The 56,651-nt window shown below is 64.4% G+C and carries 52 protein-coding genes and 1 pseudogene (1 of these 53 cut by a window edge); 28 read left to right on the forward strand and 25 right to left on the reverse strand.

What is annotated here, in order from left to right; all coding sequences use genetic code 11:
- Both QCE63_RS31645 and QCE63_RS31650 read left to right on the forward strand, forming a co-directional pair.
- On the forward strand, positions 1-187 hold a 187-nt coding region (locus QCE63_RS31645; RefSeq protein ID WP_309838573.1), incomplete at its 5' end, for an aldehyde dehydrogenase family protein.
- 216 nt (positions 188-403) lie between these two features.
- Entirely contained in the window at positions 404-1,567 is a 1,164-nt protein-coding gene (locus QCE63_RS31650; protein WP_309838575.1) for a metallophosphoesterase, read from the forward strand.
- A 243-nt stretch (positions 1,568-1,810) separates the two neighbouring features.
- Here QCE63_RS31650 and QCE63_RS31655 read toward each other — a convergent pair whose 3' ends face one another.
- The 4 genes from QCE63_RS31655 to QCE63_RS31670 are packed head-to-tail and all read right to left on the reverse strand — an operon-like array spanning position 1,811 to position 4,640.
- On the reverse strand, positions 1,811-2,392 hold the full coding sequence (locus tag QCE63_RS31655) for a hydrolase (RefSeq protein WP_309838577.1): 582 nt from the start codon (positions 2,390-2,392) through the stop codon (positions 1,811-1,813).
- A gap of 40 nt (positions 2,393-2,432) precedes the next feature.
- Positions 2,433-2,915: a peptide-methionine (R)-S-oxide reductase MsrB gene (gene msrB / locus QCE63_RS31660; protein ID WP_309838581.1), complete on the reverse strand. Its 483-nt coding sequence runs from the start codon at positions 2,913-2,915 to the stop codon at positions 2,433-2,435.
- Between the two features lie 40 nt (positions 2,916-2,955).
- Positions 2,956-3,717 (reverse strand): ABC transporter permease, encoded by a 762-nt coding sequence (locus QCE63_RS31665; RefSeq protein ID WP_309838583.1) that lies wholly within the window; start codon positions 3,715-3,717, stop codon positions 2,956-2,958.
- Entirely contained in the window at positions 3,714-4,640 is a 927-nt protein-coding gene (locus QCE63_RS31670) for an ABC transporter ATP-binding protein (RefSeq protein WP_309838584.1), read from the reverse strand. Before QCE63_RS31670 ends, QCE63_RS31665 begins: the two co-directional genes overlap by 4 nt.
- A 121-nt stretch (positions 4,641-4,761) precedes the next feature.
- Here QCE63_RS31670 and QCE63_RS31675 point away from each other — a divergent pair, with 121 nt between their 5' ends.
- Positions 4,762-5,241, forward strand: coding sequence for a 2,4'-dihydroxyacetophenone dioxygenase family protein (locus QCE63_RS31675; RefSeq protein ID WP_309838585.1), 480 nt, complete (start codon positions 4,762-4,764; stop codon positions 5,239-5,241).
- 121 nt (positions 5,242-5,362) lie between these two features.
- Positions 5,363-6,214, forward strand: a complete 852-nt coding sequence (locus QCE63_RS31680) for a 3-hydroxybutyryl-CoA dehydrogenase (protein WP_309838587.1) — start codon at positions 5,363-5,365, stop codon at positions 6,212-6,214.
- Between the two features lie 22 nt (positions 6,215-6,236).
- Here the strand turns inward: QCE63_RS31680 and QCE63_RS31685 are convergent, their stop codons facing one another.
- Both QCE63_RS31685 and QCE63_RS31690 read right to left on the reverse strand, forming a co-directional pair.
- Positions 6,237-7,226 carry a glutathione S-transferase family protein gene (locus QCE63_RS31685; RefSeq protein ID WP_309838589.1) on the reverse strand — a complete coding sequence of 330 codons (990 nt, stop codon included), beginning with the start codon at positions 7,224-7,226 and terminating at the stop codon, positions 6,237-6,239.
- Between the two features lie 64 nt (positions 7,227-7,290).
- The gene (locus QCE63_RS31690) at positions 7,291-8,235 is read right to left on the reverse strand and encodes an alpha/beta hydrolase (protein ID WP_309838591.1); all 945 of its coding nucleotides are present in this window, start codon (positions 8,233-8,235) and stop codon (positions 7,291-7,293) included.
- A gap of 106 nt (positions 8,236-8,341) precedes the next feature.
- On the opposite strand from QCE63_RS31690, the gene QCE63_RS31695 reads away from it, so the two are divergent.
- The 8 genes from QCE63_RS31695 to ydiK all read left to right on the forward strand — a co-directional run bounded on the left by QCE63_RS31695 (position 8,342) and on the right by ydiK (position 15,517).
- The gene (locus QCE63_RS31695) at positions 8,342-9,256 is read left to right on the forward strand and encodes a LysR family transcriptional regulator (protein WP_309838593.1); all 915 of its coding nucleotides are present in this window, start codon (positions 8,342-8,344) and stop codon (positions 9,254-9,256) included.
- 118 nt (positions 9,257-9,374) lie between these two features.
- On the forward strand, positions 9,375-9,713 hold the full coding sequence (locus tag QCE63_RS31700; protein WP_404990212.1) for a YXWGXW repeat-containing protein: 339 nt from the start codon (positions 9,375-9,377) through the stop codon (positions 9,711-9,713).
- A gap of 259 nt (positions 9,714-9,972) precedes the next feature.
- On the forward strand, positions 9,973-10,563 hold the full coding sequence (locus QCE63_RS31705) for an RNA polymerase sigma factor (RefSeq protein ID WP_404990213.1): 591 nt from the start codon (positions 9,973-9,975) through the stop codon (positions 10,561-10,563).
- Positions 10,560-10,991 (forward strand): hypothetical protein, encoded by a 432-nt coding sequence (locus QCE63_RS31710; protein ID WP_309838596.1) that lies wholly within the window; start codon positions 10,560-10,562, stop codon positions 10,989-10,991. The genes QCE63_RS31705 and QCE63_RS31710 overlap by 4 nt, the downstream gene beginning before the upstream one ends.
- Positions 10,988-11,503, forward strand: coding sequence for a periplasmic heavy metal sensor (locus tag QCE63_RS31715; protein ID WP_309838598.1), 516 nt, complete (start codon positions 10,988-10,990; stop codon positions 11,501-11,503). The genes QCE63_RS31710 and QCE63_RS31715 overlap by 4 nt, the downstream gene beginning before the upstream one ends.
- A 42-nt stretch (positions 11,504-11,545) precedes the next feature.
- Positions 11,546-12,964, forward strand: a complete 1,419-nt coding sequence (locus tag QCE63_RS31720; protein ID WP_309838600.1) for a DUF1800 domain-containing protein — start codon at positions 11,546-11,548, stop codon at positions 12,962-12,964.
- A 4-nt stretch (positions 12,965-12,968) separates the two neighbouring features.
- Complete coding sequence (locus QCE63_RS31725) at positions 12,969-14,117, forward strand: DUF1501 domain-containing protein (protein WP_309838602.1); 1,149 nt, start codon at positions 12,969-12,971, stop codon at positions 14,115-14,117.
- 242 nt (positions 14,118-14,359) lie between these two features.
- Complete coding sequence (ydiK, locus tag QCE63_RS31730) at positions 14,360-15,517, forward strand: AI-2E family transporter YdiK (protein WP_309838603.1); 1,158 nt, start codon at positions 14,360-14,362, stop codon at positions 15,515-15,517.
- Between the two features lie 75 nt (positions 15,518-15,592).
- Here the strand turns inward: ydiK and QCE63_RS31735 are convergent, their stop codons facing one another.
- The 3 genes from QCE63_RS31735 to QCE63_RS31745 all read right to left on the reverse strand — a co-directional run bounded on the left by QCE63_RS31735 (position 15,593) and on the right by QCE63_RS31745 (position 19,347).
- The gene (locus tag QCE63_RS31735; RefSeq protein WP_309838604.1) at positions 15,593-16,303 is read right to left on the reverse strand and encodes a hypothetical protein; all 711 of its coding nucleotides are present in this window, start codon (positions 16,301-16,303) and stop codon (positions 15,593-15,595) included.
- Positions 16,304-16,475: 172 nt separating this feature from the next.
- Entirely contained in the window at positions 16,476-18,182 is a 1,707-nt protein-coding gene (locus tag QCE63_RS31740) for an AMP-binding protein (protein ID WP_309838605.1), read from the reverse strand.
- A 31-nt stretch (positions 18,183-18,213) separates the two neighbouring features.
- The gene (locus QCE63_RS31745) at positions 18,214-19,347 is read right to left on the reverse strand and encodes an acyl-CoA dehydrogenase family protein (RefSeq protein ID WP_309839363.1); all 1,134 of its coding nucleotides are present in this window, start codon (positions 19,345-19,347) and stop codon (positions 18,214-18,216) included.
- A 135-nt stretch (positions 19,348-19,482) separates the two neighbouring features.
- Between QCE63_RS31745 and QCE63_RS31750 the strand changes: the two genes are divergently transcribed.
- Both QCE63_RS31750 and QCE63_RS31755 read left to right on the forward strand, forming a co-directional pair.
- Positions 19,483-20,565, forward strand: coding sequence for an AraC family transcriptional regulator (locus tag QCE63_RS31750; protein WP_309838606.1), 1,083 nt, complete (start codon positions 19,483-19,485; stop codon positions 20,563-20,565).
- 82 nt (positions 20,566-20,647) lie between these two features.
- Positions 20,648-20,800, forward strand: a complete 153-nt coding sequence (locus tag QCE63_RS31755; RefSeq protein ID WP_309838607.1) for a hypothetical protein — start codon at positions 20,648-20,650, stop codon at positions 20,798-20,800.
- A 4-nt stretch (positions 20,801-20,804) separates the two neighbouring features.
- Here the strand turns inward: QCE63_RS31755 and QCE63_RS31760 are convergent, their stop codons facing one another.
- The gene (locus tag QCE63_RS31760; RefSeq protein WP_309838609.1) at positions 20,805-21,476 is read right to left on the reverse strand and encodes a hypothetical protein; all 672 of its coding nucleotides are present in this window, start codon (positions 21,474-21,476) and stop codon (positions 20,805-20,807) included.
- A 229-nt stretch (positions 21,477-21,705) separates the two neighbouring features.
- Positions 21,706-23,001, reverse strand: a complete 1,296-nt coding sequence (locus QCE63_RS31765) for an MFS family transporter (RefSeq protein ID WP_309838610.1) — start codon at positions 22,999-23,001, stop codon at positions 21,706-21,708.
- A 387-nt stretch (positions 23,002-23,388) separates the two neighbouring features.
- On the opposite strand from QCE63_RS31765, the gene QCE63_RS31770 reads away from it, so the two are divergent.
- Positions 23,389-24,408: a DUF2891 domain-containing protein gene (locus QCE63_RS31770; RefSeq protein WP_309838612.1), complete on the forward strand. Its 1,020-nt coding sequence runs from the start codon at positions 23,389-23,391 to the stop codon at positions 24,406-24,408.
- Between the two features lie 30 nt (positions 24,409-24,438).
- Here QCE63_RS31770 and QCE63_RS31775 read toward each other — a convergent pair whose 3' ends face one another.
- On the reverse strand, positions 24,439-24,759 hold the full coding sequence (locus QCE63_RS31775; RefSeq protein WP_309838614.1) for a YnfA family protein: 321 nt from the start codon (positions 24,757-24,759) through the stop codon (positions 24,439-24,441).
- Positions 24,760-24,849: 90 nt separating this feature from the next.
- Here QCE63_RS31775 and QCE63_RS31780 point away from each other — a divergent pair, with 90 nt between their 5' ends.
- Positions 24,850-26,235 (forward strand): MATE family efflux transporter, encoded by a 1,386-nt coding sequence (locus QCE63_RS31780; protein WP_404990214.1) that lies wholly within the window; start codon positions 24,850-24,852, stop codon positions 26,233-26,235.
- A 1-nt stretch (position 26,236) separates the two neighbouring features.
- Here the strand turns inward: QCE63_RS31780 and QCE63_RS31785 are convergent, their stop codons facing one another.
- Positions 26,237-27,310, reverse strand: a complete 1,074-nt coding sequence (locus QCE63_RS31785; protein WP_309838616.1) for an alpha/beta hydrolase — start codon at positions 27,308-27,310, stop codon at positions 26,237-26,239.
- Between the two features lie 160 nt (positions 27,311-27,470).
- Here QCE63_RS31785 and QCE63_RS31790 point away from each other — a divergent pair, with 160 nt between their 5' ends.
- From QCE63_RS31790 to QCE63_RS31815, 6 genes are all read left to right on the forward strand, one after another.
- Entirely contained in the window at positions 27,471-28,226 is a 756-nt protein-coding gene (locus tag QCE63_RS31790; protein WP_309838617.1) for a DNA/RNA non-specific endonuclease, read from the forward strand.
- Positions 28,219-28,491 carry a hypothetical protein gene (locus tag QCE63_RS31795; protein ID WP_309838618.1) on the forward strand — a complete coding sequence of 91 codons (273 nt, stop codon included), beginning with the start codon at positions 28,219-28,221 and terminating at the stop codon, positions 28,489-28,491. The genes QCE63_RS31790 and QCE63_RS31795 overlap by 8 nt, the downstream gene beginning before the upstream one ends.
- Positions 28,492-28,532: 41 nt before the next feature.
- A complete protein-coding gene (locus QCE63_RS31800; RefSeq protein ID WP_309838619.1) occupies positions 28,533-29,054 on the forward strand; it encodes a methylated-DNA--[protein]-cysteine S-methyltransferase in 522 nt (173 codons plus the stop codon).
- Positions 29,055-29,341: 287 nt separating this feature from the next.
- A complete protein-coding gene (locus QCE63_RS31805) occupies positions 29,342-30,853 on the forward strand; it encodes an ATPase domain-containing protein (protein WP_309838621.1) in 1,512 nt (503 codons plus the stop codon).
- On the forward strand, positions 30,850-31,206 hold the full coding sequence (locus QCE63_RS31810) for a response regulator (protein ID WP_309838624.1): 357 nt from the start codon (positions 30,850-30,852) through the stop codon (positions 31,204-31,206). Before QCE63_RS31805 ends, QCE63_RS31810 begins: the two co-directional genes overlap by 4 nt.
- A gap of 94 nt (positions 31,207-31,300) precedes the next feature.
- On the forward strand, positions 31,301-31,555 hold the full coding sequence (locus QCE63_RS31815; RefSeq protein WP_309838626.1) for a CsbD family protein: 255 nt from the start codon (positions 31,301-31,303) through the stop codon (positions 31,553-31,555).
- 75 nt (positions 31,556-31,630) lie between these two features.
- Here QCE63_RS31815 and QCE63_RS31820 read toward each other — a convergent pair whose 3' ends face one another.
- The 5 genes from QCE63_RS31820 to QCE63_RS31840 form a co-directional block, all read right to left on the reverse strand.
- Positions 31,631-32,134, reverse strand: a complete 504-nt coding sequence (locus QCE63_RS31820; RefSeq protein WP_309838627.1) for a hypothetical protein — start codon at positions 32,132-32,134, stop codon at positions 31,631-31,633.
- Between the two features lie 11 nt (positions 32,135-32,145).
- Positions 32,146-32,934 (reverse strand): fumarylacetoacetate hydrolase family protein, encoded by a 789-nt coding sequence (locus tag QCE63_RS31825; protein ID WP_309838628.1) that lies wholly within the window; start codon positions 32,932-32,934, stop codon positions 32,146-32,148.
- 72 nt (positions 32,935-33,006) lie between these two features.
- Positions 33,007-35,208 carry an acetate--CoA ligase family protein gene (locus QCE63_RS31830; RefSeq protein ID WP_309838631.1) on the reverse strand — a complete coding sequence of 734 codons (2,202 nt, stop codon included), beginning with the start codon at positions 35,206-35,208 and terminating at the stop codon, positions 33,007-33,009.
- An 85-nt stretch (positions 35,209-35,293) separates the two neighbouring features.
- Entirely contained in the window at positions 35,294-36,562 is a 1,269-nt protein-coding gene (gene frc / locus QCE63_RS31835; protein ID WP_309819352.1) for a formyl-CoA transferase, read from the reverse strand.
- Between the two features lie 42 nt (positions 36,563-36,604).
- The gene (locus QCE63_RS31840; protein ID WP_309838633.1) at positions 36,605-38,371 is read right to left on the reverse strand and encodes a thiamine pyrophosphate-binding protein; all 1,767 of its coding nucleotides are present in this window, start codon (positions 38,369-38,371) and stop codon (positions 36,605-36,607) included.
- A gap of 341 nt (positions 38,372-38,712) precedes the next feature.
- Between QCE63_RS31840 and sucC the strand changes: the two are divergent.
- The 3 genes and pseudogenes from sucC to QCE63_RS31855 all read left to right on the forward strand — a co-directional run bounded on the left by sucC (position 38,713) and on the right by QCE63_RS31855 (position 41,273).
- Positions 38,713-39,913 (forward strand): annotated as a pseudogene (sucC, locus tag QCE63_RS31845) (ADP-forming succinate--CoA ligase subunit beta).
- Positions 39,914-39,926: 13 nt separating this feature from the next.
- Entirely contained in the window at positions 39,927-40,799 is an 873-nt protein-coding gene (sucD, locus tag QCE63_RS31850; protein ID WP_309838635.1) for a succinate--CoA ligase subunit alpha, read from the forward strand.
- Positions 40,800-40,910: 111 nt separating this feature from the next.
- A complete protein-coding gene (locus QCE63_RS31855) occupies positions 40,911-41,273 on the forward strand; it encodes a hypothetical protein (RefSeq protein ID WP_309838636.1) in 363 nt (120 codons plus the stop codon).
- Positions 41,274-41,371: 98 nt separating this feature from the next.
- On the opposite strand, the gene QCE63_RS31860 is transcribed toward QCE63_RS31855, so the two are convergent.
- The 5 genes from QCE63_RS31860 to oxlT form a co-directional block, all read right to left on the reverse strand.
- Positions 41,372-42,103, reverse strand: a complete 732-nt coding sequence (locus QCE63_RS31860; RefSeq protein WP_309838637.1) for a GntR family transcriptional regulator — start codon at positions 42,101-42,103, stop codon at positions 41,372-41,374.
- Entirely contained in the window at positions 42,093-42,314 is a 222-nt protein-coding gene (locus QCE63_RS31865) for a hypothetical protein (RefSeq protein WP_309819341.1), read from the reverse strand. Before QCE63_RS31865 ends, QCE63_RS31860 begins: the two co-directional genes overlap by 11 nt.
- A gap of 113 nt (positions 42,315-42,427) precedes the next feature.
- On the reverse strand, positions 42,428-43,441 hold the full coding sequence (locus QCE63_RS31870) for a 2-dehydropantoate 2-reductase (RefSeq protein ID WP_309838638.1): 1,014 nt from the start codon (positions 43,439-43,441) through the stop codon (positions 42,428-42,430).
- A 155-nt stretch (positions 43,442-43,596) separates the two neighbouring features.
- Entirely contained in the window at positions 43,597-44,553 is a 957-nt protein-coding gene (locus QCE63_RS31875) for a LysR family transcriptional regulator (protein ID WP_309838640.1), read from the reverse strand.
- Between the two features lie 16 nt (positions 44,554-44,569).
- Positions 44,570-45,916, reverse strand: coding sequence for an oxalate/formate MFS antiporter (gene oxlT / locus QCE63_RS31880; RefSeq protein WP_309838642.1), 1,347 nt, complete (start codon positions 45,914-45,916; stop codon positions 44,570-44,572).
- Here oxlT and QCE63_RS31885 point away from each other — a divergent pair.
- The 3 genes from QCE63_RS31885 to QCE63_RS31895 all read left to right on the forward strand — a co-directional run bounded on the left by QCE63_RS31885 (position 45,900) and on the right by QCE63_RS31895 (position 47,812).
- A complete protein-coding gene (locus QCE63_RS31885) occupies positions 45,900-46,211 on the forward strand; it encodes a hypothetical protein (protein WP_309838643.1) in 312 nt (103 codons plus the stop codon). The genes oxlT and QCE63_RS31885 overlap by 17 nt on opposite strands.
- A 217-nt stretch (positions 46,212-46,428) precedes the next feature.
- A complete protein-coding gene (locus QCE63_RS31890) occupies positions 46,429-47,376 on the forward strand; it encodes a LysR family transcriptional regulator (protein ID WP_309838644.1) in 948 nt (315 codons plus the stop codon).
- 97 nt (positions 47,377-47,473) lie between these two features.
- On the forward strand, positions 47,474-47,812 hold the full coding sequence (locus QCE63_RS31895; RefSeq protein ID WP_309838646.1) for a hypothetical protein: 339 nt from the start codon (positions 47,474-47,476) through the stop codon (positions 47,810-47,812).
- A 64-nt stretch (positions 47,813-47,876) separates the two neighbouring features.
- On the opposite strand, the gene QCE63_RS31900 is transcribed toward QCE63_RS31895, so the two are convergent.
- Positions 47,877-49,328, reverse strand: coding sequence for an aldehyde dehydrogenase family protein (locus QCE63_RS31900; protein ID WP_309838648.1), 1,452 nt, complete (start codon positions 49,326-49,328; stop codon positions 47,877-47,879).
- A gap of 134 nt (positions 49,329-49,462) precedes the next feature.
- Positions 49,463-56,651: the 3' portion of a hypothetical protein gene (locus QCE63_RS31905; protein ID WP_309838649.1), read on the reverse strand. Its footprint extends 1,838 nt past the window's final position; only the last 7,189 of its 9,027 coding nucleotides appear in the window; its start codon lies beyond the right edge, outside the window; the stop codon is at positions 49,463-49,465.

Genomic DNA, 56,651 nt, shown 5'->3' on the forward strand with positions numbered 1-56,651 from the left:
CGACATCGGCCGCGTATGGCGCGTGGCCGAAGCGCTCGAATACGGCATGGTGGGCATCAACACCGGGCTGATTTCGAACGAAGTGGCACCGTTCGGCGGTGTGAAGCAATCCGGCCTCGGCCGCGAAGGCTCGCACTACGGCATCGACGACTACGTCATCATCAAGTATCTGTGCATGGCGGTCTGAAGCGCACGCTGATCAACTCGATGCAGGCAAGCCTCGGCATTCCGGTGCCGAGGCTTTTTTCTTTGCACGGCCCACAAGTCGCGCCCCGCCGCGCCAAACGGCGTCCCGCGCACTGGCACGGTAGAATCGGTTCCCTATCCCGCACGGGCACTCGTGCCCAACGGCACGGGCATCCAAAGCCCGGGCCCGCCGCTTCATCGATCTTCCAGGGGCGCTATGCGACGCTCGGCTTTCTTCATCCGTTTTATCGGTATCGGCATTCTGTTTCACATTTATGTCGGCGTGCGGCTCATCCCGGACGCGCCGGTCGGCCTGCCGCTCAAGGTACTGGCTGTGGCGCTGCTGGTGGCATCCGTGATCCTGATTCCCATCGGCATGTCCGCGCGCTCGCTCGAAACCCAGCCGCTCGCCGATCGTCTCGCCTGGTTCGGCCTGACCGCCCTCGGCTTCTTCTCCTCGCTGCTGCTGCTGACGTTCGCACGCGACGTCATGCTGTTCTGCGTCCACCTTGCGGACTGGCTGCGCGGCGTGCCCGTCGGCTCGCCCACGCTCGTGGCCCGCAGCGCACTGATCGTTCCGCTGCTGGCCGTGCTGTCTTCGGCGATCGGCTTCTACAATGCGCGCCGTCGCGCGCCGGTCGTGGACGTGGACGTGCCCATCGAGAATCTGCCTGCCGCGCTCGATGGCTTCACCATCGTGCAGATCAGCGACATCCACGTCGGACCGACAATCAAGAAGCACTACGTGGAGCGCATCGTTGCCGCCGTGAACGGACTCGAGCCGGATCTGATTGCGGTGACCGGGGACGTGGTGGATGGCTCGGTGCCCCATCTCGCCGACCACACCCGCCCGCTGGCCAAATTGAGCGCGCGTCATGGCGCGTTCCTCGTCACCGGCAATCACGAGTACTACTCCGGCGCCGACAAATGGATTGCGGAGTTCCGCCGCCTCGGCCTCAATGTGCTGCTCAACCAGCATGTGGTGCTGGACCACGACGGCGCCCAGGCCGTGGTGGCGGGCGTGACGGACTACGGCGCCGGCAGCTTCGATCCCGCGCACCGCAGCGATCCGGCCCAGGCAATCAGCGGCGCACCGTCCTCCGCCGCCGTGCGCGTGCTGCTGGCGCACCAGCCGCGCAGCGCAACAGCCGCCGCCGACGCGGGTTTCACGCTGCAACTTTCCGGACACACGCACGGTGGTCAATTCCTGCCGTGGAACTTCTTCGTGCGCCTGCAGCAGCCCTTCGTTGCCGGGTTGGTGAAGTTCAACGGACTGTGGGTCTATACGAGCCGCGGAACCGGCTACTGGGGACCGCCGAAGCGCCTGGGCGCGCCTTCGGAAATCACGCGGATACGACTGGTTCCCTCGGCAGCGACGTGATCGCTTGACGCTCGGAAAGACGTAGAGAGTTAAACAATGAAAAGGTGGACACGCGCCGCAATGTGCGACGCGTGTCCTGCGCTCGGGGAAAGCGCTGCATTCGAACAGGGGTGGAACGAATGCGCCCGGACTGACAGGCGGGGTCCCGTCAACCGGTTATAGCAAGTTACGGGAACGTCAGCGTCAGGGCCATACGACTAGTCCTAAAAACACAGGCTGCGCCCGTCTCTCAAGCCACCGACTTCAAGCCAGCGCCGCCAGTACCTGCTGCGTCGAGCGAATCCGGCCAATGCGCGGAAAGATGAAACGACAGGTCGATTCATGCGTAGCGGCGTTGAGATCGCTCATGGCGTCTTCGGCGAAGATTTGCTGATAGCCGCGTTCATGCGCGCCGCGGGCGGTCGAATCCACGCCGATGGCCGTCGCGATCCCTCCCAGCACGATCGTCTCGATGCCGCGCCGCCGCAGATGCGAGTCGAGGTCGGTGTCGTAGAAGGCGCCCCACTGCCGCTTGGTGACGATGATGTCGGACGGCTGCACGGCGAGTTCCGGACACAATTCGCTCCAGCCGGCCGGCTCGGGCGCTTCCTGCGCCTGGCCTGCATCGGTGATCGGCCGCAGGCCGCCCGGGCCGTTCGAAAACGCCACCTTGACGAGTACGACCGGCGCGCCGAGCGCGCGAAAGCGGTCCGCGAGCGCGCGCGCATTGGCCAGCACGCTGGCGGCATCGTGCGGCTGCACGGGCAAGGCAGCGATGCCCGCCTGGAGATCGATCAGCACGAGCGCGGTTTTTCCGGCGGCAAGCTTGAGTTCGGGTGCGTTCATGTAAGGTAGCAAGAAGGAAGAATGGGTAAAACCCGCGATTTCAGGCGTCTTCCTGCCGGAAATCGAGCGCGGCGCCATTCAGGCAATAGCGCAGCCCGGTGGGTTTCGGGCCGTCGTCGAACACATGGCCGAGGTGGCCGCCGCAGCGCCGGCAATGTACTTCGTTGCGCATGTGGCCGGCGGCGTCGGGATGCGTCGCGACCGAGCCGTCGAGCGGTTTCCAGAAGCTCGGCCAGCCGGTGCCGCTGTCGAACTTGGTCGTGGATGAAAAGAGTTCGAGTGCGCAGCCGACGCACCGGTAGGTGCCCTCGCGTCGCTCCTTGAGCAGCGGGCTGGCGAACGGCGCTTCGGTGCCGCCGCGCCGCAGCACACGGAATTGCTCGGCGGAAAGACGGCGGCGCCAGCCGGCTGTCCCGTGGTCGATCTCATAGGCCAATGCGGGCGCGGACCGCGCTGCGCCGCTCGCGAAGAAACCGGTCATCGCACCCAGCACATGCCGCTTCGTGCGTTTCATGATTTTCATCCGATGAACGCCCTCTTTGCTGGCCACAACCACTGTCGGATCAGGTCTTGATCCGATAGCCCGTCTTGAAGATCCACGCGACGATCGCGATGAACACTGCAAGGAATACTAGCGTCATGCCGAAACTCACGCCCACCTGGACGTCGGCGAGTCCGTAGAAGCTCCAGCGAAAGCCGCTGATCAGATACACGACCGGATTGAACAACGCAACAGTCTTCCAGAACGGCGGCAGGATGTTGATCGAATAGAAGCTGCCGCCCAGGAAGGTGAGCGGCGTGACGATGAGCAGCGGAATGATCTGCAGCTTCTCGAAGCCGTCCGCCCAGATGCCGATGATGAAGCCCAGCAGGCTGAAGGTCACCGACGTCAGCAGCAGGAACACGATCATCCAGAACGGATGGTCGATCCTGAGCGGCACGAACAGGCGCGCGGTCAGCAGGATGATGAGTCCCAGGATGATGGACTTGGTCGCCGCCGCGCCCACGTAGCTCAAGACCAGTTCGAAATACGAGACGGGCGCGGACAGCAGTTCGTAGATGGTGCCGGTGAACTTCGGAAAGTAGATGCCGAAGGACGCATTCGCGATGCTCTGCGTCAGCAGCGACAGCATCACGAGGCCCGGCACGATGAACGCGCCGTAGCTGATGCCGTCCACTTCCGGAATGCGCGAGCCGATGGCCGCGCCGAACACGACGAAGTAAAGCGAGGTGGAGATCACCGGCGACACGATGCTCTGCATCAGCGTGCGTCCGGCGCGCGCCATCTCGAAACGGTAGATTGCGCGAACGGCATGAAGATTCATTTGGCTTCCCTGACGAGGCTCACGAAGATGTCTTCGAGCGAGCTTTGCGTCGTTTGCAGATCCTTGAAACGCACGCCGGCTTCGTCCACATGACGCAGCAGCGCGATGATGCGGCCCGGTTCGTCATGGGCGTCGTAGGTATAAGTGAGTTCGCTTCCATCCGCCGAGCGCGCAAGGCCATACGGCGCGAGCGGCGCGGGAATGGCATCGAGCGGGGTTTCGAGTTGCAGCGTGAGCTTCTTCTGGCCGAGCTTGCGCATGAGTTCGCGCTTCTCCTCCACCAGCACGATCTCGCCGCGGTTGATGACGCCGATGCGGTCCGCCATCTCTTCCGCTTCCTCGATGTAGTGCGTCGTCAGGATGATCGTGACGCCGTTCTGCTGCAACTCGCGCACGAGATTCCACATGTCGCGGCGCAGTTCGACGTCGACGCCGGCAGTGGGTTCGTCGAGAAACAGGATCTCGGGTTCGTGCGCCAGCGCCTTCGCGATCAGCACGCGCCGTTTCATGCCGCCCGAGAGCGTCATGATCTTGTTGTCCTTCTTCGCCCACAGCGACAGGGACTTGAGCACCTTCTCGACGTGCGCCGGATTTTTCGGCCGGCCGAACAGCCCGCGGCTGAACGACACGGTGGCCCACACGGTTTCGAAGGCGTCCGTGGTGAGCTCCTGCGGCACGAGACCGATCATGGCGCGGGCGGCGCGATAGTCCGTGACGATGTCGTGACCGGCCACGGTGACCTGGCCTTCGCTCGGATTCACGATGCCGCAGACCGTGCTGATGAGCGTGGTCTTGCCGGCGCCGTTCGGCCCGAGCAGCGCAAAGATCTCGCCGCGCCGGATTTCGAGATTGACGTTCTTGAGCGCGTGAAAGCCCGACTCGTAAGTCTTGGACAGATTGGAAACGGTGATGATGGTTGGCATGGCACGGACGATAGCAGATCGGGCGCGATCCGGCTTGGTCCACTGGGGTCGTCCGTTCGGCCGATGTTCAGCGCATCTCAGGCTGCCTACAATGCACTGCTGATTGCACGGAGCCGACATCATGCTGTTCGAACAGATTCACACCACCTGCCTCAATGACACGGACGTGCCCTGGGTGCCGTTCACGCCCTACAGCGAGCGCGTGCTGGTCAAGTACTTCAAGCTCGACCCAATTCGCGGTGAAGTCATCGCGCTGATGAAGGCGCCGCCCCGGGGCGAGATGCCGCGGCATCGCCATACCGGTACGGTGATCGTCTATACGGTGCAGGGGCGCTGGAAGTATCGCGAGCACGACTGGATCGCGGCGCCGGGCAGCATCGTGTACGAGACCGCCGGATCGAGCCATACGCCCGAGGCGCTGCCTGAAGACGCCGCGCAGTCCGACATCGTCACGCTCAACATCATCCAGGGCGAACTGCTCTTCGTGAACGAACGCGGCCAGGTGCTCGCCAGCGAGAACTGGAAGAGCGGCTGGGAGCGCTATGCCGCTTACTGTCAGGCAAATGGCATCGAAGCCAGGGACCTGACGGCGTTCGGCTAGGACCGCCCGTTTTCTCGCTGGTTAGAATCGAACTCTCTTCGAACCCTCCGGCGCACGCCGCGCCATTGACCATTCAGGCTTGCCGGCTGCCCGAGCCGGCGCACACACAGGGAGCAGCAGCATGAAGATTCAGACCGTCGGCATCGTCGGTGCGGGAACCATGGGCAACGGCATCGCGCAAGTCGCGGCCGTCGCGGGCTTCGAGGTCGTGATGATTGACGTCACCGAGGCCGCGCTCGCCAAGGGGGTCGCCACGCTCACCGGCAGCCTGGAGCGGCTCGTGTCGAAGGACAAGCTGGACGCGGCCGCGCGCGATGCGGCGCTCACGCGCATTGCCACGTCCACGGACTACGGGCGTCTGGCTGAAGCCGACATCGTGATCGAAGCCGCGACCGAGAATACGGATCTCAAGAACCGCATCCTGAAGCAGATCGAGGACGCGGCGCGCCCGGACGCGATCATCGCGTCAAACACCTCGTCCATCTCCATTACCGCGCTCGGCGCCACGCTTGCCACGCCCGAGCGTTTCATCGGCATGCACTTCTTCAATCCGGTGCCCTTGCTGCAACTGGTCGAGGTGATACGCGGCGTGCAGACCAGCGACGCCACCGCTGCTGCCGTGCGCGAACTCACGGAGGACCTCGGCAAGTCGCCGATCGGCGTGCGCAATTCGCCGGGTTTCGTCGTCAACCGCATCCTCGTGCCGATGATCAATGAAGCGTTCTTCGTGCTGTATGAAGGCGTGGCGAGCGCCGAGGAAATCGACGCCGGCATGAAGCTCGGCGCCAATCATCCCATCGGCCCGCTTGCGCTGGCCGACCTGATCGGCCTGGACGTGTGCCTCTCCGTGATGGACGTGTTCCTCAAGGACTTCGGCGATTCGAAGTACCGCGCGTGTCCGCTGTTGCGCGAACTGGTCGCGGCGGGCCGGCTCGGCCGCAAGGCGAAGCACGGCGTGTACCGGTACGACTGAGTACGACTGAGTTCACCCCGGGTCAGGTCGCGGCGGGTAGCCGCGCGCGGTCGTGCGCCGCGGTGAAATCGAGCAGCGGTCCGGCGGGCACGATGCCTGTCGGATTGATCGTGCGATGGCTCTCGTAATAATGCCGCTTGATGTGCATGAAGTTCACCGTGTCCGCCACGCCCGGCATCTGGTAGATCTCGCGCGCATGGTTCGACAGGTTCGGATAGTCAGCAATGCGCCGCAGATTGCACTTGAAGTGCCCGACATAGACCGCGTCGAAGCGCACCAGCGTGGTGAACAGGCGAATGTCGGCTTCGGTGAAGCGCGCGCCCGTCAGGTAGCGGCGCGACTGCAAGCGTGTTTCGAGGAAGTCGAGCGTGTCGAAGAGCGGCAGCACGGCTTCTTCGTATGCGCCTTGCGTGGTCGCAAAACCGGCCTTGTAGACGCCATTGTTGACGGTGTCGTAGATGCGCGCGTTGAGTCCGTCGATGTCCTCGCGAAGTTCGCGCGGGTAGTAGTCGCCGGGCAGTGCGCCGATGCCGTCGAACGCGGAGTTCAGCATGCGGATGACTTCCGACGACTCGTTGTTGACGATCGTCCCGCGCGCCTTGTCCCACAGGACCGGCACCGTCACGCGGCCGCTGTAGTTCGGGTCCGCCGCGGTGTAGACCTGATGCATGAAACGCGCGCCGTGGATGGGATCGGGCGCCACGCCCGGACCGTCCGCGAAGGTCCAGCCGTTTTCGAGCATCAGCCAGTGGACGACCGAAACATCGATCATCCCCTGCAAGCCCTTGAGCGCCCGCACGATCAACGCGCGGTGCGCCCATGGACACGCGAGGCTCACGTACAGGTGATACCGGCCCGCTTCGGCGCGGAAGCCGCCCGCGCCGCTCGGACCGGGCGCGCCGTCGGCCGTGACCCAGTTGCGAAAGGCCGCGTCCTTGCGCACGAAGCGCCCGCCGGTGGACGCCGTGTCGTACCACGCGTCCTGCCATTTGCCATCGACCAGAAGTCCCATTTCACACGCTCCCTGTGGTGTTCCCGCAGTGCGATGCAAGACGCGCGCCGCGGCATCGAGTGGATCAGTTGGACGCAGGCGTGTCGAGGAAACGCACGAGTTGCGCCATGGTCACGTCCGGCGCTTCTTCCATCAGCCAGTGTCCGCTGCCGGGCACGACCACGCCCTGCACGTTCGTCGCGACGAGCTTCGCCTGGTCGATCAGAAAGGTACTCGAAGCCCGCTCACCGGCGAGAACGAGCATCGGCATCGGCAGCGGCGTCCGGGCGAACGCGGCGAAGTCCTCCGCGTCCTGCGGAAACGCGTGGAAATACTCGAATCCCGCGCGCATGCGGCCGTGGCGTGCGTATTGCGCCGAGTAATAGCGGCGGTCGGCTTCGCTCAGCGAATGCGAGGAATCGGCGGCGAAGTCGTTCCAGAAGTGTTCGAAATACACGCGTTCACGCCCGCGCACCAGTTGCTCCGGCGTGTCGCCGTAGAAATTGAAATGCCATTTGTCGCGCAGCAGCCAGACCTTCTGCCAGTCGCCGACGCCAGGCAGGAAAGCGTCCATCAACACGATGCTGTCCACTTCGTCCGGATACTGCGCCGCGTAAGCATAGGCAACCATCAGCCCGATGTCGTGCCCCACCAGCTTCACCTTGCGAAAGCCGAGCGCACGCACCATCGCATGGATATCCTGCGCGAGCGTCTTCTTGTCATAGCCGGCGGTGGGCATCGCGGACTCGCCCGCACCCGGCAAATCGGGCGCCAGCACGACGCGGTCGGCGGCCAGTCGCGTCATCAGCGGCTGCCACATGCGGCTGGTCTCCGTGTAGCCGTGCAGCAGCACGACCGGCGTCGCGTCGCCGCTGCCCGCTTGCAGATAGTGCAGCTCGATAGCGTTCGCTTCGATCGAGCGCGACTGGATCGCAGTCGTGGCAGAGGCCGCCTGCGCGAGCGGCAAGAGCGCAGCCGCCGCAAGCAGCGCGCCGGCGGCACGGCGCAGGAAAGGCAGAATTGAGTTCATCGTTCAGCTCCGTCGAAAGGGGTGTTCTCCGATGACTCCAATCTTCGGCGCATCGCCCGCATTTGCCGTACGATGCCGCGGATGAACTCGTTCGATGGAGTCGAACATGTTGTCGGAGGACGAACTCGCACTGCTCGACGCCATCCGCGAGACCGGCAGCCTGTCGCGCGCGGCGGCCCGCCTGGGACGGGCGCCATCGACGGTCTCCCACGCGGCGCGGCAACTGGAAACGCGCTTCGACGCTCTGCTGTTCGACCGGCGCCGCTACCGCCTGCAATTGACGCCCGCCGGCCACCTGCTCGCCGATGAAGCCGCGCGCCTGATGCTCGACGTCGGGCGGCTCGCGCAGCGCGTCAAGCAGATCGCAAGCGGCTGGGAAGACCGGCTGTGGATCGTGTGCGACGAGATCCTTGAATTCGAGACGATGCTGCCCGTGGTGCAGGCGTTCGACGCGCTCGGGTCCGGCGTCACGCTGCGCCTGACGCACGAGGTGTTGAGCGGCACCTGGGAAGCGCTGCGCGACGGCCGCGCCGACCTGATCGTCGGCGCCACCAACGAGCCGCCCGCCATCCCGGGCCTGCGCTGGTTCGAACTGGGCGTGATGGAGTGGGTGTTCGCCGTCGCGGCGCGCCACCCGCTCGCGCAGGCGGCCGGCCGGCTGCGGCGTGAGGAGATCGCGGCGCATCGGGCGGTGGTGGTGGCGGATTCGTCGCGCGCCGCCGGACGCGCCTATGGCGTGCTCGGCGGCCAGGCGGCGCTCGCGGTGCCCAGCATGCGGGCGAAGATTCTCGCGCAGCGGCAGGGGCTCGGCACGGGCTGGCTGCCGCGTCATCGCATCGCGACGCTGCTGGCGCGCGGCGAATTGATCGAAAAAAACACCGCCGATCCGCGCGAGCCCAACGTGCTCTACGTGGCCTGGCGCGGCGATCACGAAGGGCGCGCACTGCAATGGTGGCTTGAACAGTTGCGGCAGCCGCGGCTCGCAAAGCGTCTCGTCGACGGGCTCGACACCTTCGCCTGACCGTCACCCGAGCTTTCCCGTAAAACCTCGTTACATCTTCCGGGCGCGGCCCGCGACGGATCGCCGGCGTTCGCTCCGTTCAAGTTCTCGTCACCACTCTGAAAAGACGAATCGCACCATGACGAACCGTTCTTCGCCCATGCGCGCGGCCCTGTCCGCTGCCGTTCTCGCACCGGTGTTGGCCGTTTCCTTCGGGGCGCTCCACAGCGGGCCCGTGCATGCACAGACCGTCATCGTTGCGGCGCCGGTCGCCGCGCCGCCGCCGCCCCGCGTCGAACCCCCGCCGCCGCCTCGCGCGGGCTATGCGTGGGATCCGGGTCACTGGCGCTGGGGGCCGGGCCGCTATGTCTGGGCACCCGGCCACTGGAGGCCGGTGCGCGTGGGGCACCGTTGGGTCCCGGGACACTGGGCGCAACGCGGGCCGAACTATTTCTGGGTCGAAGGACACTGGGCCTGAGTCGACGCCATGAAAGCTCGCGCCACTGCCCGGATCATGCGCAACACGTCATGCGGCGTGAGCGCCTATCATCTGATGGAAGGATTGCAACATGTTGAAATTACTGCTAGCCGCAACGCTCGTCGCCGCGACACTCGCCGGGTGCGTCGTCTATCCGGCGCACCCGGCCTACTATCGCGGACCGGTTGTCGTCTACTGACCATGCCGGCAAACATGGCACTTCGGCCGCCCACCGAGCGCAACAGGAACCGACACGACTTTGAACGAACCCGATCCGGATACCCGCCTCATCGCCCGCGTCGGCAAGCGGGAATCGGGCGCCGTTCGCGAGATCGTCGAGAAGAAGTTGCCGCGCATCGTTGCACTTGCAACGCGCATGCTCGGCGACCGCGACGAAGCGGACGACGTCGCCCAGGAAGCCTTCATGCGCATCTGGAACGTTGCGCCGAGCTGGCAGCCCGGTGCGGCGCGCTTCGACACCTGGCTGCATCGCGTTACGCTCAATCTGTGCTACGACCGGCTGCGCCGCCATCGAGAGACGACCATGTCCGACGAACTTCCGGAACAGGAAGACGCGGCACCGCGGCCCGACGAGCGCATCGAGACGAACGACACCAGCGAACGTCTCACGGCGGCGCTCGCCCGGTTGCCGGGACGCCAGCGCGAGGCCTTGGTGCTGCAGTACTACCAGGAGCTATCGAACGCGGAGACAGCCGATCTGATGGGCGTGAGTGTCGAAGCGCTCGAGAGTCTGCTGGCCCGCGCGCGCCGGAATCTCAGGACCGCTCTCGCGGACCTCGCCCGCAGTCAGGGCGGACCTGCTGACAGAGCCCCGAAGGAACAACGATGACCCCCGACCGATTCCGCTACCTCACCGAAGCCTACGGAGCGTCTCCGGAACGCTGGCCCGCCGGCGAACGCGACGCCGCCCTGGCCCTCCTTGCCGATGGCGACGACCAGGCGCATGCGGCGCTGGACCTGGCGCGCGCGCTCGATGGCATGCTCGACGCGCACACGGTTGCCGGACCCGCTCCGGCGCTCGCGCGGCGCATCATCGCTTCCGCGCCGATCCGGCCTGCGCGCGCGTCCTGGCGAAGTCCGTGCCTGTGGTTCTCGGGTGTGGGATTCGTCGGCGTGGGCGCGGCCGGCGTCGCGGCGGGCGCACTGCTGGTCTCGCTGCTCGCGCCGGTACCGTCCGAGCACGTGCACGGCGGGTTCGAACAATCCCTTTCGGACACCGCGTTCGGCGGCGCTTCTTTAGACGGAAATGATCAATGAGTTCACGCACGCTGAAGATGGTGGCGGGTGTGTCGATCGTGCTCAACGTGTTCCTGCTCGGCTCGTTGGCGGGCGGCGTGTTCTACCTGTCCGGCCCGCTCGTACAAAAGCTCTGCAACGCGGCGGCGCCACCGCGCGGCATCGGCCTGGCGGCGGCGGATCTTTCCCCGGAACGGCGAAAACAGCTGCACCAATCGTTACGGGAGATGCGTCTCGCACACCAGCCGCTGATACGCGAATCGCGTGAAGGCCGGATCGAGATCGCGCGCCTTCTCGCTGCGCCGACGTTCGACCGCCAGACGCTCGACGACGTCCTCGCCCGCACCCGTCAGGCCGATGTCACCATGCGCGCGCTGACCGAAGGCAAAGTGGCTGAATTTGCCTCGACGCTTACGTTTGACGAACGCCTGAAGCTGGTCAGCGCGATGGAACGCAATGGTCCTCTGCGCAATGTGCCGCCCGAGGATCGGCCCCAGACGCAGCCGCAGCCTCAGCCGCCACGCCAGCCCTGACGGCCGCGCGCCGCTGATAGCGACATGCCTCCGGAGAGCACCATGAGCGTTACGCCGCCGCTTACGCCCGCCGCCATCGCGGTGAACCGCTTCGGTCTGGGCGCGCGTCCGGGCGAGCCGCTGCCCGCCGATCCGCGCGGCTGGCTCACGCAGCAGCTCGATCCCGCGCCCGGCGTGTATCTGCCGATACCTGCCGCGCTGGCCAGTCAGCCGACCAGCGCGGCCCTCGCCGAACGTCTCGCGGAACGCCAGCGTGCCTTGCGCGATGCGGGCGACGCCGACCGGCCCGCGCTGCGCAAGCAATACGGCGACATGATCCGCGAGGTGTATGTGAGCGCCGTCGACGCCCGCGTGACGAGCGCGCTCACCACCGGGACGCCGTTCGTCGAACGTCTGGTGCACTTCTGGGCGAACCATTTCGCGGTGTCGATCGACAAGCCGCCGGTCACGCTGCTCGCCGGCTCGTTCGAGAACGAAGCGATCCGCCCGCACGTGCTCGGACGCTTCGAAGACATGCTGGTGGCGGCGGAGCGCCATCCGGCGATGCAGATCTTCCTGGACCAGCCGCGTTCGATCGGCCCCGACAGCCCCGCAGCCGAACGCGCCGCGCAGCGCGATCCGACGCGCAAGCGCGGTCTCAACGAAAACCTCGCGCGCGAAATCATGGAATTGCATACGCTCGGCGCGCGCACCGGCTATACGCAGGGCGACGTGACCGAATTCGCTCGCGCGCTCACCGGCTGGAATCTCGGCGCGATGTCCGCGCAGGCTGCAAGCAATCCCGCCGACCCGACGTCGCCCGGCCAGTTCGTGTTCCGCCCGCGCCTGCATGAACCGGGCGTGCGCACGGTGCTGGGCCGCCAGTACGCGCAAGACGGCGAAGCGCAGCCGCTCGCGATACTGCACGATCTGGCTGCGTCACCCGCGACGGCGCGCCACATCGCCGACAAGCTCGCGCGCCACTTTGTCGCCGATACGCCGCCGCCCGCGCTGGTCGAGCGGCTTGCGAAGGTCTTTGGCGCTACCGGCGGCGATCTGCCCGCGGTGTATCGCGCGTTGGTCGAAGCGCCGGAGGCGTGGCCCGCGACGCCGACCAAGTTCAAGTCGCCATGGGACTGGACGCTTTCCTCCTTACGCGGACTCGGCCGCACCGGCCTGGAAAAGATGCACGCCGCGCCGCTGCTGCGGCAACTCGGGCAGCCGGTATGGCGGCCCGGCTCGCCCGCCGGTTACGACGATGCCGCCGCAAGCTGGGCCGCGCCGGATGCGCTGGTGCGCCGCGTCGAGATCGCGCAGCGCTTCGCCGCGCACAGCAGCGCGACGCTCGACGCCCGCGCGCTCGGTCCGCAATTGCTGGCGGGCTCGCTATCGGAGGCGACAGGCAGCGCGGTCGCGCGCGCCGAAAGCGCCCAGACCGCACTGGCGCTGCTGCTCGTGTCGCCCGATTTCCTGAGGAGATGAACGCATGCTGACCCGTCGCCGATTTCTCCGCTGCGCGGGGGCAAGCGCCGGCGCGATGCTGATCGCGCCGCAACTCGTGCTGGCGTCGGCCGCCACCGAGCGGCGCTTCGTCTTCGTGATCCAGCGCGGCGCGGCGGATGGCCTGAACATCGTCGTGCCCTATGGCTATACGGCTTACGCGGCGCTGCGCGGACCCCTCGCCATCGACGCCGCGACGGCCAGCAAGCTCGACGGCACGTTTGCGCTTCATCCGTCCTTGCAGACGGCCGCGCAGATGTATCGCGACAGGCAGGCGCTGTTCATCCACGCGGTCGCATCGCCGTATCGCGAGCGTTCGCACTTCGATGGCCAGAACGTGCTCGAAACCGGCGGCGCCGCGCCGTACCAGTTGAAGGACGGCTGGCTGAACCGCCTCCTGTCGATGCTGCCCGCGCCGCGCGCCGACGCCGTCGCGCTCGCGCCAACCGTGCCGCTCGCGCTGCGCGGCCGCGCCGATGTCACTTCCTATGCGCCGTCCGGATTGCCGCAAGCTCCGGACGATCTCATCACGCGCGTCTCGCAGCTCTATGCCGGCGACGCGCAGCTGCATCCGTTATGGGACGCCGCGATGCAGGCGCGCGGCCTCGCCGCCGACGCCGGCGCGCGGCAGGATCCGGCGAGCCTCGGCAAGCTTGCGGCGACCTTCCTGAGCAAGCCCGACGGTCCGCGCATTGCGATGATCGAAACGGCTGGCTGGGACACGCACAGCGCGCAGAACCCGCGTCTCGCCACGCAGCTGAAAGTGCTCGACACGATGCTCGGCGCCCTGCGCGATGGGCTTGGCGCGCACTGGGCCGACACCACCGTGCTGGTGGCGACCGAATTCGGTCGCACCGCCGCGGCCAACGGCACGGGCGGCACGGATCACGGGACGGCGTCGGCGGCGTTGATACTGGGTGGCGCCGTGGCGGGCGGACGCGTGCTCGCGGACTGGCCAGGACTGGCGAGCGCTTCGCTGTATCAGGGCCGCGATCTGAAGCCGACCATCGGACTGGATGCCGTGATCGCGCACGCCGCGGGCGAAAGCTTCGGCATCGATCCACAACGCGTGGCCGCCACGCTGTTCCCCGAAGGCGGCACGGCGACGCTGCGAGAACGCTTGCTCAGAAGCTGAACCGCCCTATTTCTTTCGCACGCGCCTTAAACCTGACGCCCGGCAAGGCTGCGACAAATTTTTAGTAGTATGGATTGAGCCGCCGTTATGATGGCGGCGGCTTTTTTGCGCTCAACGCTTTTTTGCGCGCGAGCTTGCCGGATCGCCGGCTTTCGCATATCGCTGGTTCATCTCAGGCGCACACGTTCACGGCTTCGTCCGCACGTCTCGCGCTCCCGTCCAATTGCCTTCCTGGACCCATCATGTCCACCACGCCCAATCCCGCCAATACTCCCCCGCCGCGCCAGCCCGTGGACATCGCCCGCATCCTGCTCGTCATCACGATACTCGCGGCGCTCACCGTAGGCAGTCTCTACATACTGCGCCCCTTCCTGCCGGGACTCATCTGGGCCACCACCATCGTCGTGGCGACCTGGCCATTGATGGTCGCGGTGCAGCGCCGCGTCGGCAATCGCCGCTGGGTGGCGACGAGCGTGATGCTGCTCGGGCTCCTGATCGTCATCGTGCTGCCGCTCTATCAAGCCATTTCAACGCTCGCGCTGCATGGCGGCGAAATCATGGCCGCGATCAAGACCCTGCCCTCCTACGCGCTGCCGCCGCCGCCCGGCTGGATCCACGACGTGCCGCTCGCCGGCGAACGCATCGCGAAGGAATGGCAGATGCTCTCCGACGCCGGTCCCGGTGGCCTGCTTGCCAAGCTCGAACCCTACGTGACCGTCGCCGCGCGCTGGATGCTCTCGCACGCGGCCGTGGTCGGCGTGTTCGTCGTGCACATGGTCATCACCGTGATCATCTCGGGCATCCTGTACATGAACGGCGAAGCGGCGGGACGCTTCATCACGCGCTTCGCGACGCGCATCGCGGCGCAGCGCGGCGCCGAGGCCGTCAAGCTCGCCGGCCTCGCCATTCGCGCGGTGGCGCTCGGCATCGTGGTCACGGCCGTCACGCAATCGGCGCTGGGCGGCATCGGCCTCGCGCTCGCGGGCGTGCCCGCCGCGGGCATCATCACGGCTGTCATGCTGATGCTGTGTCTCGCGCAGATCGGGCCGCTGCTGCCGCTGCTCGGCGGCGTCGCCTGGCTGTTCTGGCATCACGCGCATGTCGCGTCGATCCTGTTGCTCGTGTGGTCGATCATGATCGCGATGCTCGACAACTTCCTGCGCCCCATCCTGATCCGGCGCGGCGTCAACCTCTCCATGCTGCTGATCCTGTCTGGCGTGCTCGGCGGCATGTTCGCGTTCGGCATCGTCGGGTTGTTCATCGGCCCGGTGATCCTCGCCGTGACGTCGACGATCCTCAACGCGTGGATCAACGAGCAACCGCCGCTGCCGCAAGTCGAAGCGATGCGCGGCGCCGCGCCCACGGGCGATCTCGCGGACGCCTCGAGAAGGCAGCCCTGACGCCCATGAAAGAAAAGCGGCGCAGCCTGCCAAGGCTCCGCCGCTTTGCTGCACCACGCGCGGTACGCCGCGCGATTATTTCACGCCGGTCAACGCCGAAGTCGCGATCGAAGGCACCGAGATGTTGTTGGCCTTCGCGTACTGCACGGCCTGCGTGAGCGTCTGCACCAGCGACTGCAACTGCCCCGGCGCGGACTGCGCAATATACGTGGCGGCCTGCGCGGTACCCGGATTCGAACCGGCTTGCAGCAGCGACGACACGTTCATCGAGTTCTTGACCGCGCCGAGACCGGATTGTAGGCCCGCGTACTGTTGCACGCCTTGACCGAGCGATGCGAGGCCGTCAGTGAAGGTCTGCTTGCTGGCCGCTGTCGGCGGCGTGGCCGAACCATTCGAGAATGCCTGCATCAGCGATTGGGACACGCTCTGCTGCGTGCCGCCGAGTTGCGACAACACGCTCGTGCTCGGCGCGCTGCCGGCCGTTGCACCCGACAGCAATCCCGCCGCCGACTGCGCCTGACTCGCGGCGCTCGACATGCCCATCGCCGATGCCAGGCTCGACTGCCCCGTCAGCACTTGCTGATTCGCGCCAAGATAGTTCTGCACGAGCGAACCCAGCGCCGAAGGCTGCGTGGCCTGGTTCGAGGCCGCGCCGGCGACATCCGGCTTGGCGCTGCCGAAGCCGAATTGCTGCAAGTTGAGTTGCGCGTAGGATGCGGCCGGGGCCAACAATGAGAATGCAATGCCCGATGCAATGATTGCGCGGCGCGATGCGGGTTTCGACATGATCCGTCCTCCTGTTCAATGGGTCCGATGCTGAATCAGGGCGGTTCGACCATCGGTCTGGAGGACGGTTCGGCGCGGAAACATTTGCTTGCGAAAATCGTCGGGAGAATGCTTTTTGCGCGGGTTATCCAGCGAGCGCGCCGCGTCATGCGACACGGCGCCTCCGAACGTTTCAACCTGCCTTGCTGGTCTGACGCAACTCCGGGAAATCCTCTTCCCAGAACTCGAATTCACCGCGCGCGCCGTCTTCGGTGCGTGCTGCTTCCTGGCGACGCAAATCGACACGGCGGATCTTGCCGGAGATAGTTTTCGGCAAGTCGGCGAATTCGAGCCTGCGGATGCGTTTGTAGGGCGCAAGGCGTTCGCGCGAGAAAGCGAACACGCTGCGCGCGAGATCCGGACCGATGGCATAGCCATGACGCAGCGTGACGAACGCTTTCGGCACCGCTAGGCGCAGCGGGTCGGGACTCGGCACGACTGCCGCCTCGGCAATCGCTTCATGCTCGATCAGCACGCTCTCCAGTTCGAACGGGCTCAGCCGGTAATCCGAGGACTTGAACACGTCGTCCGCGCGCCCGACGTAGACGAAATAGCCGTCGCTGCCGCGCAGCGCGACGTCCGACGTGCGATAGAAGCCGCCGCGCATCGCCGTCTCCGTGGCCTTCGGATTGTCCGCATAGCCGGTCATCAGGCCGAGCGGCGGCGGATCGAGCAACAGCGCGATTTCGCCCTCTTCCGTCTCGATGCCGTCCGGATCGAGCAGCGCGACGCGATAGCCCGGCAGCGGCCGGCCCATCGAGCCGGGCACGAGCCGCTGCCCCGGCGTGTTGGCAATCTGCGCGGTGGTTTCGGTCTGGCCGTAGCCGTCGCGGATCGACAGGCCCCACGCAGTCTGTACGCGCTCGATGATTTCCGGATTCAGCGGCTCGCCCGCGCCGACGATCTCGCGCAGCTTCACCGCATACGACGCCAGCGGCTCCTGCACGAGCATGCGCCAGACGGTCGGCGGCGCGCACAAAGTGGTGACTTCGTGCTCGACGAGCACGTCGAGCGCGCGGGTGGCGTCGAAGCGGCTGAAGTTGTAGATGAACACGCACGCCCGCGCGTTCCACGGCGCGAAGAAGCAGCTCCACGCGTGCTTCGCCCAGCCGGGCGAGCTGATGTTCCAGTGCACATCGCCGGGTTGCAGGCCGATCCAGTACATCGTCGACAGATGGCCCACCGGATAGCTCTGATGCGTATGCGCGACGAGCTTCGGCTTCGAGGTCGTGCCCGACGTGAAATACAGCAGATAGGGATCGGCGGCATTCGTTTCGGCATCCGGAGCAAACTCAGCCGACGTTTCGTAAGCGGCATCTTGATCCAGCCAGCCTTCGCGCGCGCCGCCCACGGCGATGCGCAGTCCCGGCACATCGATACCGTCAAACTTCGGCGTATCGGCGGCATCGACGATCACATGCTGCACGCGCCCCAGCGCGATGCGATCGCGCAGGTCGGCGGGCGCGAGCTGCGTCGTCGCGGGCAGGACGATGGCGCCGAGCTTCATCGCGGCGAGCATGACGTCCCACAATTCGACGCGGTTCGGCAGCATCAAGAGAATGCGTTCGCCCCGCGCGACACCCAGCCCGCGCAGATGATTCGCCACGCGCGCCGAACGCTCGCTCATCTGCGCGAACGAAAAGCGTGTCGCGCTGCCGCCTTCATCGACGATATGCAAGGCCGGCGCGTGATTGTCACGGGCCATCGGGTCGAAGTAATCGAGCGCCCAGTTGAAGCGGTCGAGCACGGGCCATTTGAAGTCGCGATAGGCCGTGTCGTAATCGGTGCGATGCGCAAACAGAAAATCTCGTGCTTCGATGAAAGCCGTGGCGTCGTTCATTGCGTCTCCGTGATTTTTATAGGGGCACCGCTCAGACGTTGCGCGCGATCACCATCCGCTGCACTTCGCTCGTGCCTTCGTAGATCTGCGTGATGCGTGCATCGCGATAATGCCGCTCCACCGGGTAATCCTCCAGATAGCCATAGCCGCCGTGGATCTGGATGGCATCGGAACACACGCGCTCCGCCATTTCCGAGGCGAACAGCTTCGCCTGCGACGCCTCCGACAGGCAAGGCACGCCTTCCGTGCGCATGCGCGCCGCGTGATGGATCAGGAGGCGCGCGGCGTTGATCTGCGTCTGCATGTCGGCCAGCTTGTTGGCGACCGATTGATGTTCATGGATCGGCCGGCCGAACTGCACGCGTTCGCGGGCATAGGCGCGGGCCGCGTCGAAGGCCGCGCGGGCGATGCCCAGCGCCTGCGCCGCAATGCCGATGCGCCCGCCCTCCAGATTTGACAGCGCAATCTTCAAGCCCTCGCCGCGCTGGCCGAGCAGATTGGCGGCGGGAATCGCGCAGTCGTCGAAGGTGATCGGGCAGGTGTCGGACGCGCGGATGCCGAGCTTGTGTTCCGGTGCGCCGACATTGAAGCCCGGCGTGTCCTTCGGCACGATGAACGCCGAGATGCCGCGCTTGCCCTGTTCCGGGTCCGTGACCGCGAACACGATCGCCACGCCCGAGCGCGCGCCGTTGGTCACGAACTGCTTGCTGCCCGACAGGACCCACTGGCCGTCGCGTTCCACGGCGCGCACGCGCAGGTTGTTGGCCTCGGAGCCGGCCTGCGGCTCGGTCAGGCAGAACGCGCCGATGACTTCGCCGCTCGCGAGCTTCGGCAGCCATTCGGCTTTTTGCGCGTCGGTGCCGTAGGCGAGGATCGGGCCGCAGCCGACCGAGTTGTGCACGCTCATCAGCGTCGCGCACGAGGCGCAGCCTGAGGCGATCTCTTCCATCGCGAGCGCGTAGGCGGTGTAGTCGCTGAAGGTGCCACCCAGTTCGGCGGGCACGATCATGCCGAGCAGGCCGAGTTCGCCGAGTTGCCGGATGACGCTGTCAGGCAGCGCGCCTTCGCGGTCCCACTGGCCCGCATTGGGTGCGAGGACTTCGGTCGCGAACTGGCGCGCCGCGTCGCGGATCATGCGCTGCTCTTCGGTGAGGAATGGGTCGATCATGGTTTGTGTCTGAAAGGACTGGGGGTCGATGCCGAGTCGCGCGGCATCGATCGTGTAAGCTTGCTGACCGCCAATGCTGGCGGACGGCGGCGGCCATCCGTTCGAGTCTAGGCAATCGCCGGACCATGGCCGATGCCCGAAACGATCACGCTTACTGAGCGCTTTGGCCACCTAGTGACAACCCCAAGTCCTGACAAGCGCGTCGAACACGTCGAGCCCGTCGAACGCGATTCGATCGCCGTGAGTCTCGTCGAAGCCGCGCTGCGCTGCGCCGAGGCGCGCGGCGTCGCGCGCGACGGCTTGCTGGCCGCGGCGGGCATCGCGCCAGCGATGCTCGCTTCGCCGCGTGCGCGCGTGTCGCCGGTGCAGTACGGCAAGTTGTGGCACGCGGTGGCCGACGCCCTCGACGACGAGTTCTTCGGCCAGGACGCCCATCCGATGCGCCGCGGCAGCTTCGTGCTGATGTGTCATGCGGCGCTCTCGTCGCGCGACGGCACGCAGGCGCTGACGCGCATCGCGGACTTCATGCGGCTGGTGCTTGACGAACTGCGCTTCACGCCCGACATCGACGGGACACGCGTGCGCATCTGGCTCGACGACCGTGGCGATGCCCGCACGATGTTCGCCTACGCGACCGGCTTCATTCTCGTGTACGGACTGCTGTGCTGGCTGGTCGGCCGACGCATTCCGGTGCTGGCCGCGCATCTGCGCTGCCCCGAGCCCGAGGCCGGCGACGAATACCGCCTGATGTTCTGTGAGGACATGCGTTTCGGCGCGGCGCGTTCGTTCGTCGATCTCGATGCCGGATGCGCGACGCTGCCCGTCGTGCAGACGCGCGCGACGCTCAAACGCTTCCTGCGCGAGGCGCCGGCCAACTTCATCGTGAAGTATCGCAATCCGGATTCATTGACGGCGCGTATCAGACGGCATCTCAGGGAGACGCCGCCCGCCGACTGGCCGGAAGCGGAGCCGCTGGCCGCCGCCCTCAACATGGCGGAGGCGACGCTGCGACGGCGGCTGAAGCAGGAAGGCTCGACCTACCGGGCGATCAGGGACGCACTGCGACGCGATCTCGCCATCGCGCGCCTCGCGCATACGCGGGAGACGATTCCGCAGATCGCCGACGCGCTCGGCTTTGCCGAACCGAGCGCATTCCGGCGTGCCTTCAGGAAGTGGACGGGCGTGCGTCCCGCGGATTACCGCCGGGGGCGCTGAGTGCGGGCACACAGCGGGGCTGCTATATTGAACTTTCGCCTCGCCTCATCGGCATGAACCGACGACCTGCACGGAGCGCACCATGACGAAGCCCAGCCGCGACGAACCTGCGAAGCAGGACCTCCCCGACGAAGATGCCTTGCTCGACGAGGCGCTGGAAGAAAGCTTTCCGGCAAGCGATCCCATCGCGGTTCATCCTGAACCGAGACGCCGCGACGAGGACAAGGAACAGTAGAAAATCAATCGCCCGTTTCGGGTTCGTCGGGCACCGTGAGCAGCGTCACGAGTTTCTCGACATGCTGATGCAGCAGCTTGACGTGCTTGTCGATCTGCTCCAGGCGTCCGGTGAGATCCGCCTTGGCCGCCTCGCTCATGCGGTCGGAGGCGATCAGTTCGTCCACTTTCGGCTGCATCGAATCGACCTGCAACAACCCGAGCTGGCGTTCAAGGCGACGCAGATCCTGCGACAGCAACTCGCGGTTCTTGCGAAACAGCAAGTCACGCCGATTGTTCTCCGCCTGCTGCTGCGCAATGTCGGCGACCCGGCGCGTCGCCTCGGTTTGCGACAACAGCGGTTCCGGGCCGCGCAGCACCGAGCGCTTCGGCGCCGGATGCGCGGTGCCGCGGAATACGGCCATCGGGGTTTCTTCATCGAGCGCGCGCTGCACGTCCGCCGGCACGTCGGCCGGGCTGTGGCGCTCATCCATCCAGTGCGGCGGCAGACCCGCCACCAGCTCGATGCCGCGCACGAATTCCTCATTGAAGTCGCGCTGACCCGCGACGATGAGCTTCATGAACGACGGCGAAAAGTTCATCATGCGCGCGAGGCGTCCGGCGCCTCCCGGCGAGCCGACCAGCACGCTCAGATTGGCGCGCCAGACGACAAACAGCGTTTCGTCGAAATCTTCCATGAACAGGCTCCAGGCAGACCGAGGCTCGACCCCGCCATCGGTGTAGCGCGCGGGGTGCGCGCGCATGCAACTCCGGTTCCCGATTACGCTGGCGCGCCGTGCATGGCGCGCCGTCACAACCCGCATCAAACACCATACTGACGCCATCGGCAAGCCCGGCGGTATGCGCGGCCTGCCCGGACGCGGCGCGGCTGCCACACTGCGATTCGCGGCAGCCGGTCCGCGACGCTTACGCTTCGTTGCGCAGATAGCCTTCCTTGCTCGGGTCGCGCATACGGAAGGACACGACGAACGAGATGAAGCACATCACCGTGACATACCAGAAGAAAGCGGATTCGTTGCCCGCCGACTTGAGCCACAGCGCGACGTATTCCGCCGAGCCGCCGAAGATCGCATTGGCGACCGCATACGACAGGCCCACGCCCAGCGCACGCACTTCCGGCGGGAACATTTCCGCCTTGATGAGACCGCTGATCGACGTATAGAAGCTCACGATCGCCAGCGCCACCACCACCAGCACGAAGGCCATCACCGGACTCGTGACGCCTGAGAGCGCATGCAGCAGTGGCACGGTGCCGAGCGTGGCGAGGCCGCCGAACCAGAGCATCGAGGTGCGCCGGCCGATCCGGTCCGACAGCGCGCCGAACAAAGGTTGCAACAACATGTAGACCAGCAGCGCGGCGGTCATCACGTTGCTGGCCGTCTTCGCATGCATGCCGGCCGTGTTGACCAGGTACTTCTGCATGTAGGTCGTGAACGTGTAGAAAATCAGCGAGCCGCCCGCCGTGAAGCCCACCACGGTCATGAACGCGGCCTTGTGCTGCATCAGGCCGGCCAGCGTGCCGGCTTCCTTGCGATCGCGCGTTTCGGCGGTCGAGGTTTCATCGAGCGAACGGCGCAGGTACAGTGAAATCAGCGCCGCGCACGCACCGATGAAGAACGGAATGCGCCAACCCCAGGCCTTGAGTTCGTCGGTCGAAAGGAAGAACTGCAGCACCACCAGGACCAACAGCGCGCCGAGCTGGCCGCCGATCAGCGTCACATACTGGAACGACGCGAAGAAGCCGCGCCGGCCGCGCAGGGCCACTTCACTCATGTAGGTGGCGCTGGTGCCGTACTCGCCGCCCACCGACAAGCCCTGGAACAGCCGGGCAATCAGCAGCAGGAACGGTGCCCATGCGCCGATGCTCGCATAGGTCGGCAGGAAGGTGATGACGAGCGAACCGCCGCACATCATCAGCACCGAGATCATCATGGCGTTGCGGCGGCCGTGCTTGTCGGCGATCCGGCCGAACATCCAGCCGCCGATGGGACGCATCAGGAAGCCCGCCGCGAACACGCCTGCGGTGTTCAGCAACTGTACGGTCGGATTGCCGCCCGGGAAGAACGCCGCCGAGAAATACAGCGCGAGGAACGAGTAAATATAGAAGTCGAACCACTCGACGAGGTTGCCCGACGAAGCGCCGACGATCGCAAAAACGCGGCGCCGCGTGTCCTCCGCGGTGTAGGCAGGAAAGTCATTCATGTCGTGTCTTGATCTCTTGGTCGTTGTGCAAATGACGCGTCCCAAGGTTCGTGACCCCGGTGCGGAATGCTCCTGACGGCATTCGGGCGCCAGTTTATACGACGATCCGCGCGGCGGCGCGCGCCGGACAGGCGGGCAAACGCCCATTGCGGGCGGGTCGGTCGGCGCGTTTGCGCGCTGCGCGTCACGCGCACAATGGCTGCTGAAAGCGCCCGCAGGCTTGTGGTAAAGGCATTCGCGCGGCTTGCAGAAGTTTGTTTCGCGGCTTTCAGGCAATGATCCGGCCGCGTCCCACATGTCGACTTAGGTAATTACCCTTATTCGAGACTTTATCCATCACTTATCGATAAAGTCTCGGAATCCAGAGACAGCCCACGTGAGGTCCGCATGAATCCACACGCTCCGATCCTCGACGCCGCGCTGGCGTCGAAGTTCGCCCAGGTCGCGCTTGGCCACCTGACCCGCGAGTATCCCAACAAGCTCGATCACGTCATGGCCGACGCAGCCGACGTGCAAAGTCCGCGCGCGTTGCATCCGATCTTCTACGGCAGCTTCGACTGGCATTCCTGCGTCCATGGCTACTGGCTGATCGCGCGTCTGCTCAACCGCTTTCCGGATCTGCCCGAGGCGACGCGCATCCGCGCGGTGATCGACGAACATTTCACCGAGGCGAACGTCGCGGCCGAGGTCGCTTATCTGCAGCGCCCCGCTGCGCGCGGCTTCGAGCGGCCTTACGGCTGGGCGTGGCTGCTCGCGCTCGCGGGCCAGTTGCATTCGATGACCTCCGCCGATGGCCAGCGCTGGGCCCGGACGCTACAACCGCTCGCGGATGCATTCGTTGCGCGTTTCGTGGAATTCCTGCCGAAATCGACCTACCCGCTCAGGGTCGGCACGCACTTCAACATGGCGTTCGCACTGACGCTCTCGCTGGGCTATGCGCGCGTGGCGCAGGACGCGGACTTCGAACAGTTGATGAGCGCGACCGCGTTGCGCTGGTTCGAGAATGACGAATCGTGTCAGGCATGGGAACCCGCCGGAGACGAATTCCTTTCGCCCTCGCTGATGGAAGCCGTGCTGATGCGGCATGTGTTGCCGGAGGGGCGCTTCGTCGGATGGTTCGAGCGCTTTCTGCCACAGATTGCCGAGCGCGAGCCCGCGACGCTGTTCACGCCGGCCACCGTCACGGACCGCAGCGACGGCAAGCTCGCCCACCTCGACGGCCTCAACCTGAGCCGTGCCTGGTGTCAGCGGACGATCGCACGTGCCCTGCCTTCGGGCGATGCGCGCGCCGCCGTGCTGAACGCGAGCGCGGACGAGCATCTCGCGTCGGGGATTGCGCACGTCGCGGGGGATTACATGGGCGAGCACTGGCTCGCGACTTTTGCGCTGCTGGCGCTCGAAGCCTGAGCAGGCAGGCTCAGCGCGGCTGACAGAGGTTCAAACGCGCGGCTGAAAGGCGATCACGCTCATGCCCGCGAGCGCGATCGCCGCGCCGGCGAGGTCCCACGCGGTAGGCCGGATGCGATCGACGGCCCATAGCCACATGATCGCCACGCCGATGTAGACACCGCCGTACGCCGCGTACACGCGTCCCGCCGCTGCGGCGTGCAACGTCAGCAGCCACGCGAACAGCGCCAGCGACAGCGCGCCCGGCACGAGCAGCCAGGGCGAGCCGCCCTGCTTGAGCCATCGATAGGGAAAGTAGCAGCCGGCAATCTCGGCAACGGCCGTGATGACATAGAGCGCGAAGGTTTTCATGACGCGCATTATCGGCGTTGAAGCGAGGTTGCGTCGTGGGCGCGCGCTCCGGACAATGACGCCTTCCCCACGAATCCACGAAACGCGCGCATGAACGCGCGTTCGACCGCTGTGCAGACAACTTCGCAAGATCCACGCGGCCAGCCGGCCGCGCTGCCCGTGCATTGGCACAAACGCGTGCTGATGCTGGCGTTTCCCATCGTCCTCGCGAATCTGACGCAGCCGATTCTCGGCGCCGTCGATACGGCCGTCGCCGGTCATCTCGACGGGCCTCAGTACCTCGGCGGCGTCGCGCTCGGCGGGCTGGTGTTCAGCTTCGTCTTCTGGGGTTTCGGCTTCCTGCGCATGGGCACGACAGGCCTCGTCGCGCAGGCCTTCGGCGCACATGACGACGAGGCGCTGCGCGCCAGCGTCCTGCGCGCGATGTTGCTGGCGTTCGCGATCGGCATGGCCGTGCTGGCGTTGCAGTTGCCGGTCATCCGCTATGCGCTCGCCGCGCTGGGCGGTAGCGCGGCCGTGCAGGACACTGCGAGCGCCTACAGTCACGCGCGCATCTGGGCCGCGCCGTTCGCGCTCGGCAATTACGTCGTGCTCGGCGCGTTGCTCGGCTGTCAACGCGTGCGGCTCGCGCTCGTGACGCAAATCTTCATCAATCTGGTGAACATCGTTGCGGTACTGCTGTTCGTGTATCGCTTCGGCTGGGGCATCGCGGGTATCGGCGCGGCCACGGCATTCGCCGACTTCTGCGGCTTCGTGCTCGGCGTCGCGATCCTGTGGCGCCTGCGTCCGCGCGGACTCGAAGCGCCTGCCTGGCGCAGGCTGCTCGACGGGCATGCGTTGAAGCGTCTCGTCGCGATCAATCGGGACATCTTCGTTCGCACGATCTGCCTGCTGGGTTCCTACGCGTGGTTCGCGCATCTCGGCGCGCGACAGGGCGATGCCGTGCTTGCGGCCAACGCCGTGCTGCTGAATTTCCAGACCTTCATGGCGTTCGGCCTCGATGGCTTCGCGCATGCCGCCGAAGCGCTCGTCGGCGCAGCGGCCGGCGCGCGCGACCGGCATGCGTTCCGCCAGGCCGTGAAGGTCACGATGTTATGGTCGATTATCGGCGCGGCGGGGTTTTCGGTCGTGTATGCGCTAGGCGGCGAGTGGATCATCGGCAGGCTCACGGATCAGGCAGTCGTGCATGCGGCCGCCATGCGCTATCTGCCGTGGGCGGCGGTGCTGCCGGTGGTGTCGGTGGCGGGGTTTCTGCTCGATGGCGTGTTTATCGGCGCTACGCGTACCCGGGAGCTCATGCAGGCGATGGCGGTGTCGCTTGGGGTGTTTCTGCTGGCGGCGTGGGGGCTGGCCGGGACGCTCGGGAATCACGGCTTGTGGCTCGCGCTGGTGGTGTTCATGGTCGCGCGAGGGGTCACGTTAGCCGTGCAGGTGGCGGGGGTGGAGCGCGCGCTTGGCGCTCCGATGCCCGATTGAATCAAGGCGCGGTTGATTGGAGCGCGCCGAGTCCCTCCAGCAACGCCCGATGAAACCCCTCCGGATCCTGCATTTGCGGCGCGTGCCCGGCATCCGGAAATTCAACCAGCGTCGCATTCGGAATCCGCTCCTTCGCCAGCTTCGCCAGTTCCGGATACCGCCCCAGCGTCGGCCGAATCTCCGCAGGCGCGAATTCCTTCCCAATCGCCGTCGTGTCCTTGTCGCCGATCATCAGCAGCGTCGGCGTCTTCAGCTTGTCGAACTCATACACCACTGGCTGCGTATAAATCATGTCGTACAGCAGCGCCGAATTCCACGCGACGATCTCCTTCCCCGGCCCGCGATACATCCCAGCGAGCATCTGCACCCACGGCTCGTAGGCATCCCGCCATTGCCCCGCGTAATACGTGTTCTGCTCATAGCGGCGAATGCCGTCGGCGCTCGTCTTGAGTTCACGCGCATACCAGTCGTCGATGGACACCGACGGCACGCCCTTCGCCTTCCAGTCCTCGAGCCCGATCGGATTCACCAGCACAAGCTGCTCCGTCTCCTGCGGATACATGAGCGCATAGCGCACCGCGAGCATGCCGCCAGTCGAATGCGCGATGAGCGTCGCGCGCGGCACGCCGAGCGCGGTCAGCAGCGCATGCGTGTTACGCGCAAGCTGCTGGAAGCTGTACTGGTAACGCTCAGGCTTGGTGGACTTGCAGAAGCCGATCTGATCCGGTGCGATCACGCGATAACCCGCGCCCGTCAACACGTCGATAGTCTGCTTCCAAGTGGCCGAACAGAAATTCTTCCCATGCAGCAGGACGGCGGTGCGACCGTTCGGATGCGGCGGATGCACATCCATATAGGCCATGCGCACCACCTGCCGTTGCGACGTGAACGCAAAGCGCGCGACCGGATACGGGTAATCGAAGCCTTGCAGTTCCGGACCGTAAGCCGGGCCGTCGTTGCTGCCGGACGGCGTGACCGGCGCTTCATCGGCATAAGCATGAACTTGAACGACGCACGACAGCGCGACACACGCCATGAACGACGACAACACAAAGCGGAAGACGGACGATTTCATGTTCGCTGAATGACCTGACGGGTTAGTTTCAAGGCCGACGCATTCTAGCGCGCCACTCCCGCGCACGCCGGATGCACCCCGCGCACCGGGTCCTGCGCTTATACTTTGCAGCCCGCTTTCCGCACCCGTCTGCGGTGCATCAACCCGGCACCCTACCCGCATGCAATTCCGCTTCAAGGCACTCGCCGCCGCGCTCGGCCTCGTGTGCATCAGCGCCGCCGCGAGCGACTGCCCGCAGTTCAGTCCCGGCGGCCGCGAGCCCGTCGTCGTCAACGCGAAGATGCGCGCGGCGACCCAGGAAGTCTGCTACACGGATTTCGCGCTGCTCCATTCCGGCGTCACGCACGGACCGCTGTGGTCGGCGGAACACCTGACGACCCAAGGCATCGATCAGGCGAAGAACAACACGCGCACCAACCGCTTCTTCGTCGAGAAGCGTCTGCCGCCCGGCGCCAGCGCGCAACTCGCCGACTACAAGAAAAGCGGCTTCGATCGCGGCCACATGAGCCCGGCCGGCGACCGCGCCAGCAAGAAAGGCATGGCCGAGTCCTTCTCGCTCGCCAACATCGTGCCGCAGGACCCGTCGAACAACCGGCGCATCTGGGCGCGCATCGAGGAAGCCGTGCGCCGCCTGACCGAGCAATCCGGCGAAGCCTGGGTCGTCACCGGGCCGCTGTTCTCGGGACGCCAGTTGCAGACGATCGGCGAATCGCGCGTCTTCGTGCCGACGCAACTCTATAAAGTGGTCTATCTGCCGCAGCGGCAGATTGCCTTCGCGGTCGTGGTGGACAATGCCTCCACCGAGACCTACACGATGAAAACCGTCCGCGAACTCGAAGCCATGAGCGGCCTCGCGTTTCCCGGCATCCCGGACGGCCTCAAGGACAAGCGAATCGGAGGACTGAAAGGTGTTTAAGCCATTTGCGAACGATACCGACGCCCTGAACATCGCCGGCGATGCCATCAACATCGTCAACGGCACAACCCGCGTGACCCTCAGCGGCGACCTGACGATCACGCGCGACAAGGCCGGCCTCGCCAATGCGCTCGCGCTCTACAAGGCGCTGGGCGCCGTCGTCGAGACGCTGCAAGGCGACGCATCCTTACCCGCGAAACGTCCAGATGAACCTGACGAACCCGCGGACAAGCCCGCCGGGAAGGCCGACAATCCGTTCATCTGAGCCGCCAGGCGCCGCACACCCGTGCGGCGCGGAGAACCGAAGTGATCGAATGTCATGTCGGCCCGAGTCCGCTCGGGCACATCCTCTACCGCGCCGAGCACGACGCCCTGACAGGCCTGTTCTTCATCGGGCAGAAGCACTTTCCCGCCCATGTTCACGAGCGTGAGCAGACGCTTTCCGACGCCCCGCCGGTCTCCCGCGCCATCGCGGCGGCCCAGGAACAGATCGCCGACTACTTCGCGGGACAGCGCGCGAGCTTCGACCTGCCGCTGCGGCTCGGCGGCACCGAATTCCAACGGCGCGTCTGGGAACTCCTGCAACAGATTCCCTTCGGCGACGCCTGGACCTACGGCGATCTCGCCCGCCGCCTCGGCTTGCCGCCCGGCGCCGCGCGCGCGGTCGGCGGCGCGAACGGCCGCAATCCCGTCGCGATCATCGTGCCGTGCCATCGCGTGATCGGCGGCGACGGGGAATTGACCGGCTATGCCGGCGGCGTCGAACGCAAGCGACACCTGCTGACGCTCGAAGGCGGACCCGGCCGCGAGCAACTCGCGCTGTTCTGACCGCAGCCATAGGCATGTCCGAAATCCATGCCTTGCATCGGGCCATGCACTGCGGACGTCAGGCGCGAAAAATGCGGCGCACGAACATCCCTGTCCGGGACATTCTCGCAATCTTGCTGCGTCAGCATGGTGAGCGAAGTGCCCGCGACGCCCGCAAAGCCACGCCACAGCAGGATCGGCGCACACGGGCAAGCAGTGCTTCTGTCATGGCCAGCGGACATTTCCCGACTCGAGTCAGCCATAATCGCGTTCGCCCAACGCCGATGCCCAAGTAAAAACGACATTCCATGACTCAAGACGACCACCAGCCAGCCGATTCCTCCGCCCTCGACCCCGACCGCAATGGCAACGTCACGACCGGCGTCACCGGGCTGGACGACATTCTCGGAGGCGGGCTTGTCGAAGGCGGCCTGTATCTGATCGAAGGCATGGCGGGCGCGGGCAAGACGATCCTGTCGTCGCAAATCGGCTTTCACCGCGTCGCGCAAGGCGACATGGTGCTGTACATCACGCTGATCGCGGAATCTCACACCAAGCTGCTGGCGCATCTGAAGCCGCTGTCGTTCTACGACGCCGATGCCATTTCCGACCGCATGCTGTTCGTTTCCGGCTATCACGAGCTGATGCGCGACGGCCTGTCCGGCTTTCTGTCGCTGATCGCCGCGACGATCAAGACCAGCCGCCCGCGCTTCATGGTGATCGACGGTTTCCGCAGCGCCCGCGAGTTCAGCTCGACCGAACTCGAACTGTCGCAGTTCATTCACGAGTTGTCCGCCTTCGTCAGCGCCGCGCGCTGCACCACGCTGATTCTCGCGCCGCTCTCCGGCAACGAACCGCATCCCGAACACACGCTGGTCGACGGCCTCATCGAACTGAACCGCTACAACACGGGCATGCGGCGCGCGCGCGAAATCGAGGTGCACAAGCTGCGCGCCCGCGATCATCTGCTCGGCAAGCACTTTTTCAAGATCACCGAGCGGGGACTCGTGACGTTCCCGCGCATCGAGGCGACCGCCGCCGACGATCTCGACATTCCGGACTTCAAAAGCCGGCTCAGCTTTGGCTTCCCGGATTTCGACCAGATGCTCGGCGGCGGCGTGGTGCGCGGGTCGACCACGACGCTCGTCGGTCCCTCGGGCGTCGGCAAGACGCTGATGTCGCTCAAGTTCCTGCAATCGGGCATCGAGCATGGCGAGCGCTGCATCTACTTCGGCTTCTATGAATCGCCGTCGCGGCTGATCGCCAAGGCGCGGTCGGTCGGCGTCGATCTCGAGCCCGCCTTGCAGGACGGACGGCTCACGATCCACTGGCATCCGGCGGTGGAACTGGCCATCGACGAACTCGCCAACGAACTGCTGAGCGCCGTGAAGAACGCGAAGGCATCGCGCCTCGTGGTGGACGGCATCGACGGCTTTCATCAGTCCGCCAACCGCGTGGAGCGCTTCGGCCTGTTCCTGAACGCGCTGTCGCACCGCCTGCGCGAAGCCGGCGTGACGACGGTCCTGACCGAGGAAATGCCGCTCTACGGCGAGACGCGGCAGCCGTCCACGCTGCGCGCCTCCGCGATGACCGAGAACATCGTATTGCTGCGCTACATCGAGGCGAATTCGTCGCTGTACCGCATGGTGTCGATCATCAAGCAGCGCGAAGGCGCGCACGACACCGCCATTCGCAGGCTCACCATCGACGCACGCGGCCTGCACATCAGCGACGGCTTCATCGGCCCAACAGGTCTCTTGTCCGGTCATCCGTCGGCCGGGCCCGCGCTCTCCGTGTCCGATCCCGGCGCGCGTTCATGAAAAAGATCCTCGTCGTCGACGACGAATTCGACATCCTGACCACATGGCGGCTGGTGCTCGAAATGGAGGGCTACGAGGTGTCGACCGCGTCGAACGGACGCACGGCGCTCGACGCCGCGCGTTCCAGCGCGCCCGCGCTCATCATCACCGACTGGATGATGCCGCACATGAACGGCGTCGAGTTCATCAACGCACTCGCCGCCAGCGACGGCCTGGCCCACGTGCCCGTCATCCTGATGAGCGCGGCGGCCCACGCGCCCGAGATCAGCCATCCGCACGCGCAGTTCCGCCGCAAGCCGTTCTCCATCGACGATCTGATCGACACGGTCCGGAGGCTCATCGGTCCGGCGTGACTACGCTGGGCACGAACCGTGCTGCTGACATGCGTTCCCTCGTGGCGGGATGCACGAGGGTTTTCTTGGAACCGCTCAACCGAATGGAGGCACCATGGTGCAGGATCAGATTGAAGGCGCGGCGCAAAAGGTCGCTGGCAAGGTGCAGGACACGGTCGGCGCGCTGACGGGCGACGAGCAGATGCAGGCCGAAGGCAAGGTGCGCCAGGCCTTCGGCAATCTGCAGGAAAGCTATGGGCAGACCGTGGATCAGGTGCGCGTGGCTGTGGCCAGCCAGCCCATTCAGGGCGTGCTGATTGCCGCCGCCGTGGGCTTCGTGCTCGGCGCGTTGTGGAATCGCGACCGCTGATGCGTTCGGCGCGCTCATCCCGCGCCGGAGAGATGGACCCGCAAGCCGGTGCCTCGTTGCACCGGCTTCGTTTTTTCAGGGCGCCTCGCGCGCGATGCCGGCAAACGACACGCCCCGCGCGCAACTGATGCCCAGCATGGCGCAGGCAACGGCGAGCACGCAGTGCGTGCCGTCGATGGTCAAGGCCGCGGCGAGGCCTGCCGCCGCCAGCGCGCTCAGCAGACTCGAAACGGGTACGCCGCCCGCGCCACCGAACGCAAGCGCCAGATGCGCGCCGATCAGCATCAGCATGGCGACGGCCATCAGCACCGCGAGCCCGCCGGGCCGCGCGCCGAGCGCGTAGGCGAGCGCCGCGCATGCGCCGGCCATCGCGAGGTGCAGCGGCGCGCGCCAACGCGTCCCGTCCTGCAAGCGCAGGCACGCCGCGAGTACGCCGCCTGTGCCAATCGCCAACGCACCATCGGGCAATTGCGCGGCGACGAATGCAAGCGTAACCAGCACGCTGTGCAGCGAGACATGCGGCCGCCGCCAGCCGATGATCGCCAGCACGAGCAACGCCGCGCCCGGAAGATCCGACATGCCGCGCTCCCTCAGGCCGCCAGCACGTTCGACAACGTGCCGATGCCCGCAATCGACACGTCCACGCGCGCCCCGTCCTTGATCGAGCCGACGCCGATCGACGTGCCGCACGCGATGACATCGCCGGGCACGAGGGTCATGTCCTGCGACAGCAGGCTCACTTGCTCGGCGGGCGAAAAGATCATGTCGTCGAGCGGATAATTCTGCCGTTCGACGCCTTCGAGCGTCGTCACCACGTTCGCCGTGCGCCAGTCGAAGCCGTTGCCCGGCGTGACGATCGCCGGACCGAGACAGGTGAACGTGTCGAAGCCTTTCGAGCGGCACCATTGCGCGAAGTTGGGATCCTCCTGCAACAGCTCGATGGCCGTCACATCGTTCACACAGGTATAGCCAAAGATCGCCGCCTCGGCCTCCTCCACTGAAGCCCCGCTCACCGTCCTGCCAATCACGATGCCCAGCTCGCCTTCATACGCGATCTTGCCGTGATAGCTGCGCGGCCGCCGGATCGACTCGTGCGGCCCGATGACCGACATCGGCGGCTTGATGAGGAACAGCGGATGCTGCGGCGGCGCCTTGTCGAGCTTGCGCGACAGCGCGTAATAGTTGTTCCACAGCGCAATGACCTTGCTCGGCTGACACGGCGCGAGCAGCGCGAGGTCATCGACGGCCCAGGTGATCTCGGTCGGGCGCGGTTGATCGAACATCGCGCCGTCATGTTGCACCACGCGGCCCGAATGCGGGTCGAGCGTGCCGAAGCCGATGCGGTCGTCGGCATCGCGGAAACGAATCCAGTGTGTCATCTCTGTCTCCCTTTGGAAAAAGGAGCGCGGGCATGCGTGGCCCGCGCTCTCTCGTCCCCTCCTCCATGCTCCTCAGATCAGACCCGCGCCGCGCGCCCACTTGTACTTCGCGCCGAGCACCGCGACGGGCAGCTCGGTGGAGTATGCATAGGCCGGCACGCCGTGCTCGTACAGGTACTCGGCGGCTTCCTCCACCTGCACGTCGCCCGCGAGCGACGCGACGATCGGCTTCTCGATGCCGCGCGCCTTCATCTCCTCCTTCACCTCGATGACCAGCTTCGCGAAGACCATCGGCGGCGTGATGATGGTGTGCCAGTAGCCGAGGATGATCGAATGGATGCGGTCGTCTTCCAGACCGAGGCGGATCGTGTTCTGGTAGGTTGCAGGCGGTTCGCCGCCCGTGATGTCGACCGGATTGCCCGCCGCGCCGAACGGCGGAATGAACTTGCGGAAGGCCGCGTCGAGATCGTCGGGCATGGTCATCAGCGAGAGACCGTTGTCGACGCACGCATCCGACAGCAACACGCCCGAGCCGCCCGCGCCGGTGATGATGACGGTGTTCTCGCCCTTGGGAGTCGGCAGCTTCGGAATGCCGCGCGCGAATTCGAGCAGGTCGCGCAGCGAACGCGCGCGGATCACGCCGCATTGCGCGAACACGTCTTCGTAGATCTTGTCGTTGCCCGCGAGCGCGCCCGTGTGCGAACTCGCCGCGCGTGCGCCGAGGCTCGTGCGGCCGGCCTTCAGCACCACCACGGGTTTCTTCTTCGACACGCGCCGCGCAGCTTCGGCGAAGGCACGTCCGTCTTTCAGATCTTCGCAATGCTGCGCGATGATCTCGGTGTTGTCGTCCTGCTCGAAGAAGGTGAGCAGATCGTCTTCGTCGATATCGCTCTTGTTGCCAAGACCGACGATCGCCGACACGCCCATCTTCGCCGAGCGCGAGAAGCCGATGATCGCCATGCCGATGCCGCCCGACTGCGACGACAACGCCGCCTTGCCCTTCACGTCGTAGGGCGTGCAGAAGGTCGCGCAGAGGTTCTTGGGCGTGTAATAGAAGCCGTAGATGTTCGGGCCCATCATCCGGATGTCGTATTGGCGCGCGATTTTGACGATCTCTTCCTGCCCTTCGTGATTGCCGGTCTCCGCGAACCCCGACGGAATCAGCACCGCGCCTGGGATCTGCTTCTCGCCCACTTCCACCAGCGCCTGCGCGACGAACTTCGCCGGAATCGCGAACACGGCGACATCGATCACGCCGGGCACGTCCTTCACGCTGCGGTAGGCCTTGCGACCCATGATCTCGTCGGCTTTCGGATGGATCGGGTAGATGTCGCCCTGATAGCCGCCGTTGATGAGATTCTTCATCACCGAATTGCCGATCTTGCCGTCCTCGTTCGACGCGCCGATCACCGCGACCGCATCCGGCTTCATGATGCGGTTCATCTGTGTGACGATCTGTTCCTGCGTCGGACGGTAACGCGGCGCGGCGGGTTCGAAGTCCATCACGATGCGCACGTCCGCCGCGACCGCGCCGCTCGGGCTCGCGAATACCGGATTCAGGTCCATTTCGGAGATCTGCGGGAAGTCGTCGACGAGCTGTGAGACGCGCTCGATCAACGTGACGAGCGCCTCGCGCTGCACCGGCTCCGCGCCGCGCACGCCACGCAGCACTTCGGCGGCCTGGATGCCGTCGAGCATCGATGCCGCTTCGTCGCGCGTGACCGGCGCGAGGCGGAACGTGACGTCCTTCAGCACTTCGACCAGCACGCCGCCGAGGCCGAATGCAATCAGCTTGCCGAAGGACGGATCCGTCACCGCGCCGATGATCACTTCCTGTCCCGCGCCGACCATCTCCTGGACCTGCACGCCGATGAGCGTCGCGTCGGGCGCGTACTTGCGTGCGTTCGAGATGATCGTGTCGAAGCCGGTTTTCACATCAGCCTCGTTCTTCACGCCGACCAGCACGCCGCCCGCCTCGGTCTTGTGGAGAATCTCCGGCGACACGATCTTGAGCACCACCGGAAAGCCGATGAACGATGCGAGCTTCGCTGCATCTTCCGCGGATTTCGCCACGCCTTCCTGCGGCACGGCGATGCCGTATGCATCGCAGACGAGCTTGCCTTCGGGGGCCGTGAGCGAAGTGCGGCCTTCGGCTTTCACGCGATCGAACACTTCGGCGACGCGGCGTTTCGCATCGGGCGCGTGCAGCGGGACGACATTCGTGACGTGCTGCGAAGCGACGTCGCTGCGTTCCTGGACAACCGTGCTGTTCATTTTTTCGTGTCTCCGTCTGATTCAGGCGTGCAGAGGTCCGCGCCGCCCTCTTTCGAAGGCGGACGTCGGTGCAGGTTGGAAGAACTTAGATCGCGCCGAGGCTCTTCAGCGTGGCGATCTGGTCAGGCGTGTAGCCGAGTTCGGCCATGACTTCGTCGGTGTGTTCACCGAGCAGCGGCGAGCGCACGACTTCGGTCGGGCTGTCGGAGAGCTTGATCGGGTTGCCGACCGTGAGGTACTTGCCGCGCACCGGATGATCCACTTCCACCACGGTGCCGGTCTTGCGCAACGACGGCTCTTCGGCGATTTCCTTCATCGAGAGAATCGGGCCGCAGGGAATGTCGTGCTTGTTGAGAATTTCCATGGCCTGGAACTTGGTCTTCGACATGGTCCAGCGCTCGATCTCGTCGAAGATATCCTTCAGGTGCGGCAGGCGTGCATTGGGTGTCTTGTAGTCCGGATGATCGATCCATTCCTCGCGGCCGATCACCTTGCAGATCTCGCCCCACACCGGCGCCTGCGTGATGAAGTAGATATACGCATTCGGATCCGTTTCCCAGCCCTTGCACTTCAGGATCCAGCCCGGCTGGCCGCCGCCCGATGCATTGCCCGCGCGCGGCACCGCCTCGCCGAAGCTGCCGTTCGGATACTGCGGATATTCCTTCATGACGCCGGTGCGTTCGAGCCGTTGCTGATCGCGCAGCTTCACGCGGCAGAGGTTCAGCACGCCGTCCTGCATCGCGGCGAGTACGCGCTGGCCGCGCCCGCTCGTATTGCGCTGATACAGCGCCGTGACGATGCCGAGCGCCAGATGCAACCCCGTGCCCGAATCGCCGATCTGCGCGCCGGTGACGGTGGGCGGGCCGTCGTCGAAACCGGTGGTGGACGCCGCGCCGCCCGCGCACTGCGCGACGTTTTCGTAGACCTTGCAGTCTTCATACGGTCCGGGTCCGAAGCCTTTCACCGATGCCACGATCATGCGCGGATTCAGTTCCTGGATGCGCTCCCACGTAAAGCCCATGCGGTCGAGCGCGCCAGGAGCAAAATTCTCGACCAGCACGTCGCATTGCTTGACGAGCGTCTCGAGCACCTTCTTGCCTTCGGGATTCTTCGTGTCGATGGTGATCGAACGCTTGTTGTGGTTCAGCATCGTGAAGTAGAGGCTGTCGGCGTCGGGGATGTCGCGCAACTGCTCCCGCGTGATATCGCCCGCGCCCGCGCGCTCCACCTTGATGACGTCCGCGCCGAACCAGGCGAGCAGCTGCGTGCAGGTCGGTCCCGACTGGACGTGCGTGAAGTCGAGAATCTTCACGCCGTCCAGCGCCTTGCCCGATGTGTTCACTTTCACCGTCATGGCTTGTCTCCGAAACTCAATCGATGTTTATAGGTTCGACGTTTATTTGTACATCGTCTGCGCCATCGTGCCGGGCGCATAGACGGTCGGATCAACCCAGATGTTGATGACCGCGCTCTTGCCCGTCTTCGCGACCGCTTCGCCCGCCCGTTGCAGCGCGCCGGCAATCTTCGAGGCTTCCCGGACTTCCTCGCCGTAGCCGCCGAGCATCTCCGCGAAGCGGCCATACGGCACGTCCGAGAGCAAATTGCCCACGTTGCCGCGCTCGTCGCCGTACTTGGCGAGCTGGCCGTAGCGGATCTGGTTCATCGCGGAGTTGTTGCCGATCACCGCGATATACGGCACGCCGAAACGGTTCGCGGTTTCCATGTCGAAGGACGTCATGGAGAACGCGCCGTCGCCGTAATAACAGAGTACTTCTTTCTCCGGATTGGCCAAGCCCGCCGCGATCGCGAAGCCCGTGCCGACGCCCAGCGATCCCAGCGCGCCCGGATCCATCCACTGGCCCGGACGGCGCGGACGCACGGCCTGCGCAGAAATCGTCACGACATCGCCGCCGTCGCCAATGTAGATGGTGTCGTCGGAGAGGAACTGGTTGATTTCATGCGCGACGCGGTACGGATGGATCGGGCTCGCGTCCGAGGTGAACAACGGCATCAGCTTGGCCGTCGCGGCTTCTTCCAGCGCCGAGAGTTCGCGCATCCAGCCCTGGCGCGCCTGGCGCTTGTCGTTTTTCAGGCGGCCGCTCGCGGCTTGCAGCGCGGCGCCGAGAATCGCGCCCGGATCGCCGACCAGACCGAGATCGATGTCGCGATTCTTGCCGACCGTGCGGTAATCCATGTCGATCTGCACCAGCTTCAGGTCGCGGCTGATGCGCTTGCCGTAACCCATGCGGAAGTCGAACGGCGTGCCGACGATCACGATCAGATCCGCCTTCGCGAAAGCCTGCGAGCGCGTGCGGTCGAAATGATGCGGGTCGCCCGGCGGCAGCAGGCCGCGGCTCGCGCCGTTGAAGTAGCCGGGAATGTCGAGGCCGCGCAGCAAGGCGATGGCTTCCTCATGACCACGCGCGGTCCACACTTGCTGGCCGTACAGAATGGCCGGCCGCTCCGAGTTCACCAGCAAGTCGGCGAGTTGCTCGATGGAGGCCGGATCGCCCACGGATTTCGTCGACGCCCGATAGCGGCCGGGTTGCGGAATCACGGCGCGCGTCACGTCGATTTCACGGTCGAGCACGTCACGCGGTATTTCCAGGTAGGCCGGGCCGGGCGCGCCGTTGAAGGCTTCGCGCGCGGCCATCGAGATCATGTCGGCGACGCGTTCGGTGCTCGGCACGGTCGCGGCGAACTTGGTGATGGGCGCCATCATGTCGACGTGCGGCAAGTCCTGCAGCGAACCCATCTTGTGCTGCGTCAGCGCGCCCTGCCCGCCGATATGGATGATCGGGCTTTCGGAGCGGAACGCCGTGGCCACGCCGGTCACCGCGTTCGTGCAGCCGGGACCGGCCGTCGTCACGACGCAGCCGAGCTTGCCGGTCTGGCGCGCATAGCCGTCGGCCGCGTGCGCCGCCACCTGCTCGTGACGCACGTCGATGATGCGGATGCCTTCGTCGACGCAACCATCGTAGATGTCGATGATGTGGCCACCGCACAGCGTGAAGATCGTATCGACACCTTCGTTCTTCAGCGCACGGGCAACCAGATGGCCGCCCGAAATCACGCCGGCGCCGCGTGTCTTCGCCTTCAGGGTGTCATCGGCGGTGGTGGTGGCGGGGGCGGTTTCGGGGCGGCTGCTGACGACTTCGGACATTGTTGTCTCCTCCTCGATGGGATGGTGTGCGGTTCCGTCGACCTCGATTGGGTCGCCGTTGCTGTGATATACAATATTCCACACACAGTATTAGTCAACTGTATCCCGCTCGTCGAAAACCCTGTGATGCGGTGCGTCATGCGTGAAAAACGCCGTCCAGCGGGCTAATCGGCCTTCGGTGTTGCGCACCGCGGCAAATCTGTGCTCCCTGACGTCGGCTTATTCGCTCATTTCAAAACCCGTTGCCGCGCCTTGATATGTGATATATCGTATTTCAGCGCATGACGGGAGCCGCTCGTTCCGTTTTCGCGCCATTCCCATCAGAGGATTCTGGAGACGAAATGAATATCCACGAATATCAGGCGAAGGCACTGTTGCGGCAGTACGGCGTCACGGTGCCGGAGGGTCGCGTCGCCTTCACCGCGCAGGAAGCCGCCGACGCCGCCAGCGCCCTCGGCGGGCCCGTCTGGGTCGTCAAGTCGCAGATTCACGCGGGCGGGCGCGGCGCGGGCCGCTTCTCGAACGACCCGGAAGGCAAAGGCGGCGTGCGCGTCGTGAAGTCGGTGGAAGACGTGCGCGAGAACGCGCGGAAGATGTTGTCGTCGGTGCTCGTGACCAAACAGACCGGGCCGGCGGGCCGGGAAGTGAAGCGTCTGTATGTCGAGGAAGGCTGCGACATCGCGCGGGAACTCTATCTCGGCATGCTTGTGGATCGCGCGACATCGCGCATCACGATCATGGCGTCGACCGAAGGCGGCATGGAGATCGAGGAAGTCGCACACCGCACGCCGGACAAGATCCTCAAGGTCGCGATCGATCCGGCTACCGGCCTGCAGCCGTTCCACACGCGTCAGATCGCTGTCGGGCTGGGGCTCAACGGGAAGCAGGTTAAAAGCGGCATCGACGTTCATTTCGGCGCTGTACCGCGCGTTCGTGGATCTCGATGCGTCGATTGTCGAAGTGAATCCGCTGGTGGTGACCGGCTCGGGCGACGTGATTGCCCTCGACGCCAAGCTCAATTTCGACGACAACGCGCTCTACCGTCACCCGGACATCGAAAAACTGCGCGACGAAGACGAGGAAGATCCCGCTGAAATCGAAGCGGCGAAGCACGGCCTGAACTACGTGAAGCTCGACGGCAATATCGGCTGCATGGTGAACGGCGCCGGGCTCGCGATGGCCACGATGGACATCATCAAGCTCTATGGCGGCGAGCCGGCCAACTTTCTCGATGTCGGCGGCGGCGCGACGCAAGCGCGCGTCGCGACGGCGTTCAAGCTGATCCTGCGCGATCCCAAGGTGCGCGGCATCCTGGTCAACATCTTCGGCGGCATCATGCGCTGCGACGTGATTGCGCAAGGCGTGGTCGCGGCCGCGCGCGACATCGACCTGAGCGTGCCGCTCGTCGTGCGCCTGGCCGGCACGAACGTCGATGCAGGCCGCGAGATTCTGCGCACGTCCGGCCTCACCATCATTCCCGCCGACAACCTCGCCGATGCCGCCGACAAGATCGTCAGCGCCGTCGCCGGCGCACGTCACTGAGGAGCACACCGACATGAGCGTTCTGATCGACAGAAACACCAAAGTGATTTGCCAGGGCTTTACCGGCGCGCAGGGCACGTTTCATTCGGAACAGGCGGTCGCGTACGGCACGCGCATGGTCGGCGGCGTGACGCCGGGCAAGGGCGGCACGACGCATCTGGATCTGCCGGTGTACGACACGGTCGCGGAAGCCGTCGCCCGCACTGGCGCCGATGCCTCCGTGATCTACGTGCCGCCGCCCTTCGCCGCCGATGCCATCCTCGAAGCCATCGATGCGCACGTGCCGCTGATCGTCTGCATCACGGAAGGCATTCCGGTGCTCGACATGCTGCGCGTCAAGCGCGCGCTGAGCGGCTCGGCCAGCCGGCTCGTCGGGCCGAACTGTCCGGGCGTCATCACGCCGGGGCAATGCAAGATCGGCATCATGCCGGGCCATATTCATCAGCCGGGGAAGATCGGCGTGGTGTCGCGGTCGGGCACGCTCACGTATGAAGCCGTCGCGCAGACCACCGCCGCCGGGCTCGGGCAGACGACGTGCATCGGCATTGGCGGCGATCCGGTGAACGGGACGAACTTCATCGACTGCCTGTCGCTCTTTCTGGAGGACGACGCCACCGAGGGCATCATCATGATCGGGGAAATCGGCGGATCGGCTGAGGAAGAAGCCGCGCAGTTTCTCAAGGACGCGCGCACGAAGAAACCGGTGGTCGGCTTCATCGCCGGCACGACCGCGCCGCCGGGACGCCGCATGGGTCACGCGGGCGCGATCATCTCGGGCGGCTCCGGCACCGCCGGGGCCAAGATGGATGCGATGAAATCGGCGGGAATACGCGTGGCGGATTCGCCCGCGGCGCTCGGCGAAACGATGCTGCGCGCGATGCGTTAGTCGCCCCGGACGCGCGGCGGGGTCGGCCAGATTCCGCCGTCATGGATTGTGTCAGTCGGTGTGAGCAGAAGTCGTAACCTAAGGATTCCGTCCGACGATCCCGGCTTCGACATGACCCGCTTCCCCTCTGGTGCAATCGCCGCCGCGTTGGCCCTTTCGGCACTCAGCCGGGAGGCGCCAGCGGTTTCCCTCAGTCCTTCCTTTAACGATAGCGCTTCGTCCGTGCGCTTCGAAAGCAACGGCAACGCCAATATCGCGGGTCCGCCCGATGCCGCCGTGGCGTCGCGTGGGGGCATGAGCACCCGTTGCAAGGAACTGGCCTCGTCGATTGCCGCGGCGACGGCATCGCCCGAAAGACGGGTCGAAGTGAACGTCAGCAAGCTCGACGATCAACGCTTCGTCACGCAGTCCGTTCGCGACACGCGCGGCGAGCTCGAAGCGCAATCGATGAGTTCCGGTCGTCCGAAGCCTTGATGGCAGCGCACATCAAAAAACAAAGGCCGCCTGACAAACGCCAGGCGGCCTTCCGTCACAACCGAACCATCCAGTCCGACGATCCGACGATCCGACGATCAGTCCAGAAAGTCGCAATTGGCCTCGACGAACGCGGCCAGATCGAGCGAATGCTGCTTCACGAGCCGCTCGACGAGTTCGGTATCGCGTTTCTCGAGCGCCTCGATGATCCGCATGTGATCGACGATCGAACGCGATGCGCGGTCGCTCTGCGCGATCGTCATTTTGCGGATGGCGCGCACGTGCACGAAGATGTTCTTGATGGTGTCGAAGATGATCTCCGACTTCGACAGCCGCACGATCGCCGAGTGAAACGCGATATTCGCTTCCGAATATTCGTCGATGTGTTCGGCCGGCGTGGAATCGCGGAAGTTGTCGAACATATGGCGCAACTGGGCGATTTCCTCGTCCGATGCGCGCTGTGTGGCCAGTCGCGCCGCCATGCTCTCCAGCGCCGCCCACATGTGGATCATCTCGACGATTTCGCGCTTCGTCTTGCGCAGGATATACACCCCGCGGCGCGGCACCGTGCGCAGAAAACCTTCCTGCTCCAGCAGTGTCATGGCCTCGCGAATGGGCGTGCGAGACACGCCCAGCGCTTCGGTCAGCTCTTTTTCGTCGAGACGGATCTCTTCCCGCGAACGGTAGATGTCCGCCTCGGCAATAGCCTGCCGCAGCTTGGCATACGCCTGGTCGCGCAGCGACACCGTGGCGTTGATCGGCTCCAGCGAGAGCGTGAGTCCGGAGGTGCGGACTTCCGGCCGTTCTACCGATTGAGTATCAGATGGCATTGATGGCTTGATTTCCCAAGTGCGGACGGCCAGCGTCGATACGCTTGCCCGAGCCGCCGTTCTGATCGTCCGCCGCGAGACCGGCAAAGCGACCGTGATTCTGCGCGCGCTGCAGCATGCTCTGCGGCACCGCCGATGCAATCATAAACGTAACACCCATACCCACGGCAACCAGCGCAAAACCGACGACAACCAACAGGGCGATGCTCATTTCAGGCTCCGGTCAAATCACTCAAGAGCCCTCAGTATATGTTGCGTCGCAACAAGACGCAACATATTTTGCATCTTGTATATCAGAAACAACGCTGGCACCGTAAAGGCAGTTTAGGCCGCTTTCTGCGGCTGCGGGGGCGACACGGGCTTCGCGGTGCCCTGGTTCACGCCTTCGCGCAGCTTGATCAATGCGAGAACCGCATCGAGCATCGGCGTTTCGACGTGCACCAGGCGGCCGATTTCCTGCACGACGGTCATCAGCGGATCGATTTCCATGGGCCGTTTGGCCTCGCAGTCCATCAGCATCGAGGTCTTGTGCGCGCCCACCGCGCCCGCGCCGTTGATGCGGCGCTCCACGTCCACCCTGAAATTCACGCCGATCCTGTCGCCGATGGCCTTCGCCTCCAGCATCATCGCCTTCGAAAGCGCGCGGGTGCCGGGATCGCTGGTGAGGACGTCGAGCGTCGCGCCGGTGAGCGCGCTGATCGGGTTGAAGCAGAGATTGCCCCACAGCTTGAGCCAGATTTCGTCGCGGATGTTGTCGCGCATCGGCGCTTCCATGTCCGCCTTCGCCATCAGATCGTGCAATGCCTGCAAACGCGGCGTGATCTCCCCGCTCGGCTCACCGATCGGAAACTTCTTGCCGTAGTGATGTTCGATGACGCCCGGCTCCGCGATTTCCGCCGCCGGCAGCAGCACGCAACCGATGGCACGCTCCGGCCCGAACACATCCCATTGCCGTCCGCCTGGATCGACGCTTTGCAGCTTCGTGCCTTCGAGTTCGTTGCCGTGCTTGTAGAAATACCAGTAAGGCAGGCCGTTGACCGCAGTGACGATCGCCGTGTCGGGGCCGAGCAGCGGCGGAATCAGGTCGACGACGCCCGGAATCGAGTGCGCCTTGAGCGCGATGATGACGAAGTCTTGCGGGCCGAGTTCAGCGGGATTGTTCGTGCAGCGCACCTTGACGGTGTGCTCCTCGCCATCGATACGCAGCTTGACGCCCTGCGCCTGCATGGCCGCGAGGTGCGGCCCGCGCGCGACGAAACTAACATCGGCTCCCGCGCGTGCCAGTTGCGCGCCCATATAGCCGCCGATCGCACCGGCGCCGTATACGCAGATCTTCATGGTTCGTCTCCTGTTTGTAGCTTGATCCCTTCTGATATACAAGATACTACATTCCGTATGGAGCTGGAACAAGGCGTAAAGCGCACCGGCAAGCACGCCAAAACCCGCATGCGCCGTGAACGCTGCGAGTTGCAAGGACGAATGAAAGACGCCGCTCAGGCTTCGGCGATCTGACCGCTGCCGACAGTATGCGACGCCGATGCGATGACGTGTGACCACACGCTCGCCGCGCTGGCGCGCAGCGCGTGGCCGCGACGGCGCACCAGCACCAGCGCGCGTGCGGTGGCGGGAATGAGAGGAAGGAGATGAAGCGCGGCGGGATCGCAGGCCGTGCGCGCGTGCATCGGCAGAACGCCGACGCCGAGGCCGGCCGCGGTCATGTGCGCAATCGCCGACGCCTGGGTGAAGCGCTGCCGCACCGCGCCGGTCACGCCGTGCAGCGCCAGCGCGGCCTCGATGGCGGCGAGGCTGCCGGTGTCGTCGTCGAGCAGCAGCAAGGGCGTGCAGCGCAGCTGGCGCCAGTCGAGCGCGGCGACCCCGGCCCATCGATGCGACATCGGGACCACCGCCGCGAACACGTCCGGATACAGCGGCTCGGCGGACAGTTCGTCCAGCGTCTCGGGCGCAATGACGAGGCCCATATCGGCCTCGCCCGAGCGCACGAGCTGGAGCACGGCGTTTTGCGGACGGTCCAGTACGACGACCGTGACATGCGGAAGACGCGCACGGCACGAGGCCAGCATCGCGGGCAGCAGGCTTGCCGCCAGTGCGCCGCTGCACGCGAGATTCACGACGCCTGGCTCGGCGCCGGATTGGCCGTGCGGCCGCAGCGTCGCCTCCAGTTCCTCGACGAGCGGCGCGACCCGCGCGAGCAGCTTGCGGCCCGTATCGGTGAGCGTGACGTGACGCGTCGTGCGATCGAAGAGCCGCAGCGCGATTTCCTCTTCGAGCTCGCGAATGCCTCGGCTGACCGCCGATTGCGTGACGCCGGATGCATCGCCTGCGCGGGTGAAACTGCGATGCCGCGCCAGCGTCACGAACAGCCTCAGTTGATGCAGCGAGACACTGAGCGCCGGCGCGGCATGATCGCTCGATTCGTCCAGATCGCTCATGCCTGCGCCGCGCTGCTTACTGCACCGTCTTGTGCGATCCGTCCCAGCCGGCCTGGAACGACGCATTGACCGACGATTCACTCGAAGCCTGCGCCACCGTATTGTCGATCCAGCGCTTTCTCATCGGCGCGAGCACGAACTTGGCGCACAGCCCGGCCGCGATCGACGTCACGGCCGCCGCGATGAACACCGCGTTCCACGAGCCGATCGACGCAAGCACCGACGCCAGCGGCACCAGCATCGACGCCGTGCCTTTCGCGGTGTACAGCGTGCCGGCATTCGCGGCGGCATACTTGCTGCCGAAGGTATCGGCGCAAGTTGCCGGGAAGATCGAGAAAATCTCGCCCCAGCACAGGAAGGTCAGCGCCGCGAACAGCATGAAGAGATACGGGTTGTGGCCGAACTCCATCAGCCCGAGCAGCGCAATGCCCTCGCCCAGGAAGATGATGAACATCGTGTTTTCACGGCCGATCTTGTCGGAGATGAAGCCGCACAACGGACGCGTGAAGCCGTTGCACAGATTGTCGATCGACAGGGTCATCGCGAGCAGCGGCAAGGTGATGCCGAACAGGTTGACCGGCATTTTCGCGAAACCGTATTCCTTGGCGATCGGCCCGAACTGCGCGGTCGCGATCACGCCGCCCGCCGCGACGAACACGAACATCAGGTACAGCACCCAGAAGATCGGCGCGCGCACCATCTGGCTCGTGGTGTAGTCGATCTTCGTCGCGACGATACGCTTCGCCGGAACGATGCCCGCCGGCGGCTTCGGCCGCACCAGCATCAGCGCGAGCACGAAGATGCAGACGCCCTGCAGGATGCTGAAGAACATGAACGCATGCTCATAGCCCGAGCGCTGGATCATGTTCGAGATCGGAATCACCGTGACCGCCGCGCCCGCGCCGAAGCCGGCCGCCGTCAGTCCCGCCGCGAGGCCGCGTTTGTCCGGAAACCACTTGAGCGCCGTGCCCACGCAGGTCCCGTACACGCACCCCGCGCCCACGCCCGCCACGACCGCGCCGATGTAGAGATGCACGAGGCTGGTCGCGTGCGCGTCGATGATCCAGCCGAGCGCCGCGCAAAGCGAGCCGCCAATGACCACCGGCCGCGGCCCGAACTTGTCGACGAGCCAGCCTTCCACGGGCACGAGCCAGGTTTCGGTGACGATGAAGATGGTGAAGGCGGTCTGGATCGCCGCCTGACCCCAATGGTGCTTGGCGTCCATTGGCACGACGAACAGCGTCCATGCGTACTGCAGGTTGGCGACCAGTCCCATGCAGAGAATGCCGATCACCAGCTGAAACCATCTGTTGTGATGACGCCCGTGCGATTGCCCGGACACAACCGTGTCTGCGCTTGCCATGTCTGTCTCCGTTGTCTTTTCCAGCGCTCGTACGGCGCTTGATGTGCTGCGAGAAGCCGGCGCGACGCGTCGGCGGCGGGCGGTCGGTCAGGAGAAGGGTTCGGTCCAGGCGGCGTGGGCGGGCGGCCGCCGGTCTGTCTGCGTGCGGCGCGGGGCGCGCGCGATGAAGCAGGCGATCGATTCGCACATCGGGCAAACATCCGCGTCAGGCGATCGAAGAATCATGTCGAGCGATTCCCAGTTGAGTCCGGGTGATTCGAACCAGCCTTTGCAGGCTTCGCATGCTGCTGATTGATCCTGCTTGATGCGTGCTGCGGTGATGCGGGGCGCTTCTGTTCTGCCGCGCGAGCTTCGGTCGATGCCTGGGGCCAGCATGGCCGGTCGCGCTCTCTGTGACTGTCCGCCTTACAACTCACGGAGACGTGAAAGCATCGTGGGGGAGAAAAACGATTAAGGAAAGTTAGAAAAAATTATTGTATAAATTCAGTATCGTTAATGGATGAGGGATTGCCGTGCTCCGCAACGCCACCCTGCGTCAATTGAAGATCTTCGAAACCGTCGCTCGGCGACTGAGTTTTTCCCGCGCCGCTGAAGAGCTGTACCTCACGCAGCCAGCGGTGTCGACGCAGGTGAAGCAACTCGAAGAGCACGCAGGACTGCCGTTGTTCGAGCAGTTGGGCAAGAAGATTTACCTGACGCCGGCCGGCGACGAAATGCTTCATCATAGCCGTGCAATCCTGGAGCAATTCCGCGAAGCCGACGACGCCATGGCCCGCCTCAAGGGTATTTCCGGAGGCACGTTGAATGTCGCGGTCATCAGCGCCGGCGATTACTTCTTTCCGCGTCTGCTCGCCGCCTTCACGCTGCGCAATACGGACGTGCGGCTCAATCTCGCCGTTCACAATCGCGAGGAGCTGCTGCACCAGCTCTCCGACAATCTCACCGACCTGGCCGTCATGGTGCGCCCGCCGCGCGACATGGATACCGTGAACGTATCGTTCGCGCCGCATCCCTATGTGATCGTCGCGCCGCCGGATCATCCGCTCGTCGGGCGGCGTGATCTACCGCTGGAGGCGCTGGCCGACGAGCCGTTCATCGTCCGCGAGCGCGGCTCCGATACCTGGAATTCGATGGAAGAAGGCTTCGCCGGGCGCCTGACGAAGCTCAACGTGGCAATGGAAATCACCAGTACGGAGACCATCAAGCAGGCGGTGATCGCCGGCATGGGGCTCAGCTTTCTTTCGGCTCATACCATCAGCATGGAGTTGCAGATGGGCAAGCTGGCGGTGCTCGATATCGAGGATTTTCCGGTGATGCTCAACTGGTTCGTCGTGCATCGCAACAACAAGCGGTTGCCGCCGGTCGCGCTGGCGTTCAAAGATTTCCTGATTCAGGAAGGCGCCGCGCAGATCGAGGCGATCACGCAGATCGTCGCCACGACGGGCAAACCGAACGCATAAGGTTTGATCAATACATACCCGAAGAAAGTTTAACTGTCGTGTATGGATCGATTTTTCTATCCTGCCATGAAGCCCCCTCGGCCAACAGGAGACGATCATGATCCATGCAACGCACGGCGATGACCGCGAAGTTCAGGCGCAGGTCTGCGCATTCAATACGGCTTTTGAAGAACTCGATCTGATGTTCCGCTGGGACGCGCAGACGTACCGTTCGCTGGCCTCCGCGGACAGCGACTACGGCAAGCTCGCGCATTACATCGAGATGCATTGTCCGCATCTCCTGAAGGCGTACAGCGCTGAATTCCTTTGCCAGGCTATCGTGGAGCGAAAGAACTCGATGGTCGAGGCCTGCCGGCAGAACACCGTTCAGTATGAAGACAGCGCACAGCGCGCGCGGCTCTGGCGGGCGCGCGACCGGAAAGCCGCGCAGTTCTGAGTTTCTCTCGCAACGAAAACGGGCGGCCCGACATTCCGGGCCGCCCGTTCTGCATTCAGCGCGTTCAGGGCGCGAGAGCCACCCAGACTGCCTTGGGCTCCGTGAAGTTTTCGATCGCGACGTCGCCGTGCTCACGGCCGAAGCCGGAGTCGCCGCTGCCGCCCCACGGCAGCCGCACGTCGGTGTAGCCGTAGGTATTGATCCAGACGGTGCCCGCCTTCAATCCGGCCGCCATCCGGTGCACCCGCCCGATATCCGCGCTCCACACGCCCGCCGCGAGGCTGTACGCGGTGCCGTTGGCGATGCGCAGCGCGTCGGCTTCGTCGTCGAATGGAATCACGCTGGCCACCGGTCCGAAAATCTCTTCCTGCGAGATCCGCATCTCGTGCTCGACGTTGGCGAACACCGTCGGCTCGATGAAATAGCCGCGCTCGCCGACACGTCGTCCGCCGGTCACGAGCGAGGCGCCCTCGCCCTTGCCGATATCGACGTATTCCAGAATCGCCTTCATCTGCTTGGCGGAGATGACGGGGCCCATGTTGGTTTCGCGTTGGGTGGGATCGCCAAGTTTGATGGTGCGGGCACGTTGCGCGAGCCGCTCGACCACCTCGTCGTACACCGCGCGCTGGGCCAGGATGCGCGAGCCCGCCGAACAGACCTGCCCCGCGTTGAAGAAGATGCCCGATGCCGCCGCGCGCACGGCGCCGTCGAGATTGGCGTCGGCGAAAATGACATTGGCCGACTTGCCGCCCAGTTCGAGCGTGACGCGCTTGAAGTTGCCCGCGGCGCCCTGCAGGATGCCGCGTCCGACCGACGGCGATCCGGTGAACGTGACCTTGTCGACGCCCGGATGCGCGACCAGCGAATCGCCGACGACCGAGCCTTTTCCAGTCACGATATTGAGCACGCCGGGCGGAACGCCTGCTTCGAGCGCCAGGCGGCCGAGCATCAAGGCGGACAGCGGCGTGATCTCGGCGGGCTTCACGATCAGCGTGCACCCGCAGGCGAGCGCCGGAGCGATCTTCCACATGCCGATCATCAGCGGGAAGTTCCACGGCACGATCGCCGCGACCACACCGACCGGCTCGCGCACGGTATAGGTCAGCGCATCGGGCCGCGCGGGCACGACCTGACCGTTGATCTTGTCGCACCAGCCGGCGTAGTACGCGAGTGTATCGATGGCGGCGGGAACGTCCTGACGCTGCACCGCCGCAATGGGCTTGCCGCCGTCGAGACTTTCGATTGCGGCGAGTTCGTCCTGATTCTGGCGCAGCAGTTCGGCGAACTTCATCAGGATGCGGCCGCGTTCGGCTGCGCGGATCGCGTTCCAGGGTTTCAATGCGGCGCGCGCAGCCTGTACCGCGCGATCGACATCGGCGGAGGTGCCCTGCGCGACCTGGGCAATCGGGTTTTCGGTGGCCGGATCGAGGTTGGTGGAATAGTCGCCGCCGCCCGGCGGAATCCACTCGCCGTTGATCAGCAATTCATAGCGCTTCAGGTCAGTCTTGCTTTCCATGTCTCGCTCCCTGTGCTTTTCCAGACTCCGTCATGGTGGGCCAGAAAGACCATTCATGAAAGCAAGACATTCTTATCGTTCATATAGAGCGGGATGAATGGATGGACCCTTGGCAAGGCGCCCTGACAACCTCATTAGTGGGCACGATAGTCCCATGCAAGGGAATCCAGCTCGCCATTCATGAATTTCTCGTACCGGGCGAAAAAGCTGCCCAGGCTGTCCGGATCGTTCTTGAGATAGCCCAGGCCCAGCACGACGAAGCTCACGCTATCCGGATTGAACTGCATCTTGGGCGCGTAATTGTCGACGACATCCTGTAGCTGGCGCGTGACCTTGCTCTTGTCGGCATAGAGCGCTTCCAGCGCTTGTGTTCCGAGCGGCTCTTCCGTGCCGGGCACACGATTGCGCAGCCTCCATTTCCGCCGGGTCGGATCCTTCTCGATTGCGAACTTGAGCGTCTGCAAGACGACGTTCTTGAACTTCGGATCGGTTGCCAGAACCTCTACCGGGATCCCCCTGAGCTTCTCGCCGCTGTTCACCACGAGTCTTTCAACCGAATTCCGTGTTCCTGTCCGTGAGGCATAAACGTCCAGCAAGTCTTCCGCCGACATGTGATAACTCTCGTGAATCAACATCCTCGACATCACCTGATCGAACTGCGAGCCCATCGTCGCGACTTCATCCATGCCCTTCTCGAATGCGGTCAACAGGAAGGTCACATCCTTTGACGTCGTTTTCAGGGGGTGATAATCCTGATGGGGCTGATAGAGAGGCGGCGCATTCGATGGATAGGTGGTGATCAAAACGTCTCCCTGATACCCCTGCTTCGCATAGCGTGTCGTGGTGGAAACGTTCAGCTTGGCCAGTGAAGCGCCGCACAGCGGGAGCCGCGTCTCCAGGAAATGCTCGAGCACATCGTCTCCGGAAGCGCCGAAGAATATCTCGAACAACCTTGCTATCGGCAGTTCCTCCCGGCTCTCCCGCAATGCAAAGCCGGCGTCCTCCAGAAGGCTCATCGCTGTATTCTTCGCCCTGGCCAACACGTCACGCATCTCCTTGGCAGTTTGCAGGTTCATGCCTTCGTCAATGTGCGTGATCGCAAGTCTCAGCATCGAAGAACACACTGGCGTCGGCTCCGGAACCATCTTCCACTCGCCCCCGGAAAATCTCAGCGACGGGCCATCCAGACGGCTGACCGGATGAACGGCGTTATAGGCGTTGGTCCGCCAGTTGAATCTGACCTCGCAAAGTCCCTCGCCTGACTTGACATATTCCGTGTACTTCTGGACAGGCAAGGCTTCGCGCAACGTATAGGTATGGCTTGAGGGATTGAGTTCCAGCCGGGGCTGGGCTACCACGGAAGTCAGATACTGTTTGTCAATCTTGATACCGCGCACGTTCCAGTCATCCGGGAGATACAGTTCCGCCTTCAGCCGGGCGGGCCGGATGATTCCCGCCTTCGATGCTCGCCCGATATCCGCTATATCGATGGGAAGCGGAACGAGAATGTCCAGCAAAGCGGCCGCAATGGTTTTGGAGACCTTGGCCACGTCCGCTCCCAAGTCGCTCACCCGGATGACCCGCAGGACGTGATTGGCCAGCGCGGATCCGGATAATCCAAGCACCCTGCCCGAATGCACACTTTCCCGCAATGCGCTTCGACAGATCACCGCGCCGATCCCTTTGCTCGCCGGATACAGAGACAGTAAGACCGTGAAGATATCAACAAGGACCTCGAGCGGACTCACCCGATAGTCCTTGTCGAACGAGATCATGTATCCCAGCTTGTAGAAAGGCACCAGATCGAACAGCAATCGTTGAGCGAAGCCTGGCTTATGGAGCTTGGTCCTGTAGTGCGGGACCCGGGCTTTGATCAGTATCGCCATTTCAAAAGACAGGTAGCCCGCAATGCTTGCATGCTTCTTTTTATCCAGATTTCCGGCACTGATCTGGCGAAGTGACCTCTGCGTGAGACCGCCAGGGCAATTCTTGAGAATCCGTGGGTCACTGCATACGAATATTTGCTCGAAAACGTAATTGAATATCTGCTTGCTGGAATCGTTTAGCGCACGAGCATCCTTCCAGAATTGATATTGCGGGGCGACCTTGGCGTTTCCGGCGTCCTTCGCCGTGATCCTGAGACTGCTTCTGTCGGCGCTGTTCGCGCCGAGTTTCGCGAGAATCCAGTCCCCCCCCGCAAGCTTGATGAAGAACTCGTCAGACTTGTTGATCTCATTTCTGACGTGAATCGCCTTCGTCATCGAGTAGTATTCACGCATCGAAATCTCGAGCGGCAGCAACAGCGTCGCTGCGGTCCACGCCGCATCGTAAGACAGGCTGTTCGCCTCATAACGTTCGAATTGAGCAAAGAACTCCTTGTCGTTCGCGCATAGCGAACTCGGCTTCAGATTCATCAAGGTCCGGTAGCCTTCCGGCGCCTGGCCTATCTCGCTCAATGGATGCGATGCTTGCGACCGCTCAGAGAAATGATCCGCAATGAGGACGTGATCCAGCGGCCTGATGGACGCAATCGACACTCCCTTTTCACAGGTCCATAGCGCTATCGCGGCGATGGTTTCCCGGTGCGATGGATTCAGGCCGGATGAATGCGGTGACGAAGCGATAACCCAGTCCGCCTTTTCCCTGGCGGCAAGAATGTCCAGATAATTTCGGGCAAGACTGATCGCAAGCTGTTTCGCATCGAAGCGATTCAGTTCGAGCAGAATCTCGGAAAAGTTATCGGCTCGCTGCCACTGCCGGGAAATGTACAGGCGCGCGTTGCGCAGATTGCCAATCCTGACCCTATCGGAATCGCTCAGATTCTCGCCTCTCTCGTTGCGGCGCCATGCCCTGAAAATCTCCCATTCCAGATCAGCAAGAATGCGTGAATAAGCGATTCCCTGACGTAGTTTCTTGCCGAAATCGTCACTGATCCATTGCTTCGACAGTTCCTCCTTCTCCTTGCTTCGTCCGATCCTGTAGCCTGCAACGTAGTCATTGGCTCGGATTCCATCCTGCAGGGCACTGAGGTCGGCACTCCGGCATTTCAACTTCTCGCCCAGGCGAAGCAGACGCCGGTACTCGCCGGACCACCACTCCGTCTTGGCATCCATGTCGGCGGCCAGTTCATAGACCTCACCCAGCAAAACCAGCACGAGCGGCTTGGCCTCGGGTCCATCCGCGCATGCATCCGGTTCGGCCTTGGCTCGGTTCTCCGCGAGGACAAAATTTTCAGCGTTCTTGAGTTCGACGCCCGTCGCCGTGATTTTCGCGGTCAGATCATCCAGCTCGTCCTGGATCTCCTGGTCGGTCAAATCGCATACGGACAAGGCAAAAGCGATATCCGGCTCGTTGACTGGCTCGTCGCGTCCCAGTTCCAGACCAATCTGCTGCATCAGATCATTGCTCAACGACCTGTCCGTCGCGATGGCCAGCGACCACTGTTTCCCGGGAGGCGTCAACCTTTGAAGGAACCATACAAGGGATTTCCTAAGCAAGGCGATCCTGAATGCCTCCGTGTCCGGCGTTTCGACGTTTTTAAGAAGCGACTTCGTGGCGAGATCATCCAGTCCGATCAACATCTGGGACCAGGCCATGGGACCTGCGCTCGTGAGCAGCGAATTCGACCATTCGAGAAGCTCCGACATCCGCGAGCCCTGTAGAAGCTGGTAGATGTTCTGCATCGCCACGCTGGCATCGAGGGGAAGCCATGCGCCCTTGATGCAGACGAGCGTCCGGGACTGCGTCATCTTCTTTCCGGTGAAAAGAATGCCCAGCACCGGCGTAAGCATGACGAATGGCCAGAACTTTCCCATAAGATGCACATATAGCTTTCGATCAGATTCATAAATGCCACCCGGCATAGGAGGTTGCGCAACATCCGGGTTATCCAGTGCGGCTGTGTCGTCGAGATCGGAAAGCTGCGTCAGCAGTTCGGCTCCCGCCGTCGTGTTGATGCGCGTGAATTGTCCATGCGACGCAAGCTCATTTGCGTCGAATTCGGGTGTGCAGTGCACCTTGTCAGCGAAGCTGACTCTTCGCCATTGTCCGAGGCTTTCATCCCAAACCGCGTGGATCGTCGGTGTGGCCTGATCCTTTTGAACAAGCGACACTGCCTTGATGGAATTCCCGTCCTGGGTGTCGGCACAAATGACCAGAAGCTTCTCGATGCATCGGTAGAAGGCCGCTTCCAGCTTGAGATACAGGGTTTCGTTCTTGCGCGAACGCTGGTCGACGGAATTCGAATAGAGTCCTGGATAATCTTTCACGCTGTGCAATGGATTGGGTGGCTGAACCGGCACGAGTTCTTCCACAATCGCTCGCTTCAGCTCATCCGTGTAAATGCGATCTGGCAAGGGCAACGGACTCGCGACTTGCGCCAGATACCACCGGGAGTATTCGGACGACCATGCAAGATAAATGGTGTCCGGACGCGCCTCCATTCCCCCCATGACTGCGATCAGCCCTGGATGGAACAACACGCAGCGCCAGAACCGTCGGTTCAGGAAGACGAGTCGATTTCCTTGGGCGTCCGCATACAGCCTTCCATCCGCGCCGGCGCCTCTGGAGTACTGATAGGCCGACTCTTTGCTCCACTGGCCGATTACGGATATCACCTCCCTGGCAACAGGCGCCGGCGCAGGTTTGCTCCTGATGTCGACACCCACGTTGGCTCCGGGCTTCAGCTTCCAGTTGTTTCCGTCGAATGCTATGTAGAGTTGCTTGCTGCCTGCGGAAAGAATGGCGTCTCGCTTCGCCAATGCCTTTCTCCCTGAACCCGTGAGCTCGACGGCGTCATGATGCTCCACTCCGGTACTCGGGGGAAAATCTTCAAACTTATGGCAGACCCAGAAGCGCCCGTTCGCGAACAAAAGCTTTCGCGTGCCGGCCATGTTGGAATACAGCCTGTCTTCGATCTGCGGGAAGTATTCGGCTTCCGGTGCATAAGCGTCCGCCGCGGAGAATTCATTGGCCACGGCTGCTTCGAGGCTGGCATCGACCGCCGAATCACCCGGCATGGGCCGGAATTCAGTTCTTGCTGCCGTGGATTTCGTGGATCGCCGCTTTCTCGCCTTGACTTCGCCAGCTCCTGCTGCATCCCCCATTGCGCCGTCTTCCGGATTGGCCGCGCGAATCAGACGCAGGTCGATCGGAGCGTCGATCACAATCTGATGCGACGGTGCCATAGGCGACTCGATGCCGCACAGGTATTCACTCGCCAGAAGGTCGAATCTTCCGGCCATGCCGTCGCCGGGCGTTGCGTCCTCTTCAGTGCTTGCGTCGTCGAGTGGCTTCACGGAGGCCCAGACCGATCCTGCCGCCATCACCGCTGCCAGCGCGCCGAGCAACACGGCGTATCGGTTCCGTCTTGAAGCGCTGCTGCCGTCGATTCTGCTGTCGCTGCTGACATCGACGCCGCCGACGTCACGAGTCAGTGGCTGTAACTCCATGGACGATGGCGCGTTTTCAGAGAGTTCGACGCTCGACGACTCGCTTTTGCGCGTTGCCGATGCCGAGCGCCAGCCTTCTGCGCTGCGTCTTTCCGACCCCGGCACATCAGCGCCGCGCGTCGCGCGCCAGACGAAGAACAGCGTCAGCATCAAGGAGAGACTTGCAGCAAGTCGAGCGGCACCGGCCAACCGCGTCCAGTTCGTGCCGGTGGCTTCCTTAGATCCGGCATCCGTGACGAGAAAGTCATGGATGGTCAGGTCGTCGCTCGCGTCCTGGCGTACCGACGTGCCGGGTTCGGCGGTCGTCGAGGGCTGTTCATCAGCTGAGGTGGCATAGCCGGCCGCGCCCCCGGAAAGCTTGACGGTGCGTGGTTTGACCCACCAATGTCCGCCTCTGGATTCGATCGGCTGCCACGCCATCCGATCGTGCTCCCGATTATTCGACAACACACACAAGACGCCTTCTTCGCCATCGTAACGCACGCGATAGACACAGCCCTGCTCCTCGACGAATCGCCTGCCCTGTATCGTATAGATGCCTTGCTCGGCGACGAGATCACGCACGGACACCTCGACGGCCCATGCCCTGTTGAGCGGCACCCACTCGGCAAGCGTCGAAGGCACAGCCTCGCGCTGTACGGGAAACCGGCTCAACAGCGCATTCGTCGCCTGATGCAACTTCCCGACGATCCACGCTTCGGTCTGCTGTTCCAGGTTCTGCCTGAGCCGCGCGATGACGGGCACCTCGCTCGCCGCCAGCGCTTCGGCTAGCCTGGCCGCCCATTCCAGCCACGAACCGGCTTGCGGAAGTTCGATGTGCTCGCGCGCCGCCATCAGATCGGGCAATAGGGGAAGTATGTGCCGCAAGCCGGCGATGGCATCGCGCTCCTCGAAGGACGCATCGGCGACGTGGCTCAATTCCCGTGTGAGCTCATCGAGCCGGCAGGCACGTTCGGTGGGATCCGCTGTGGCCAGCCGCACAGTGAGCCATGTAAGCCTCATCACGATGAAGGTGCGATAAAGAGGTTTGGTCTGCTCGAATCCCTGGAATCCGCTCAGCATGGCCTGCCAGTCCTGCGATTCCGGCTGTGCCGGGAACCGGCGGATCGCCGTCAATGCGTGACTGAAGCGGGCCTCGCTGAATGACTCCAGGATCGGCGGGTAGAGGTCCTTGGTCGCCTCGATGAGTAACCTGATATCGTCCGTGACGTCCACGTCGCGTGCGATCTCCCTGATTTCGCCGAACGTTTCCCGAAGAGCGACGAGGCCGCTTCTCAGATCGGCGAGATTCGGGCTGTCGCCCAGCGCCTCCGCGCGTTCGCGGATGCGTTGCCGAAGTTCGCCGACGCGTTCCGCGAGCAGCTTGTCTTCGGGACGCGTGACGTCGGTTCTGCTGGCGTGTGTCAGCATGAGCGGCAAGCGCGCAACGATCTCCCTGCCGATACCGTGTATGTCCTCGATGATTCCTTTGATCGCCGCGACATCCTGGGCCATGCCCGAGAGCAGCTTATTGACCGTGGCCTGCCATGAGTCTTCTATCGTTACTTGGCTCAGCAAGCCTTGCAGGACCCGCTCCACGCCGAAACATGGCGCGCACCCCAACGCGTGCCAGACGACCGCCGCGCCGGCGCGCGCGATGATCTTGAAATTGGCCAGGGGCATGAGCGCGACTTGAACGCTCGCAAGAGCGGAGTCTGCACGGGTCGCTTCGATGAAGCCCTCGAACAGTTCATGAGCCAGCGCCGTATCGACGAAGCCATTCATCCACTCGTCTGGTGACACCCCTCCGAGCGCGAGAAGCTCGCGCATTTCGGCGCTCTGTATCAGGCTCATGAGCCATTGCGCCCGCGCGGGTAATGCGTTGCCTTGCGGA

Source organism: Caballeronia sp. LZ065 (assembly GCF_031450975.1).
Classification (GTDB): Bacteria; Pseudomonadota; Gammaproteobacteria; order Burkholderiales; family Burkholderiaceae; genus Caballeronia.

What these genes read in the sequence shown, in the direction of transcription:
- QCE63_RS31695 (WP_309838593.1), top strand. Translation starts at nt 8,342, where the DNA reads ATGTTGTCGGAGGACGAACTCGCACTGCTCGACGCCATCCGCGAGACC.
- QCE63_RS31770 (WP_309838612.1), top strand. Translation starts at nt 23,389, where the DNA reads ATGAATCCACACGCTCCGATCCTCGACGCCGCGCTGGCGTCGAAGTTC.
- QCE63_RS31825 (WP_309838628.1), bottom strand. Translation starts at nt 32,934, where the DNA reads ATGACACACTGGATTCGTTTCCGCGATGCCGACGACCGCATCGGCTTC.
- QCE63_RS31720 (WP_309838600.1), top strand. Translation starts at nt 11,546, where the DNA reads ATGAGCGTTACGCCGCCGCTTACGCCCGCCGCCATCGCGGTGAACCGC.
- QCE63_RS31815 (WP_309838626.1), top strand. Translation starts at nt 31,301, where the DNA reads ATGGTGCAGGATCAGATTGAAGGCGCGGCGCAAAAGGTCGCTGGCAAG.
- QCE63_RS31700 (WP_404990212.1), top strand. Translation starts at nt 9,375, where the DNA reads ATGACGAACCGTTCTTCGCCCATGCGCGCGGCCCTGTCCGCTGCCGTT.
- frc (WP_309819352.1), bottom strand. Translation starts at nt 36,562, where the DNA reads ATGACGGTGAAAGTGAACACATCGGGCAAGGCGCTGGACGGCGTGAAG.
- ydiK (WP_309838603.1), top strand. Translation starts at nt 14,360, where the DNA reads ATGTCCACCACGCCCAATCCCGCCAATACTCCCCCGCCGCGCCAGCCC.
- QCE63_RS31675 (WP_309838585.1), top strand. Translation starts at nt 4,762, where the DNA reads ATGCTGTTCGAACAGATTCACACCACCTGCCTCAATGACACGGACGTG.
- QCE63_RS31785 (WP_309838616.1), bottom strand. Translation starts at nt 27,310, where the DNA reads ATGAAATCGTCCGTCTTCCGCTTTGTGTTGTCGTCGTTCATGGCGTGT.
- QCE63_RS31740 (WP_309838605.1), bottom strand. Translation starts at nt 18,182, where the DNA reads ATGAACGACGCCACGGCTTTCATCGAAGCACGAGATTTTCTGTTTGCG.
- QCE63_RS31760 (WP_309838609.1), bottom strand. Translation starts at nt 21,476, where the DNA reads ATGGAAGATTTCGACGAAACGCTGTTTGTCGTCTGGCGCGCCAATCTG.
- QCE63_RS31670 (WP_309838584.1), bottom strand. Translation starts at nt 4,640, where the DNA reads ATGCCAACCATCATCACCGTTTCCAATCTGTCCAAGACTTACGAGTCG.
- QCE63_RS31680 (WP_309838587.1), top strand. Translation starts at nt 5,363, where the DNA reads ATGAAGATTCAGACCGTCGGCATCGTCGGTGCGGGAACCATGGGCAAC.
- QCE63_RS31875 (WP_309838640.1), bottom strand. Translation starts at nt 44,553, where the DNA reads ATGAGCGATCTGGACGAATCGAGCGATCATGCCGCGCCGGCGCTCAGT.
- QCE63_RS31755 (WP_309838607.1), top strand. Translation starts at nt 20,648, where the DNA reads ATGACGAAGCCCAGCCGCGACGAACCTGCGAAGCAGGACCTCCCCGAC.
- QCE63_RS31865 (WP_309819341.1), bottom strand. Translation starts at nt 42,314, where the DNA reads ATGAGCATCGCCCTGTTGGTTGTCGTCGGTTTTGCGCTGGTTGCCGTG.
- QCE63_RS31690 (WP_309838591.1), bottom strand. Translation starts at nt 8,235, where the DNA reads ATGAACTCAATTCTGCCTTTCCTGCGCCGTGCCGCCGGCGCGCTGCTT.
- QCE63_RS31715 (WP_309838598.1), top strand. Translation starts at nt 10,988, where the DNA reads ATGAGTTCACGCACGCTGAAGATGGTGGCGGGTGTGTCGATCGTGCTC.
- sucD (WP_309838635.1), top strand. Translation starts at nt 39,927, where the DNA reads ATGAGCGTTCTGATCGACAGAAACACCAAAGTGATTTGCCAGGGCTTT.
- QCE63_RS31780 (WP_404990214.1), top strand. Translation starts at nt 24,850, where the DNA reads ATGAACGCGCGTTCGACCGCTGTGCAGACAACTTCGCAAGATCCACGC.
- QCE63_RS31650 (WP_309838575.1), top strand. Translation starts at nt 404, where the DNA reads ATGCGACGCTCGGCTTTCTTCATCCGTTTTATCGGTATCGGCATTCTG.
- QCE63_RS31830 (WP_309838631.1), bottom strand. Translation starts at nt 35,208, where the DNA reads ATGAACAGCACGGTTGTCCAGGAACGCAGCGACGTCGCTTCGCAGCAC.
- QCE63_RS31685 (WP_309838589.1), bottom strand. Translation starts at nt 7,226, where the DNA reads ATGGGACTTCTGGTCGATGGCAAATGGCAGGACGCGTGGTACGACACG.
- QCE63_RS31820 (WP_309838627.1), bottom strand. Translation starts at nt 32,134, where the DNA reads ATGTCGGATCTTCCGGGCGCGGCGTTGCTCGTGCTGGCGATCATCGGC.
- oxlT (WP_309838642.1), bottom strand. Translation starts at nt 45,916, where the DNA reads ATGGCAAGCGCAGACACGGTTGTGTCCGGGCAATCGCACGGGCGTCAT.
- QCE63_RS31725 (WP_309838602.1), top strand. Translation starts at nt 12,969, where the DNA reads ATGCTGACCCGTCGCCGATTTCTCCGCTGCGCGGGGGCAAGCGCCGGC.
- QCE63_RS31665 (WP_309838583.1), bottom strand. Translation starts at nt 3,717, where the DNA reads ATGAATCTTCATGCCGTTCGCGCAATCTACCGTTTCGAGATGGCGCGC.
- QCE63_RS31765 (WP_309838610.1), bottom strand. Translation starts at nt 23,001, where the DNA reads ATGAATGACTTTCCTGCCTACACCGCGGAGGACACGCGGCGCCGCGTT.
- QCE63_RS31860 (WP_309838637.1), bottom strand. Translation starts at nt 42,103, where the DNA reads ATGCCATCTGATACTCAATCGGTAGAACGGCCGGAAGTCCGCACCTCC.
- QCE63_RS31840 (WP_309838633.1), bottom strand. Translation starts at nt 38,371, where the DNA reads ATGTCCGAAGTCGTCAGCAGCCGCCCCGAAACCGCCCCCGCCACCACC.
- QCE63_RS31870 (WP_309838638.1), bottom strand. Translation starts at nt 43,441, where the DNA reads ATGAAGATCTGCGTATACGGCGCCGGTGCGATCGGCGGCTATATGGGC.
- QCE63_RS31805 (WP_309838621.1), top strand. Translation starts at nt 29,342, where the DNA reads ATGACTCAAGACGACCACCAGCCAGCCGATTCCTCCGCCCTCGACCCC.
- QCE63_RS31710 (WP_309838596.1), top strand. Translation starts at nt 10,560, where the DNA reads ATGACCCCCGACCGATTCCGCTACCTCACCGAAGCCTACGGAGCGTCT.
- QCE63_RS31855 (WP_309838636.1), top strand. Translation starts at nt 40,911, where the DNA reads ATGACCCGCTTCCCCTCTGGTGCAATCGCCGCCGCGTTGGCCCTTTCG.
- msrB (WP_309838581.1), bottom strand. Translation starts at nt 2,915, where the DNA reads ATGAAAATCATGAAACGCACGAAGCGGCATGTGCTGGGTGCGATGACC.
- QCE63_RS31895 (WP_309838646.1), top strand. Translation starts at nt 47,474, where the DNA reads ATGATCCATGCAACGCACGGCGATGACCGCGAAGTTCAGGCGCAGGTC.
- QCE63_RS31735 (WP_309838604.1), bottom strand. Translation starts at nt 16,303, where the DNA reads ATGTCGAAACCCGCATCGCGCCGCGCAATCATTGCATCGGGCATTGCA.
- QCE63_RS31655 (WP_309838577.1), bottom strand. Translation starts at nt 2,392, where the DNA reads ATGAACGCACCCGAACTCAAGCTTGCCGCCGGAAAAACCGCGCTCGTG.
- QCE63_RS31900 (WP_309838648.1), bottom strand. Translation starts at nt 49,328, where the DNA reads ATGGAAAGCAAGACTGACCTGAAGCGCTATGAATTGCTGATCAACGGC.
- QCE63_RS31750 (WP_309838606.1), top strand. Translation starts at nt 19,483, where the DNA reads ATGCCCGAAACGATCACGCTTACTGAGCGCTTTGGCCACCTAGTGACA.
- QCE63_RS31790 (WP_309838617.1), top strand. Translation starts at nt 27,471, where the DNA reads ATGCAATTCCGCTTCAAGGCACTCGCCGCCGCGCTCGGCCTCGTGTGC.
- QCE63_RS31810 (WP_309838624.1), top strand. Translation starts at nt 30,850, where the DNA reads ATGAAAAAGATCCTCGTCGTCGACGACGAATTCGACATCCTGACCACA.
- QCE63_RS31775 (WP_309838614.1), bottom strand. Translation starts at nt 24,759, where the DNA reads ATGAAAACCTTCGCGCTCTATGTCATCACGGCCGTTGCCGAGATTGCC.